This window comes from Novosphingobium sp. KA1 (assembly GCF_017309955.1).
Lineage (GTDB): Bacteria > Pseudomonadota > Alphaproteobacteria > Sphingomonadales > Sphingomonadaceae > Novosphingobium.
The window spans coordinates 1-52124 of record NZ_CP021247.1 but is presented as its reverse complement, the minus strand read 5'-3'; the positions used below and the strand labels follow the sequence as shown (position 1 = coordinate 52124).

General features: G+C 63.5%; 68 protein-coding genes and 1 tRNA gene (1 of these 69 running past the window's edge). 22 read left to right on the top strand and 47 right to left on the bottom strand.

The features are described from left to right. Window positions 1–344 carry the start of an isopenicillin N synthase family oxygenase gene (locus CA833_RS00345; RefSeq protein WP_207079880.1) on the bottom strand. Its footprint begins 592 nt before the window's first position, so only the first 344 of its 936 coding nucleotides appear in the window; it begins with the start codon at window positions 342–344; its stop codon lies off the left edge, out of view. A 145-nt stretch (window positions 345–489) separates the two neighbouring features. Here CA833_RS00345 and CA833_RS00340 point away from each other — a divergent pair, with 145 nt between their 5' ends. The 3 genes from CA833_RS00340 to CA833_RS00330 all read left to right on the top strand — a co-directional run bounded on the left by CA833_RS00340 (window position 490) and on the right by CA833_RS00330 (window position 1600). Beyond that, window positions 490–903, top strand: coding sequence for an EVE domain-containing protein (locus CA833_RS00340; protein WP_142632847.1), 414 nt, complete (start codon window positions 490–492; stop codon window positions 901–903). Between the two features lie 111 nt (window positions 904–1014). Further along, the gene (locus tag CA833_RS00335) at window positions 1015–1197 is read left to right on the top strand and encodes a CsbD family protein (protein ID WP_142632849.1); all 183 of its coding nucleotides are present in this window, start codon (window positions 1015–1017) and stop codon (window positions 1195–1197) included. 175 nt (window positions 1198–1372) lie between these two features. After that, entirely contained in the window at window positions 1373–1600 is a 228-nt protein-coding gene (locus CA833_RS00330) for a hypothetical protein (RefSeq protein WP_207078876.1), read from the top strand. A 40-nt stretch (window positions 1601–1640) separates the two neighbouring features. On the opposite strand, the gene CA833_RS00325 is transcribed toward CA833_RS00330, so the two are convergent. Then, a complete protein-coding gene (locus CA833_RS00325; RefSeq protein WP_207078875.1) occupies window positions 1641–2954 on the bottom strand; it encodes an MFS transporter in 1314 nt (437 codons plus the stop codon). A gap of 238 nt (window positions 2955–3192) precedes the next feature. On the opposite strand from CA833_RS00325, the gene pgsA reads away from it, so the two are divergent. Both pgsA and CA833_RS00315 read left to right on the top strand, forming a co-directional pair. Continuing rightward, window positions 3193–3786 carry a CDP-diacylglycerol--glycerol-3-phosphate 3-phosphatidyltransferase gene (pgsA, locus tag CA833_RS00320; protein ID WP_207078874.1) on the top strand — a complete coding sequence of 198 codons (594 nt, stop codon included), beginning with the start codon at window positions 3193–3195 and terminating at the stop codon, window positions 3784–3786. Window positions 3787–3966: 180 nt separating this feature from the next. After that, window positions 3967–5181: an MFS transporter gene (locus CA833_RS00315; protein WP_207078873.1), complete on the top strand. Its 1215-nt coding sequence runs from the start codon at window positions 3967–3969 to the stop codon at window positions 5179–5181. Here CA833_RS00315 and CA833_RS00310 read toward each other — a convergent pair. The 3 genes from CA833_RS00310 to CA833_RS00300 form a co-directional block, all read right to left on the bottom strand. Further along, window positions 5178–6074 carry a hydrogen peroxide-inducible genes activator gene (locus tag CA833_RS00310; RefSeq protein ID WP_142632859.1) on the bottom strand — a complete coding sequence of 299 codons (897 nt, stop codon included), beginning with the start codon at window positions 6072–6074 and terminating at the stop codon, window positions 5178–5180. The two genes, CA833_RS00315 and CA833_RS00310, sit on opposite strands and share 4 nt — an antisense overlap. Before the next feature lie 73 nt (window positions 6075–6147). Continuing rightward, window positions 6148–7341, bottom strand: coding sequence for a ribonuclease D (gene rnd / locus CA833_RS00305; RefSeq protein ID WP_142632861.1), 1194 nt, complete (start codon window positions 7339–7341; stop codon window positions 6148–6150). A 91-nt stretch (window positions 7342–7432) separates the two neighbouring features. Then, window positions 7433–8851: a hypothetical protein gene (locus tag CA833_RS00300; RefSeq protein WP_207078872.1), complete on the bottom strand. Its 1419-nt coding sequence runs from the start codon at window positions 8849–8851 to the stop codon at window positions 7433–7435. A gap of 252 nt (window positions 8852–9103) precedes the next feature. Between CA833_RS00300 and aspS the strand changes: the two genes are divergently transcribed. The 4 genes from aspS to mltG all read left to right on the top strand — a co-directional run bounded on the left by aspS (window position 9104) and on the right by mltG (window position 13789). Further along, window positions 9104–10894 carry an aspartate--tRNA ligase gene (gene aspS, locus CA833_RS00295; RefSeq protein ID WP_207078871.1) on the top strand — a complete coding sequence of 597 codons (1791 nt, stop codon included), beginning with the start codon at window positions 9104–9106 and terminating at the stop codon, window positions 10892–10894. Between the two features lie 233 nt (window positions 10895–11127). Further along, window positions 11128–11364 carry an acyl carrier protein gene (locus CA833_RS00290; protein ID WP_007013838.1) on the top strand — a complete coding sequence of 79 codons (237 nt, stop codon included), beginning with the start codon at window positions 11128–11130 and terminating at the stop codon, window positions 11362–11364. A gap of 169 nt (window positions 11365–11533) precedes the next feature. Then, complete coding sequence (gene fabF, locus CA833_RS00285) at window positions 11534–12793, top strand: beta-ketoacyl-ACP synthase II (protein ID WP_142632867.1); 1260 nt, start codon at window positions 11534–11536, stop codon at window positions 12791–12793. Between the two features lie 21 nt (window positions 12794–12814). After that, the gene (mltG, locus tag CA833_RS00280) at window positions 12815–13789 is read left to right on the top strand and encodes an endolytic transglycosylase MltG (protein WP_142632869.1); all 975 of its coding nucleotides are present in this window, start codon (window positions 12815–12817) and stop codon (window positions 13787–13789) included. A gap of 121 nt (window positions 13790–13910) precedes the next feature. Here the strand turns inward: mltG and CA833_RS00275 are convergent, their stop codons facing one another. Next, entirely contained in the window at window positions 13911–14321 is a 411-nt protein-coding gene (locus CA833_RS00275) for a sugar transporter (RefSeq protein WP_207078870.1), read from the bottom strand. A 126-nt stretch (window positions 14322–14447) separates the two neighbouring features. Here CA833_RS00275 and CA833_RS00270 point away from each other — a divergent pair, with 126 nt between their 5' ends. Together CA833_RS00270 and CA833_RS00265 are read left to right on the top strand one after the other, a co-directional pair. Then, window positions 14448–14990 (top strand): 2'-5' RNA ligase family protein, encoded by a 543-nt coding sequence (locus CA833_RS00270; RefSeq protein ID WP_207078869.1) that lies wholly within the window; start codon window positions 14448–14450, stop codon window positions 14988–14990. Between the two features lie 109 nt (window positions 14991–15099). Continuing rightward, a tRNA-Met gene (locus CA833_RS00265) sits at window positions 15100–15176 on the top strand. Window positions 15177–15256: 80 nt separating this feature from the next. Here the strand turns inward: CA833_RS00265 and CA833_RS00260 are convergent. The 8 genes from CA833_RS00260 to CA833_RS00225 form a co-directional block, all read right to left on the bottom strand. Then, window positions 15257–16309, bottom strand: coding sequence for a tyrosine-type recombinase/integrase (locus tag CA833_RS00260; protein WP_207078868.1), 1053 nt, complete (start codon window positions 16307–16309; stop codon window positions 15257–15259). 277 nt (window positions 16310–16586) lie between these two features. Further along, window positions 16587–16781 (bottom strand): hypothetical protein, encoded by a 195-nt coding sequence (locus tag CA833_RS00255; protein WP_207078867.1) that lies wholly within the window; start codon window positions 16779–16781, stop codon window positions 16587–16589. Further along, window positions 16781–17017: a DUF2312 domain-containing protein gene (locus CA833_RS00250; RefSeq protein WP_207078866.1), complete on the bottom strand. Its 237-nt coding sequence runs from the start codon at window positions 17015–17017 to the stop codon at window positions 16781–16783. Before CA833_RS00250 ends, CA833_RS00255 begins: the two co-directional genes overlap by 1 nt. 11 nt (window positions 17018–17028) lie before the next feature. Beyond that, a complete protein-coding gene (locus CA833_RS00245; RefSeq protein ID WP_207078865.1) occupies window positions 17029–17250 on the bottom strand; it encodes a hypothetical protein in 222 nt (73 codons plus the stop codon). Between the two features lie 5 nt (window positions 17251–17255). Next, a complete protein-coding gene (locus CA833_RS00240; RefSeq protein ID WP_207078864.1) occupies window positions 17256–17456 on the bottom strand; it encodes a hypothetical protein in 201 nt (66 codons plus the stop codon). Window positions 17457–17749: 293 nt separating this feature from the next. Further along, entirely contained in the window at window positions 17750–18055 is a 306-nt protein-coding gene (locus tag CA833_RS00235) for an ogr/Delta-like zinc finger family protein (protein WP_207078863.1), read from the bottom strand. Then, window positions 18055–18546, bottom strand: a complete 492-nt coding sequence (locus CA833_RS00230) for a hypothetical protein (protein ID WP_207078862.1) — start codon at window positions 18544–18546, stop codon at window positions 18055–18057. Before CA833_RS00230 ends, CA833_RS00235 begins: the two co-directional genes overlap by 1 nt. After that, a complete protein-coding gene (locus CA833_RS00225) occupies window positions 18543–18827 on the bottom strand; it encodes a carph-isopro domain-containing protein (protein ID WP_207078861.1) in 285 nt (94 codons plus the stop codon). Before CA833_RS00225 ends, CA833_RS00230 begins: the two co-directional genes overlap by 4 nt. A gap of 83 nt (window positions 18828–18910) precedes the next feature. Between CA833_RS00225 and CA833_RS00220 the strand changes: the two genes are divergently transcribed. From CA833_RS00220 to CA833_RS00200, 5 genes are all read left to right on the top strand, one after another. Further along, window positions 18911–19456 carry a helix-turn-helix transcriptional regulator gene (locus CA833_RS00220; RefSeq protein WP_207078860.1) on the top strand — a complete coding sequence of 182 codons (546 nt, stop codon included), beginning with the start codon at window positions 18911–18913 and terminating at the stop codon, window positions 19454–19456. Between the two features lie 208 nt (window positions 19457–19664). Further along, window positions 19665–20207, top strand: coding sequence for a DUF2939 domain-containing protein (locus CA833_RS00215; RefSeq protein ID WP_207078859.1), 543 nt, complete (start codon window positions 19665–19667; stop codon window positions 20205–20207). 48 nt (window positions 20208–20255) lie between these two features. Continuing rightward, window positions 20256–20597, top strand: a complete 342-nt coding sequence (locus CA833_RS00210; protein ID WP_207078858.1) for a hypothetical protein — start codon at window positions 20256–20258, stop codon at window positions 20595–20597. Beyond that, a complete protein-coding gene (locus CA833_RS00205) occupies window positions 20594–20950 on the top strand; it encodes a hypothetical protein (protein ID WP_207078857.1) in 357 nt (118 codons plus the stop codon). The genes CA833_RS00210 and CA833_RS00205 overlap by 4 nt, the downstream gene beginning before the upstream one ends. A 15-nt stretch (window positions 20951–20965) precedes the next feature. Then, entirely contained in the window at window positions 20966–21493 is a 528-nt protein-coding gene (locus CA833_RS00200; RefSeq protein WP_207078856.1) for a hypothetical protein, read from the top strand. 125 nt (window positions 21494–21618) lie between these two features. Here the strand turns inward: CA833_RS00200 and CA833_RS00195 are convergent, their stop codons facing one another. The 9 genes from CA833_RS00195 to CA833_RS00155 form a co-directional block, all read right to left on the bottom strand. Continuing rightward, window positions 21619–22629 carry a contractile injection system protein, VgrG/Pvc8 family gene (locus tag CA833_RS00195; RefSeq protein ID WP_207078855.1) on the bottom strand — a complete coding sequence of 337 codons (1011 nt, stop codon included), beginning with the start codon at window positions 22627–22629 and terminating at the stop codon, window positions 21619–21621. Next, a complete protein-coding gene (locus tag CA833_RS00190; RefSeq protein WP_207077906.1) occupies window positions 22626–23039 on the bottom strand; it encodes a phage tail protein in 414 nt (137 codons plus the stop codon). The genes CA833_RS00195 and CA833_RS00190 overlap by 4 nt, the downstream gene beginning before the upstream one ends. A gap of 11 nt (window positions 23040–23050) precedes the next feature. Beyond that, complete coding sequence (locus tag CA833_RS00185; protein WP_207078854.1) at window positions 23051–25501, bottom strand: phage tail tape measure protein; 2451 nt, start codon at window positions 25499–25501, stop codon at window positions 23051–23053. Next, a complete protein-coding gene (locus CA833_RS00180; RefSeq protein ID WP_207078853.1) occupies window positions 25501–25632 on the bottom strand; it encodes a GpE family phage tail protein in 132 nt (43 codons plus the stop codon). The genes CA833_RS00185 and CA833_RS00180 overlap by 1 nt, the downstream gene beginning before the upstream one ends. A gap of 8 nt (window positions 25633–25640) precedes the next feature. Next, window positions 25641–25967 (bottom strand): phage tail assembly protein, encoded by a 327-nt coding sequence (locus tag CA833_RS00175; RefSeq protein WP_207078852.1) that lies wholly within the window; start codon window positions 25965–25967, stop codon window positions 25641–25643. 62 nt (window positions 25968–26029) lie between these two features. Continuing rightward, window positions 26030–26536, bottom strand: coding sequence for a phage major tail tube protein (locus tag CA833_RS00170; protein ID WP_207078851.1), 507 nt, complete (start codon window positions 26534–26536; stop codon window positions 26030–26032). A gap of 49 nt (window positions 26537–26585) precedes the next feature. After that, window positions 26586–27758 (bottom strand): phage tail sheath subtilisin-like domain-containing protein, encoded by a 1173-nt coding sequence (locus CA833_RS00165; RefSeq protein WP_207078850.1) that lies wholly within the window; start codon window positions 27756–27758, stop codon window positions 26586–26588. 23 nt (window positions 27759–27781) lie between these two features. Continuing rightward, on the bottom strand, window positions 27782–28120 hold the full coding sequence (locus CA833_RS00160) for a GPW/gp25 family protein (RefSeq protein WP_207078849.1): 339 nt from the start codon (window positions 28118–28120) through the stop codon (window positions 27782–27784). Beyond that, the gene (locus CA833_RS00155; RefSeq protein WP_207078848.1) at window positions 28117–28674 is read right to left on the bottom strand and encodes a phage baseplate assembly protein V; all 558 of its coding nucleotides are present in this window, start codon (window positions 28672–28674) and stop codon (window positions 28117–28119) included. The genes CA833_RS00160 and CA833_RS00155 overlap by 4 nt, the downstream gene beginning before the upstream one ends. A gap of 199 nt (window positions 28675–28873) precedes the next feature. Between CA833_RS00155 and CA833_RS00150 the strand changes: the two genes are divergently transcribed. Genes CA833_RS00150 through CA833_RS00140 form a run of 3 tightly spaced genes read left to right on the top strand, consistent with a single transcriptional unit; the run spans window position 28874 to window position 30218 of the window. Further along, window positions 28874–29308: a hypothetical protein gene (locus CA833_RS00150; RefSeq protein WP_207078847.1), complete on the top strand. Its 435-nt coding sequence runs from the start codon at window positions 28874–28876 to the stop codon at window positions 29306–29308. Continuing rightward, window positions 29305–29721, top strand: a complete 417-nt coding sequence (locus CA833_RS00145) for a helix-turn-helix transcriptional regulator (protein WP_207078846.1) — start codon at window positions 29305–29307, stop codon at window positions 29719–29721. The genes CA833_RS00150 and CA833_RS00145 overlap by 4 nt, the downstream gene beginning before the upstream one ends. Then, window positions 29721–30218 carry a hypothetical protein gene (locus CA833_RS00140; protein ID WP_207078845.1) on the top strand — a complete coding sequence of 166 codons (498 nt, stop codon included), beginning with the start codon at window positions 29721–29723 and terminating at the stop codon, window positions 30216–30218. The genes CA833_RS00145 and CA833_RS00140 overlap by 1 nt, the downstream gene beginning before the upstream one ends. Window positions 30219–30292: 74 nt before the next feature. On the opposite strand, the gene CA833_RS00135 is transcribed toward CA833_RS00140, so the two are convergent. The 6 genes from CA833_RS00135 to CA833_RS00110 all read right to left on the bottom strand — a co-directional run bounded on the left by CA833_RS00135 (window position 30293) and on the right by CA833_RS00110 (window position 36998). After that, a complete protein-coding gene (locus CA833_RS00135; protein WP_207078844.1) occupies window positions 30293–31111 on the bottom strand; it encodes a DNA adenine methylase in 819 nt (272 codons plus the stop codon). Window positions 31112–31285: 174 nt separating this feature from the next. Continuing rightward, on the bottom strand, window positions 31286–32326 hold the full coding sequence (locus tag CA833_RS00130; protein WP_207078843.1) for a hypothetical protein: 1041 nt from the start codon (window positions 32324–32326) through the stop codon (window positions 31286–31288). Between the two features lie 12 nt (window positions 32327–32338). Next, window positions 32339–34378, bottom strand: coding sequence for a hypothetical protein (locus CA833_RS00125; protein WP_207078842.1), 2040 nt, complete (start codon window positions 34376–34378; stop codon window positions 32339–32341). A gap of 3 nt (window positions 34379–34381) precedes the next feature. Further along, a complete protein-coding gene (locus tag CA833_RS00120; RefSeq protein ID WP_207078841.1) occupies window positions 34382–35458 on the bottom strand; it encodes a hypothetical protein in 1077 nt (358 codons plus the stop codon). Then, window positions 35458–36096 carry a phage tail protein I gene (locus tag CA833_RS00115; protein ID WP_207077919.1) on the bottom strand — a complete coding sequence of 213 codons (639 nt, stop codon included), beginning with the start codon at window positions 36094–36096 and terminating at the stop codon, window positions 35458–35460. The genes CA833_RS00120 and CA833_RS00115 overlap by 1 nt, the downstream gene beginning before the upstream one ends. Further along, on the bottom strand, window positions 36093–36998 hold the full coding sequence (locus tag CA833_RS00110; protein ID WP_207078840.1) for a baseplate J/gp47 family protein: 906 nt from the start codon (window positions 36996–36998) through the stop codon (window positions 36093–36095). Before CA833_RS00110 ends, CA833_RS00115 begins: the two co-directional genes overlap by 4 nt. A 237-nt stretch (window positions 36999–37235) precedes the next feature. On the opposite strand from CA833_RS00110, the gene CA833_RS00105 reads away from it, so the two are divergent. Then, on the top strand, window positions 37236–38021 hold the full coding sequence (locus CA833_RS00105; protein WP_207078839.1) for a DUF3825 domain-containing protein: 786 nt from the start codon (window positions 37236–37238) through the stop codon (window positions 38019–38021). 116 nt (window positions 38022–38137) lie between these two features. Here CA833_RS00105 and CA833_RS00100 read toward each other — a convergent pair whose 3' ends face one another. The 13 genes from CA833_RS00100 to CA833_RS00040 all read right to left on the bottom strand — a co-directional run bounded on the left by CA833_RS00100 (window position 38138) and on the right by CA833_RS00040 (window position 45214). Next, window positions 38138–38440, bottom strand: a complete 303-nt coding sequence (locus CA833_RS00100) for a HigA family addiction module antitoxin (protein ID WP_054944953.1) — start codon at window positions 38438–38440, stop codon at window positions 38138–38140. Next, a complete protein-coding gene (locus tag CA833_RS00095) occupies window positions 38440–38721 on the bottom strand; it encodes a type II toxin-antitoxin system RelE/ParE family toxin (protein WP_207078838.1) in 282 nt (93 codons plus the stop codon). Before CA833_RS00095 ends, CA833_RS00100 begins: the two co-directional genes overlap by 1 nt. A gap of 167 nt (window positions 38722–38888) precedes the next feature. After that, window positions 38889–39557: a phage virion morphogenesis protein gene (locus tag CA833_RS00090; RefSeq protein ID WP_207078837.1), complete on the bottom strand. Its 669-nt coding sequence runs from the start codon at window positions 39555–39557 to the stop codon at window positions 38889–38891. Next, window positions 39557–40039, bottom strand: coding sequence for a phage tail protein (locus tag CA833_RS00085; RefSeq protein WP_207077926.1), 483 nt, complete (start codon window positions 40037–40039; stop codon window positions 39557–39559). Before CA833_RS00085 ends, CA833_RS00090 begins: the two co-directional genes overlap by 1 nt. Next, window positions 40023–40178: a hypothetical protein gene (locus CA833_RS00080; RefSeq protein WP_242526185.1), complete on the bottom strand. Its 156-nt coding sequence runs from the start codon at window positions 40176–40178 to the stop codon at window positions 40023–40025. Before CA833_RS00080 ends, CA833_RS00085 begins: the two co-directional genes overlap by 17 nt. Further along, complete coding sequence (locus CA833_RS00075; protein ID WP_207078835.1) at window positions 40165–40563, bottom strand: hypothetical protein; 399 nt, start codon at window positions 40561–40563, stop codon at window positions 40165–40167. Before CA833_RS00075 ends, CA833_RS00080 begins: the two co-directional genes overlap by 14 nt. Further along, on the bottom strand, window positions 40560–41159 hold the full coding sequence (locus tag CA833_RS00070; RefSeq protein WP_207078834.1) for a hypothetical protein: 600 nt from the start codon (window positions 41157–41159) through the stop codon (window positions 40560–40562). Before CA833_RS00070 ends, CA833_RS00075 begins: the two co-directional genes overlap by 4 nt. A 5-nt stretch (window positions 41160–41164) precedes the next feature. Beyond that, window positions 41165–41500, bottom strand: a complete 336-nt coding sequence (locus tag CA833_RS00065) for a hypothetical protein (RefSeq protein WP_207077930.1) — start codon at window positions 41498–41500, stop codon at window positions 41165–41167. After that, entirely contained in the window at window positions 41501–41728 is a 228-nt protein-coding gene (locus CA833_RS00060) for a tail protein X (protein WP_142633710.1), read from the bottom strand. It lies immediately after the preceding gene. Next, the gene (locus CA833_RS00055) at window positions 41728–42210 is read right to left on the bottom strand and encodes a head completion/stabilization protein (protein ID WP_207078833.1); all 483 of its coding nucleotides are present in this window, start codon (window positions 42208–42210) and stop codon (window positions 41728–41730) included. The genes CA833_RS00060 and CA833_RS00055 overlap by 1 nt, the downstream gene beginning before the upstream one ends. Before the next feature lie 118 nt (window positions 42211–42328). Continuing rightward, window positions 42329–43207: a phage terminase small subunit gene (gpM, locus tag CA833_RS00050; protein WP_207078832.1), complete on the bottom strand. Its 879-nt coding sequence runs from the start codon at window positions 43205–43207 to the stop codon at window positions 42329–42331. 42 nt (window positions 43208–43249) lie between these two features. Continuing rightward, window positions 43250–44302, bottom strand: a complete 1053-nt coding sequence (locus tag CA833_RS00045) for a phage major capsid protein, P2 family (RefSeq protein WP_207078831.1) — start codon at window positions 44300–44302, stop codon at window positions 43250–43252. Between the two features lie 63 nt (window positions 44303–44365). Further along, window positions 44366–45214, bottom strand: a complete 849-nt coding sequence (locus CA833_RS00040) for a GPO family capsid scaffolding protein (protein ID WP_207078830.1) — start codon at window positions 45212–45214, stop codon at window positions 44366–44368. A gap of 162 nt (window positions 45215–45376) precedes the next feature. On the opposite strand from CA833_RS00040, the gene CA833_RS00035 reads away from it, so the two are divergent. Both CA833_RS00035 and CA833_RS00030 read left to right on the top strand, forming a co-directional pair. Beyond that, window positions 45377–47227 (top strand): terminase large subunit domain-containing protein, encoded by a 1851-nt coding sequence (locus CA833_RS00035; RefSeq protein WP_207078829.1) that lies wholly within the window; start codon window positions 45377–45379, stop codon window positions 47225–47227. Continuing rightward, window positions 47224–48291: a phage portal protein gene (locus CA833_RS00030; RefSeq protein ID WP_207078828.1), complete on the top strand. Its 1068-nt coding sequence runs from the start codon at window positions 47224–47226 to the stop codon at window positions 48289–48291. The genes CA833_RS00035 and CA833_RS00030 overlap by 4 nt, the downstream gene beginning before the upstream one ends. Here CA833_RS00030 and CA833_RS00025 read toward each other — a convergent pair. From CA833_RS00025 to CA833_RS00005, 5 genes are all read right to left on the bottom strand, one after another. Continuing rightward, on the bottom strand, window positions 48284–49396 hold the full coding sequence (locus tag CA833_RS00025) for an ImmA/IrrE family metallo-endopeptidase (protein ID WP_207078827.1): 1113 nt from the start codon (window positions 49394–49396) through the stop codon (window positions 48284–48286). The genes CA833_RS00030 and CA833_RS00025 overlap by 8 nt on opposite strands. 46 nt (window positions 49397–49442) lie before the next feature. Continuing rightward, window positions 49443–50045: a hypothetical protein gene (locus tag CA833_RS00020; protein ID WP_207078826.1), complete on the bottom strand. Its 603-nt coding sequence runs from the start codon at window positions 50043–50045 to the stop codon at window positions 49443–49445. 116 nt (window positions 50046–50161) lie between these two features. Beyond that, window positions 50162–50449, bottom strand: coding sequence for an addiction module antidote protein (locus CA833_RS00015; RefSeq protein WP_207078825.1), 288 nt, complete (start codon window positions 50447–50449; stop codon window positions 50162–50164). Between the two features lie 35 nt (window positions 50450–50484). Continuing rightward, window positions 50485–50775, bottom strand: coding sequence for a type II toxin-antitoxin system RelE/ParE family toxin (locus CA833_RS00010; protein WP_207078824.1), 291 nt, complete (start codon window positions 50773–50775; stop codon window positions 50485–50487). Window positions 50776–51261: 486 nt separating this feature from the next. Next, window positions 51262–51957, bottom strand: a complete 696-nt coding sequence (locus tag CA833_RS00005; protein WP_207078823.1) for a helix-turn-helix domain-containing protein — start codon at window positions 51955–51957, stop codon at window positions 51262–51264. Window positions 51958–52124 lie beyond the last annotated feature (167 nt).

Here is a 52124-nt window from a genome sequence, read left to right as displayed (position 1 = left end):
TTCGGCGGCATCGAGGCGGCCAGCGGCGAGCCTGCGGGCAGGTCGCGGCCGACGTGCCAGAATTCCTTGAGGTCCTTTTCGGTCGCGCCCTTGGCGACTTCGGTGCGGAACGGGGTGTAGCCACGCGCGCCGCCCTGGCCTGCGATGAAGTACTGGCGCTTCGCCTCGTCGGGCAGCGCGAAGAAGCGGGCGGTCAGGTCCCAGGCGCGGTCGATCAGCGCCTGGTCGATGCCGTGGTCGCGGACCATGGCAAAACCGAAGGTGCGGAAGCTCTCGCCGATGCGCGCGGCAAATTCGGCGCGGTCGGATTCGAGGCTGAGGACGGGAATCTGGGCAAGGTTCATCATGGTCTTCCAAACAGGATTCGGTCGAAGTGCTTGAAGATCAACGACTGGCACGGGCCGAATCACTGGTGTTGTCTTCGCGGCTGCTATTGCTATGCCGCCCCATAAAAGTTTCTGTCCCAAATCAAAATTCGAAAGGCTCGCGATGGCGAAGCGCTACTGGCTGATGAAGTCCGAACCCGATGCCTACGGCTGGGCCGACCTCGTCAAGGAAGGCGAGGGCACCTGGGATGGTGTGCGCAACCACCGTGCGGCCAACAACCTGCGCGCCATGGAAGTGGGCGACGAGGCGTTCTTCTACCATTCCAACATCGGCAAGGAGATCGTCGGCATCGCCGTCATCAGCGTGTCGGGGCTAACCGATCCCAGCGATGCGGAGGGCAAGTGGGCGGCGGTCAAGGTCAAGCCGGTGCGCAAGCTGCGCCGTCCGGTCACGCTGGCGCAGATCAAGGCCGATCCCCGGCTTGCCGAAATGGAGATGATCCGGCTCTCGCGCCTGTCGGTGGCGGAAGTGACGGCTGAGGAATGGGACTATATCCTGGCGCTCTCCGAACGCTGAACGCGGCAGGGGCACGGTTCGGCGCAGCGGCGGCAACCGTGCCGCGGGCCATGCGCTTTTCCCTTCGTGAACGCGGCGATAGTCCGCCGCGCCAGACCAAGGAGAACAGCCATGGGACAGCTCAAGGACACCATCAAGGGCCTCGGCAACGAGATCGCCGGTAACGCCAAGCAGGTCGCGGGCGATGTCCGCAATGACCCGGCGCAGAAGGCCGAGGGCAAGGTCCAGGAAAAGAAGGGCGAGCTTCAGCAGGGCCTCGGCAAGGTCAAGGGCGCGCTTGGCGACCGTGTCTGACCGGTCGACCCTTCATCGACGTTCGAAAGGGCTGCCGAAAGGTGGCCCTTTCTTTTTGAGAAGTGCTTGAATGTTAAAGGTTTGAAAGCGCGATTTGCGGCGCATTCGTCCCGATTTGGGATGTCCCGTTTCGGGCGTCTGGCAAGACGGTAAACAAAGTCTTAATCTTGCCGCCATGAGACGATTGCAACGCCGCACGCTTGTGCTCACCAGCGAGTCCGCCCGGCATCCGTTCCGGCGCACGCTTTCTCCCCGCGTCTTCGTGGCCGCGCTCCCAGCCGATGTCGAGGCGGCTGAAAACGAGCAGGCGCGCCGTGCCTGGCGCCTCAGCGGCGCTGATTGGCGCGGCTTCCTTTCCGCCTATTGCGCTTCGCTGGTCGCGATCGTGGTCTTCATCGCCTGAGTGCAGGGCTGACTGCTGGCGAAGGGGGCGTGCCGCGCGGTCAGGCCGTGTGCGCCGACTTCTCGGCGCGGAACAACAGGTAACCGAGCCAGGCCGAGGCGCCGCAGGCAACCGCCACGACCATCATCTGCTGCACCACCGGCAGTCCCAGCCAGGTCATCGCGCCGGTCACCAATGCGCCGACCACCATCGCGCCGGAATTGACGATATTGTTCGCGGCAATCGTCCGCGCCGTCAGCGACTTGTCGACGAAGGTCGTCAGGAAGGCATAGAGCGGCACGACAAACATGCCGCCGCAGATCGCGATGCCCAGCAGCGTGCCGAGCAGGGCGAGAGCCAGCGGCTGGACCAGGAATGTGCTGACGTTCATCAGCGGGTCCGTGGCCAGATGGCCCGGCCAGATCGCGCAGACTTCCTGGAACGCGATCAGGAAGGCACCCATGCCGATCACCGAGATCGGCGACCAGCGCGCCGAAACGGTGCCCTTGAGCAGGGCATTGATCGCCATTGAGCCGATCGCCACGCCCACCGAGAAGATCACCAGGAACAGGCTGGCCACTTCCTTGCTGGCATTGAGGATGTTCTTGGTCAGCGGCGGGAACTGGATGAAGAGCACGGTGCCGATCGCCCAGAAGAAGCTGATCGAGCAGACCGCGAGGAACACGCGTCGGTCGCTGAGCGTGGTGCTGACGAGCCGGATCGAGGCGCGCAGGACATGGAAGTCGAGTGGTTCGGGCGTGCACATCGGCGGGGCGGAAGGCACCTTGCGGCCGGCGACATAGCCGAGGATGGCGACGATCACGACCATGATCGCAGCGTGATCAACGCTGATCCAGCCGGCGACGATGGTGCCCGCCAGCACCGCGATGTAGGTTCCCGCCTCGACAAGGCCCGTGCCCGAAAGCACTTCGCCTTCACGCAGGTGCTGGGGCAGGATCGCGTACTTGATCGGTCCGAAGAAGGTGGAGTGCACGCCCATCGCGAAGAGCGCGAGCAGCATCAGCGGAATCGCCAGCGCGTCGAGCGCGATATGTTGCCAGGCCAGCGCAAGACCGGTGCCGCCCACGACCATGATCGCGATTTCGCAGGCCTTGATGACGCGGATGATCTTCGCCTTGTCTCGCATGTCGGCGAGTTGGCCGGCGAGCGCGGAGAGCAGGAAGAACGGGATCACGAAAATGCCCGAGGCCAGTGCGCTGAAACGGGCTTCGGCGGCCTCGGAGTTGTAGACCCCATAGACCACGAAAAGTACCATGGCGTTCTTGAACAGGTTGTCGTTGAACGCCCCGAGCAACTGGGTGACGAACAGAGGCAGGAAACGCCTCGCGCGGATGAGTTTGGTCGTCGTGGTCATGTCGTTGGAAAAATCGGCGGCCTCACTCTTCGTGCCGGGACACTTAATGCCACAGGGCGAGCGCACAAGCCCTGATCGGCATTTTCTTGGGTGCGGCGGGTGCATGGCGGCGGTGACGCAGGGGAGGAAGCCCTCTCCGCGACAATTCGCGTTCCCGCGATTTTGTCCGAAAAACCGAAGACTCTTGAGTCACTCTTCCATTCTCAAACGCGCACATCGCCGCTATGGCTGTGCGGCGATGCTTACCTTGCCGAATATCCTCACGCTCTCCCGCATTGTCGCGATGCCGCTTCTGGCCTTCCTGCTGTGGTGGCCGAAATGGGAATTTGGCTATGGCCTTGCCTTCGCGCTCTACTGCCTGATGGGCATTACCGACTATTTCGACGGCTATCTCGCCCGGTCGAGCGGGGCGGTGTCCAAGCTCGGCGTGTTCCTCGATCCGATCGCCGACAAGATCATGGTCGCGGCGGTGATCCTCGTGCTGACCGCGCAGGGTGTCCTGACCGGCCCTTACGTGGGCGACATGCATGTCATCGCCGGGCTGATCATTCTCGTGCGCGAGATCGCGGTCTCGGGGCTGCGGGAATTCCTCGGCGGATTGCAGGTCTCGGTGCCGGTCAGCAGGCTCGCCAAGTGGAAGACCACGTTCCAGATGATCTCGCTCGGCGCGCTGATTCTCGGCGCCGCGATGCCCTGGTGGAACCTCGATCTCGGCGCGCTGGTGATCAACGTGCCGCACACGGTGGGGCTGACCACCTTGTGGGGCGCGGCCGTGCTGACGCTGATCACCGGCTGGGATTACTTGCGGGTCGGCCTCAAGCACATGGATTGAGCGCGGCGATTGAGCGCGGCGATCGAGCCCGGCGACCAAGGGCGGCGGAGTCCTCGAGGCAGGCGCGATGGCCCGCGCCTGGTTGCAAAAAACGCTAACCCGAGTGCGCTTGTTGCGTTTGGCTCAAGCGTTCGCCTGCGTCAGGTGCCTGCGCAGTCGGGGGACATCGCTATCGCAAGGATGAATCCCATCACCGCCTCTCGTCGCCTGCTTGCCGCCCAGTTCCGCAATCCCAATCCGAAGCCTCGGAAATTCGGGCGCGCGCTGGTGTTCGCGCTGGCGGCCTCGGCGGGGCTGACGGTCGCCAACATCTATTACGGCCAGCCCATGCTCGGCCTGATGGAGCGTGACGTTCCCGGCGCCGCGATCACCTACGTGCCGACCGCCACGCAGCTTGGCTACGCGGCGGGCCTCATGCTGCTGGTTCCCCTCGGCGATCTGGTCGAGCGCAAGCGGCTGATCGTCCTCCAGTGCATTGCCCTGGCGATCGGGCTGGCGCTGGTCGCGATTGCGCCGAGCGGGGCGATGGTGCTGGCGGCATCGCTGGTGGTCGGCCTGCTGGCCTCGGTGGCGCAGCAGATCGTGCCGCTTGCGGCCAATCTCGCGCCGGAGGACAAGCGCGGCTCGGTGGTCGGAACGGTCATGGCCGGGCTGCTCTGCGGCATCCTCCTGAGCCGCACCCTGGCCGGGTTCGTGGGCGCCGAGTTCGGCTGGCGGGCGATGTTCGCACTGGCGGTGCCGCTGGCGCTGGGAACTGCCGGACTGCTGGCCTGGCAATTGCCGCGCAGTCAGCCCAGGCCTGCGGGCATGGGCTATGGCGGGCTGCTGGTCTCGCTCTGGGGGCTGTGGCGCGAATTTCCCGCGCTGCGCCTCGCCACCTTCACCCAGTGCACACAGTTCGGCGTGTTCAGCGTGTTCTGGACGATCCTGGCACTGCATTTGCAGGAGCCGCGCTTCGGGCTCGGGTCGGAAGTGGCCGGGCTGTTCGGCATCCTCGGCGCTGCCGGGGTGCTGGCCGCGCCGATCGCCGGCCGGATCGCCGACCGCCGCGGGCCGCACATGGTGATCGTGGCGGCAAGCGCGTTCACGCTGGCTTCCTGGCTGATCTTTGCATTCTGGACTTCGATCGCCGGGCTGGTGATCGGTGTCCTGGTGCTCGACTTCGCGATCCAGGCCAGCCAGATTTCCAACCAGAGCATCATCTATGCCCTGCGTCCTGAAGCGCGTTCGCGCATCAACACCGTCTACATGGGCACGATGTTCCTGGCCGGTGCGGTGAGTTCGGGGGCGGCGACGGTGGTCTGGCACCACTGGGGCTGGAACGGGGTGACGATGCTGGGCATCGCCATCGCTTCGGTCGGCATGGCGCTGCAGGGGCTGCGCCGCCGGGGCTAACCGGCGCGCAGTTCGTCCGCGAGCAGCCGGAATTCTTCCGCGCGCGGCGAATTCCGGCGCCAGACCAGCGCGATCTCGCGGTTGGCGTGGGGGGAATTGAGCGGGCGGGCGACCACATTGGTGCCGTTCAGGATACCGGCATCGATGGCCATTTCCGGCAGCATCGTCAGGCCGAGCCCGTTGTCGACCATTTGCACCAGGGTGTGCAGGCTGGTGCCGATCATCGTCGCCGAAGCGCGCAGTTCCGGGCGGTTGCAGGCCGCCAGCGCGTGGTCTTTCAGGCAGTGCCCGTCTTCCAGCAGCAGCAGGCGATGCTCGTCGATGATGTCGGGGCCGACTTCCTCGGGCGGGTTGCGCGGATCGTCATTGGGAAAAGCGACGTAGAAGGCGTCGAGCTCGATGGTTTCCTTCTCCACTTCGCCGGTGGCGTAGGGCAGGGCGAGCAGCACGCAGTCGGCGCGGCCGTGGTGGAGCGATTCGATGGCGGCCTGGCTGGGTTCCTCGCGCAGGAACAGCTTGAGGTTCGGGCGCTCACGGCGCAGGCGCGGCAGCATGCGGGGGAGCAGGAACGGCGCGATCGTCGGGATCACGCTCATGCGCACTTCGCCCGAGAGCGGCTTTCCGCTCGACTGCACGAGATCGGACAGTTCCTCGGTCTCGCGCAGGATGCGGTGGGCTTTTTCGACTACGGCATTGCCCAGCGGAGTGAAGCGCACCGCGCGCTTGGTACGTTCGACCAGCGTGACGCCGAGCAGGGCCTCCAGATCGCGCAGGCCCGCCGAAAGCGTGGACTGCGAGACGAAGCAGGCATCCGCGGCACGGCCGAAATGGCCATGCTCATGAAGCGAGACAAGGTACTGAAGCTGCTTGAGCGTGGGCTGATAGACGGTCACGCGCGGGCTATCGCACGAAGAGGGGCGCTTCGCCAACCATTTGCGCGCGATCCGTGAATTGAGGGCAGGCCGGTCACTCGGTGACCGGCACCTCTTCCGCATCCTCGACACGAGTCATCTTCAGCTTGCCGTCGACGACCGCGAAGGCGAGCTTGCCCTCCACGAGGTCGAGGGCATCATGGCCGAAGACTTCGTAGCGCCAGCCTTCCAGGATCGGCAGGTTCTTGCGCACGCCGGCGGCCAGCAGTTCGAGGTCCTCGCTGCGCGCCAGCAGGCGGGCGGCCACGTCGATCTCGCGCGCGCGGATCTTGAGCAGCAGCTTGAGCAGGTCCGCCACCAGCGAGCCTTCCTTGCCGAGCGGCGCACCGCGCGGGGCGCGCGGCGGCATCTCGTCATCGGTCAGCGGCTGCGACTTGGCGATGGTGTTCATCAGGCGCTTGCCGATGTCGTTGTCCTTCCAGCCCTGCGAGAGGCCGCGCACCTTGGCAAGGTCCGACTGCTGCTTGGGCGGGTGGCTGGCGAGGTCGGCCAGTGTCTCGTCGCGGGCGATGCGGCCGCGCGGGATGTTCTTGCCCTGCGCCTCGATCTCGCGCCATTCGGCGATGGCCTTGAGGCGGCCGAGCATGGCGGCGTTGCGGCCGGCGGCCTTGATGCGCTTCCACGCCTCGGTGGGGTCGTTGCGGTAGTTGGCCGGATCGGCCAGCTTCTCCATTTCCTGGTCAAGCCACTGGCCGCGTCCGGTCTTCATCAGGCGCTTGAGGATCTTGGGGAAGATCTTGGCCAGATGGGTGACGTCGCCGATGGCGTATTCGATCTGGCGTTCGGTCAGCGGGCGGCGCGACCAGTCGGTGAAGCGGGCGCCCTTGTCGATGGTCAGGCCCTGCCACGATTCGACCAGGTTCGAATAGCCGATCTGCTCCGACTGGCTGATCGCCATCATCGCGATCTGCGTGTCGAAGATCGGGTGGGGGGTGCGGCCGGTGAAGTTGTAGATGATCTCGACGTCCTGGCCGCCGGCGTGGAAGACCTTGAGCACGTCCTCGTTGTCGGTCAGCAGGTCGAGCAGCGGAGACAGGTCGAGCCCGTCCGCCTTCGGATCGACGGCGGCGGCTTCCTCGGTATTGGCGATCTGCACGAGGCAGAGTTCGGGCCAATAGGTGTTCTCGCGCATGAACTCGGTATCCACCGTCACGAAATCCGATTTCGCGAGGCGTTCGCACAGAGCGGCGAGCTCTTCCGTCTTTGTAATAAGCGGGTGAATGATCATTGCGACTGCGGCGTTACGCCGAACCGGGCGGGGGATCAATCTCCCCGACCGGTCCGACTTCCAGTTTTGTCGGAGAAATCCGGCGACGATGCTATTTTTTGCCGAACAGGCGTTCGAGCAGGCTGCTGACCAGGCTGGCCGGGCGCTCTTCCTCGATGGCGATGGTCTCGCGGTCGACGAAGCGGCGGCGCAGCTGGGTGCCGGTGACGTGGATGCCTGGCGGCGGCAGGTGCAGCGCTTCCTCGTCCTCCTGAACCGGCATCGCTTCGCGTGCGGGTTCGAGAACCGGAAGGGGCGCGGTCGCAGGCGTGGCGGTCGCCGCCATGCGCAGGCCGTCGAGCGCGGCATAGTCGGTTGCGGCGTCGGTCGCGGCCAGCTCCGCCGTTTCCTCGCTTTCGAGGTCATGGTGCTGTGTTTCGGCGGGCCAGTCGTCGAAGCCGGCAGCCTCGAAATCGGCCGCGCCAAAGTCGATCCGTTCCTGTGCCTGCGGGAACTGGCGGAACACGCTGCCGGGCAGTTCATCGGCGGAAGAGGGCTGCCCGGGGGCGTCGAACAGGGGCGGCGCGGTCTCGGTCGATGCCTCATCTTGCGCCAGCGGCGGTGCAAAAGGCGCGCGGCCGGTATCGAAGATCGGCGCCGGGAGTTCGGTGGGCTGCAGATCGGACGGCGTCAGGTCCGATGAGGGCAGGTCCAAAGAGGGCAGGTGTGAGGGCGGCGCGGGCATCGCGGCAAGATGCGCGCCGAGGTCCAGCGGGCGGCGCTCCAGCACGGCGCCGATACCGCGGGCGGCGGGCGCCGGTTCGGCCGATACAAAGCCATCGCGCGCACTCGCGGCCGGGGCCTCGAACCAGGGGTAGGCCTCGTTGCTGCCCACCAGCACCGCCATGGCGCGGGGAAGTCCCTCGGCGGTAACCTTGTCGCGCACGGCCTGGTGGACCAGCACGGCGAGATAGCAGGCGCCGACCACGAAGCCGCGCTGTTCCTCGGGTGTTGCGCTGCCGCTGCGGCAATGGTTCTCAAGCGCGGCGATCACCGCGTTGAGATCGTCGAGCCCGGCTACCCGCAAGGTGTCGTCGAGGTCCTCGAAAGCCCCCTGCCAGGCATTGGTAGTGCCGGTATAGCCGGCGCAGAGCCCGTCGCGATCGGCGTGGGAGAAGCCCCAGGCCTGGTCGGTATAATATGTGGTCTCGAATGCGAGAGTGGGCGCGCCGCCGAAACCCGCCTGCATTCCGCAGACATCGATGCCGATCGCGGTGATCGGATCGCCGGGACTGTCGAGTTCGCCGATCCGTTCGATCAGGCGGTCCCAGCCGGTGACTTCGAGTTCCGACGCGGCAATGAACCGGAAGCGCGCGGGCAGGGGCTGGCCCTCACCGCACAAGTAGCCAAGTTCGGCCTTGAGCGCGCGGGCGGCCTGATCGGCGTCGCCGGCGCGCAGCATGGACTCGATCGCGAGGCGGAATTGGCTTTCCGGCCTGCCGTCGACCGTGACGTCCGCAAGCATTGTCATTCTCCATGAGACCCTTTGATGCGGGGATAGCTCCGCAATGGTTGATACCGGGTTACCGCGGCCGCTATGTCTGGCGCGCGCTTGCGGCAGCGGCTGCGCATGCGGGGCAAAAGTGCGTCAAAGGCGGAGTGGAGCGTGTCCAGGGCCGGGCGGGGCGCGCGAATGCAAATCCCCATCTGGAAATAATCCGGCCACTCGACTAGGGGGCACGGCTTGCAACCTGTTTCAGATCAAGAGAAGCGCGAGCCCGCCATGACTCATCCCTATCGCTCCCACACCTGCGGCGCCCTGACCGCTGCCGAGGTCGGCCAGGCCGTCCGCCTCTCGGGCTGGGTGCATCGCAAGCGCGATCACGGCGGCGTGCTCTTCGTCGATCTGCGCGATCACTACGGCATCACCCAGATCGTCACCGACAGCGACAGCCCGGCGCTGGCGGTGCTTGATTCGCTGCGTGTCGAATCGGTGGTCACCATCGAGGGCGAAGTGAAGGCCCGCAGCGCCTCCACCGTGAACCCGAACCTGCCGACCGGCGAGATCGAGGTCTACGCCCGCGCCGTGACCGTCCAGGCGAAGGCCGAGGAACTGCCGATGCCGGTCGCCGGCGAGCAGGAATATCCCGAGGATATCCGCCTGCGCTATCGTTTCCTCGACCTGCGCCGCGAGACGCTGCACGCCAACATCGTCAAGCGCACCAAGATCATCTCGGACATGCGCCGCAAGATGGAAGGCATCGGCTTCACCGAATACGCGACGCCGATCCTGACCGCCTCGTCGCCCGAAGGCGCGCGCGACTTCCTGGTGCCCAGCCGCATCCACGCCGGCAAGTTCTACGCGCTGCCGCAGGCGCCGCAGCAGTACAAGCAGCTGCTGATGGTCGCCGGTTTCGACCGCTACTTCCAGATCGCCCCCTGCTTCCGCGACGAGGACCCGCGCGCCGACCGTCTGCCGGGCGAGTTCTACCAGCTCGACCTCGAAATGAGCTTCGTGACCCAGGAAGAGATCTGGGAAACCATGGAGCCGGTGCTCCAGAGCGTGTTCGCCGATTTCGCCGAAGGCAAGCCGGTCACCCCGGCAGGCAGCTTCCGCCGCATTCCGCACGCCCAGTCGATGCTGGATTACGGTTCGGACAAGCCCGATCTGCGCAACCCGCTGATCATCAAGGACGTGACCGAGCACTTTGTCGAATCGGGCTTTGGCATCTTTGCGGGCATTGTCGCGAACGGCGGCGTGATCCGCGCGATCCCGGCTCCGGGTGCGGGCGCGGGCAGCCGCAAGTTCTTCGACGACATGAACGTCTGGGCGCGCGGTGAAGGCTATTCGGGCCTTGGTTATATCAACATCAAGGACGGCGTCCCCGGCGGCCCGATCGCCAAGAACCACGGCGAGGAAAAGACCGCCACGCTGATCGAGGCGCTGGGCCTTGGCCCGAACGACGGCGTGTTCTTCGCCGCCGGCAAGGAAGAGCAGGCCGCCAAGCTGGCAGGGCTCGCCCGTATCCGCACCGGCGAGCAGCTCGACCTGATCGACAAGGACCGCTTCGAGCTGTGCTGGATCGTCGACTTCCCGTTCTACGAATGGGACGAGGACAACAAGAAGGTCGACTTCGCGCACAACCCGTTCTCGATGCCGCAGGGCGGCATGGAAGCGCTGGAAGGCCAGGACCCGCTGACGATCAAGGCGTACCAGTACGACCTCGTCTGCAACGGTTTCGAAATCGCCTCGGGCTCGATCCGTAACCAGTCGCCGGAACTGATGGTCAAGGCCTTCGAGATGGTCGGCCTGACCAAGGCTGACGTCGAGGAGCGCTTCGGCGGTCTCTACCGCGCCTTCCAGTACGGCGCCCCGCCGCACGGCGGCATGGCGGCGGGTGTCGATCGCATCGTGATGCTGCTTTGCGGCGCGCAGAACCTGCGTGAAGTGGCGCTGTTCCCGATGAACCAGCGCGCCGAAGACCTGCTGATGGGCGCGCCGACCCCGGCCGAGCCCAAGCAGCTGCGCGAACTGCACATGCGTGTGGTGGAGCCGCAGAAGCCGGCGGCCTGACAGCAGGCTGTTTGCCTCTAAAAGAAGACCCCGGTTTTCCGGGGTCTTTTTCGCCGAGGCGGCTGAAGAATGGGCGATATGGGCTGGAAAAGCCCGGCGCAGGTCGATAAGGACGCCTGCGATGCCTCGCGCGACGGCACCAACTTGCGCGCGAGGCTTGCCAGCGCCCCGCCCAATCATTAGGGCGGCTGGCGAGATACAATACTGACCGATTTTTGAAGGGGTCTATTCACATGAGCGATACCGCCGATCGGGTTAAGAAGATCGTCGTCGAGCACCTCGGCGTGGAAGCCGACAAGGTCACCGAAGAAGCAAGCTTCATCGACGATCTGGGCGCTGACTCGCTCGACATCGTCGAGCTGGTCATGGCGTTCGAAGAAGAATTCGGCGTCGAGATCCCGGACGATGCGGCTGAAAAGATCAGCACCGTCTCCGATGCGATCAAGTACATCGAAGAGAACAAGGGCTGATCCGGCCTTCGGTCACAATGGCGTTTCCGGTCTCGGCCGGGGCGCCTTGTGTCCACTCACGGATTGAAATCGACAGGCTCGACCTCTAAGGGGGCGGGCCTGTTGCCGTTTCTGCCGGTGGAGTTTCCAGCGGTGCAACCACGGCCTATTTGAGTTTTGGAGAGCGTGAATGCGTCGCGTCGTCGTAACCGGTCTTGGTCTGGTCACCCCGCTCGGGGCTGATGTCGAGACCACCTGGGCCAACATCCTTGCTAGCAAGAGCGGTGCGGGTCCGATCACCAAGTTCGATGCTTCGGACCAGAAGTGCCAGATCGCCTGCGAAGTGAAGCCGGCCGATCATGAGTACGGGTTCGATGCCGGCAAGCGCGTTGATCACAAGATCCAGCGCCAGGTCGATCCCTTCATCGTCTTCGGCATCGATGCCGCAGGCCAGGCGCTCGAGGACGCCGGTCTCACCGACATGAGCGAGGAAGACAAGCTCATGGCGGGCTGCTCGATCGGTTCGGGCATCGGCGGTCTGCCGGGCATCGAAAGCGAATCGCTGGTTCTGGCCGAAAAGGGCCCCGGCCGCGTCTCGCCGCACTTCGTCCACGGCCGCCTGATCAACCTGATCTCGGGTCAGGTCTCGATCAAGTACGGCCTCAAGGGTCCGAACCACGCGGTCGTCACCGCCTGCTCGACCGGCGCCCACTCAATCGGCGATGCCGCACGCATGATCAAGGACGGCGATGCCGACATCATGCTGGCGGGCGGCGCCGAATCGACTGTCTGCCCGATCGGCATTGCCGGTTTCGCGCAGGCCCGCGCGCTCAACTGCAGCTACAACGACCGCCCCGAACAGGCGAGCCGCCCTTACGACAAGGATCGTGACGGCTTCGTCATGGGCGAGGGCGCCGGCGTTCTTGTCCTCGAGGAATACGAGCACGCCAAGGCCCGCGGCGCGAAGATCTACTGCGAAGTGATCGGCTACGGCCTTTCGGGCGATGCCTTCCACGTCACCGCTCCGCATCCCGACGGCGACGGTGCCTACCGCTCGATGCAGATGGCGCTGAAGAAGGCGGGCATGACCCCGGCCGACATCGACTACATCAACGCCCACGGCACTTCGACCATGGCCGACACCATCGAACTGGGCGCCGTGCGCCGCCTGTTCGGCGATGCCATCGGCTCGGTGTCGATGAGCTCGACCAAGTCGGCCATCGGCCACCTGCTCGGCGGTGCCGGCGCGGTCGAATCGATCTTCTGCATCCTGGCGATGCGTGACCAGATTGTGCCGCCCACGCTCAATCTCGACACCCCGGACGAGGGCTGCGAGGGCGTTGACCTGGTTCCCCACGTCGCGCGCAAGCGTGAGGTGCGCGCGGTGCTGAACAACTCGTTCGGCTTCGGCGGCACCAACGCCAGCCTGGTGATGCGCAAGATCGACTGATCGCGAAAGGCTGAAGAGGCGATGATGTCGCGGCGCAACTGGTTTATCGTCGCGGCCATCGGCCTGTCGGCGGTGATCGCCCTCTGGTCCTTCGTGGGCGGCTGGTACGGTTCCGGCCCGCTCGCGAAGGACACCCATTTCATTGTTCCCAACGGGGCGAGCCTCGCCTCGGTGGCGGAGCGGCTGGAAAAACAGGGCGCGATCCGCTCTGCCAGCGGCTTTGCGCTGCGCGCCCGCGTGTTCGGCGGCGGCGGCGCGATCAAGGCGGGCGAGTTCGCCATTCCCGCCCACGCCAGTTCCTCGCGCATCCTGGCGATCATCTCCAGCGACGATGTGATCCGCCGCTTCGTCACCGTGCCGGAGGGCATGCCCTCGATCATGGTGCAGGAACGCTTGATGGCGCAGAGTGGTCTGACCGGCGACGTCGCCGTGCCGGACGAAGGCTCGATCCTCCCGGACAGCTACGCCTTCGGCAAGGGTGAAAGCCGTGAGGACGTGCTGCGCCGCATGCAGGCGGCCATGCGGCGGACGCTGGCCGAACTTTGGGACAAGCGCGACCAGGGTCTGGTGGTGAAGACGCCCGGGCAGGCCGTCATTCTTGCCTCGATCGTCGAGAAGGAAACCGGCAAGCCCTCCGAGCGGACGATGGTGGCCGGGCTCTATTCCAACCGCCTGCGCATCGGCATGCCGCTGCAGGCCGATCCTACGATCATCTACCCGATCACCCGGGGCAAGCCGCTCGGCCGCCGGATCCTCCAGTCGGAGATCCGCGCCGTCAACGACTACAATACCTACTCGATGCCCGGCCTGCCCAAGTACCCGATCACCAACCCGGGCAAGGCCTCTATCGAGGCGGTGCTGCACCCGGCCAAGACCGGCGCGCTCTACATGGTTGCCGACGGGACCGGTGGCCACGCTTTTGCCTCGACGCTGGCCGAGCACAACGAGAACGTGAAGAAGTGGTTCGCGATCCGCCGCGCGCGCGGCGAGATCTGAGGTCGCGATAAACGGGCAGGGGCGGTCAGGCGCGGACGGGCGCGGACAAGGGGGGGGCGTGGCGCCCGCTGCCCGCCCCGGGCCGTTTGCCAAGGGCCCGCGCCAATGCCCTGGGCCTGCGTCAATGCAACGTGCCGTCGGCCCGCTTGCGGCGTGCATACGTGACCGATGCGATCGCGATCGCCAGGATCATCAGCGGAAAGATCACCGAAGCCGGTCCCTTGGCGCCCAGCATCCCGAAATCGAGGAAGCTCCAGCCGAACTGCACGATCACGCCCGCCAGCGACAGCGCAAAGAAGGCCCAGGCGCTTCCGCGTCGCATCAGCAGCAGGAGCGCGCCCAGGGTTCCGCTCCATACCGCGATCGCATAGGCGCCCCAGGCCCAGGCGGGCATCTGCATCAAGGCCTGGGCGGCGACCGGATCGGTTCGGGCCAGTTCGTCGAGATCGGTGCTGGCCTGCATGAAATAGGCGGCGTCGCCCAGCAGGTTCCACACCAGGATGCCGGAGGCGATGATCCAGAACCTGCGCATGTTGCTCTCCCCAGGTGCACCACCATAGGATAGGGCGATCCTGCCGCATGGGCTGCCCGCTGACAATCCGCTCGTGGTGGGAGTGGGAATCGTCCGCTATCGAGGCGGGGTGAGACGGGAGCAGGCATGAAAAGAGCGGGTGAGATCCTGGCAAGCGAGCGCCGCCCCGGTGCGCCGTTGCTGGTTACGGCGGAACTGCCCGCCGACGTGCTGGGCTGGGCCGATGGCCTGCGCCGGGCACATTATCCTCCGGAGCGCAACCGCCTGCGGGCGCACGTCACGCTGTTTCACGCCTTGCCGCCGTCCGTGGAGGCCGAACTCATGGCGATTCTCGGCGAGCTAGCGCGCTCGGCACCGCCGCCTGCACGGATTTCAGGGCTGATGAAGCTGGAGCGCGGCACGGCGCTGGCGGTTCACAGCCCGGCGATGGAAGACCTGCATGCGCGGATCGCCGATCGCATGCACGGCCTGCTCACGGTTCAGGACAGCCGTCCGCTGCGATTGCATGTGACGGTGCAGAACAAGGTCTCCTCGGCGCAGGCGCAGGCCTTGCAGGCCCGATTGCAGGCGGAACTGGCGCCCGTTTCGTTTCGGTTCCGGGGCTTCGGGCTCTACGCGTGGGAGGAGGGGCTCTGGCGGGAAATTCGCATCGTAAAATTTCGCGGCTAAAGTGCTTTTTGGGTGTTGACCGCGGGCAACCTTCCCCTTAGAGGCACGCACCTGCCCGGGGCGCTCCCCGCGGCACCATGCAGAGCCACCTATGCGGTGGTATTGGTATGGCGGAGTAGCTCAGCTGGTTAGAGCAGCGGAATCATAATCCGCGTGTCGGGGGTTCGAGTCCCTCCTCCGCTACCATCCATAAAGCCCGGATTTTCCGGGCTTTTTTATTGCCATTTTCTCGTCATTGTTGGGACGCTTGAAGGGCATTTTACAGCTCATTTTACAGAGCGGTGGTCCTCAAGCTTGCGGATGGCGGCTTCGCTCAGCGCGGGGTCGCGGTGCATGTAGTGGGTGTCGAGGATAGTCCCGACCTCCTTCAGGCTGTGTCCGGTGATCGCCGCGATTTCAGGAACGGTTGCGCCTGCGATGGCGAGACGCGTGACGGCGGTGCCGCGCAAATCGTGGAAGGTCAGCCCGGAGATTCCGGCCTTGATGCAGGCCTTGCGCCACGAGGCGCGGAAGCCCGATTCGGTCCATTGCGTTCCCCGTTCGGTGGCGAGGATGGTGTCGGGCAGCGACTTGCCCTCGGCGGCATAGCGAGCCCGTGTGCGCTCAAGGGCTTGTCTGAGCGGCGCGCCTGTCGGCACGGCGATTGACACCTTGGTCTTGCGCTGGCGTAGGCGGATCGTCTTGCCGTCGAATGCTGCCCATTTGAGATGCAGGAGGTCACCCTGTCGCTGGCCGGTCCAGAGGGCCAGCGTCAGCGCCAGATGCAAGTGCTGTGGGGCAGCTGCATAGAAAGCCTGTTCGTCTGCATCGGACCACACGTTTTCAGAGCGCGAGGCCTTATAAAGTCGTCCCGGTCGTTCGCACGGGTTCAAGGGCACGATGCCGCGATTGTACGCCCACGACATTGTGCGGGCGAGGACGGCAAAGGCATAGTCGGCCTGCCGGCGCGACTTCACCGCCAGTCGTTCACGCCAAGCCAGGAATTCCCCGCGCGTGCGGCGGTCTTCGAGCGCTGCGATCGGGAAGTCGGCGAATTCGCGCTCGATCACGATCAGTTGCCGGCGATAGTCCTTGCGGGTGCGCTCCGCGAGGGCTGCGAACTCGCTCGATTCCTCGAAGCGGTCCAGCACGGAGATAAGCAAATCTTCGTTGCGATTGCGCTGACGGGCAATGGCAGCGTTGTAATTGCTCATGAATTCCGGCGATCCGGGCTCGCCCTCAAGGCGTGGGCCACCACGCCAAGCGTAATAGTAGGTGACGCGCTTGCCTGAGGCGAGCTTGGCGTTGACCTTGTGCAGGCCCTTAATTCGCACGCGCATCGCGCTTGCTTCTCCATTTATCGAAGGGTGATGCGGGGGCTTCGGGAAGCGCTGTAGTGAGGATGCGGATGGTTCCATCGGGCGCGATCTCCACGCCTGAGACGGTCATATCCGCTGAGCGAGCGGCCTTCACGGCACGCACCACGTCGGTTTGACGGAAGGCTGAGGGGGCTCTGCCCACTGGAGTTCCTTTGTCGTTTCGCCGGCAGGTGGCCCGCAAAGGGCGCCCGCGTCACTGCCGTGCATTGGGATGGGAGGCTGACCGGATGAAGCCCGGTCAGCGCGGGTCGCCTTTGCTGCCCGAAAGCGCGCTGGCGACGATGAAGGGGATGGTCAGCACGACCGCGACGATGACCAGCACGCGCGTGGCCGTGCGGGCGAGATCGGCGCGGCGCCGAGGTACTGCGGTCGGCTGGCAGGCCTTGCAGGCGCAGCCGATGGGGTGGAGGGCGGAAGCCGGGCGGCGGGCCATCAGTCGATCCCCAGCGCGGTCTTGTAGGTATCCAGCAGCAGGTCCATTTCGCGGCGATCATCCGGCTTCATTTTCCGGATGCGCACGATCTGGCGCATGATCTTCACATCGTACCCGACGGCCTTCGCCTCGTTGTAGATGTCCCGGATATCGTCGCCGATGCCCTTCTTTTCTTCTTCCATGCGCTCGACGCGCTCGATCAGCAGGCGCAGGCGGTCGTCAGTGGTTTCGGCCATTTTCGGTCCCTTTACAGCATGAGGAGTTGTGGATCGGGGCTGGCCGCAATCCAGTCGGCGCGGGCGGCAACGGCCCGTTCATAGGCGGCCTGCGCGGCGGCGGTTTCCGCTTCGGCGGCGGTGAGTTTCTCAGTCGCGCGGGCCTTGCGGCGCTCGCAGCAGCGCACCAGTTCCTCGATCTTGCGAAGATCCGGCGTGCCGGCGAACAGGTCGTTGAAGCGAAATTCCGCCATGACCGTCAGCCCGCAGCGCCGAGGCGCATGGCGATCTGCGCGACGACGCAGGCCGAGCCAAGGACGGTGATCGCGGTGATCAGGCAGCGCATCGCGACTTTCTCTGCCTGCCGGGCGAAGGCCGTAAGGCGCTGCGTTTCTGTGCAGACCGGGCTGAGTTCCACGACGATGGCGCGGATTTCGCGGTGATCGAGGGGCGCGCTCACTGGCGGCGATCCTTCGGCAGGTCGATGGCGCAATCAGGGCAATAGGCCGATGTTGTGCCGTTGACCGTTTCCGTTGCCCAGCCTGCCGGAAGGTGAGGCGTGAGGGTGTTTCCGGTTGCTTCGCAGCAGCTGCAGATGGCGGAGAAGGCCCGCAGCAGCGGAAGCGTTGGCGCGGCCTTGTGAGTGGATGGCATGGGGCGGGCTCCGAATTTTGGCAAAGCAGGGGCGTTCCCGGAAGCGAGCCGGGCAGGGGAGTGCGCTTAGGGGCAGATCAGGCCGGGGCGGCCCTGAGGTCAGTCGCCGGGGGAAGCGTTCCCCGGTTCGGGCGGCAGGCTGTTGTCGTTGTCCGCCCGGTCATTGGCGGCATCGCGCCACTGGCTGAGCGGCAACTGATGCAGCGGCTGAGGGTAGCGGCTGGGCTTGATCGTGCGGATCGGTTCGAGCGCGACCACGAAGGTGTGCCCGCACGCATCCGGGTTGCGGCAGTGGTAATAGACCTCGCGATAAAGCGCGCTGGTCTTGCCGGAAGTCCGTGCGAAGGCGCGGCCTCCGCAGGCCGGGCAGGTGACATGCGGCAGTTGGGCAGGACGACCCGACATCAGTGATTTACCCCCGTGGCTTCGCGGCCGGCGCCATTGCCGGGCAGAAGGGCTTTCAAGCGACCGATCAGGCGCGGGAAAATCGCGTCGGCTTCCTCGGTTTCGGCAATGGCGCGGTAGATCTGCGCGGGCGTGGCGCCCGGCTGCAACGCCTGGATGCAATGGCCGATGGCATCGCCGGTTTCGCGCGAGATCAGCGCGACATCATCGGCCAGAGCTTCACGGCACCCGGAGGCATCGACCATGGCAACGTCCAACTGGCGCGCGTAGCTTTCAAGGATGGGGGCATAGCCGCCGCCGGCAAGGATAAACGCGCGATCGAGCGCGATGGCCTGATCGAGCGTGGGGGAGCCGTGCTTGTCGCTTTCGCTCCAGTGCCGGACAGTGCGGACCGCACGGCGCGTGATCGAGCCCGCGGCTTTCCAGCCGATGCGGCCGACGACCGTGGTGACAGCGAGGGAGAAGGTGAGGGGCGCGCGAACCTTGGTCACTGCGGGCGACCCTTTCGTTGCGCTTTCGGATTCTCATCGCAAACGACGGAAGCCTCGGAACCGGCTACATCGGATGCAGGATGGCCAAGCGGGAACACGACATGCTCGGCGGTTACGGGGAAACCTAGCGCCGCGCCTTTTGCGAGGACCGATGCTTGCTTTTGCGCAGGAATATGGCCGGCGCGCTTCCAGCCCATGACCTTGCTGGGGCTTTCATCAAGCGCGCGCGCCATTGGACGGATGCCGCCAAACAGGTCGAAGATTGAGGTGAGCCGTTTCATGGACGATGGTGTGTAAGATTTACACACGACTGTCAATGTAGATTACACACACAATGTGTCCAAAAAATTTATACGCAAGAGAGATGTCGTCTGTAGCACCTCTCTTAAAGCAACTCCGCCAAACAGCAGTCCCGACCCTGTCCATCCGCAAACTCGCGGACAAGCTGGGAATGGGGCATTCGTCGTATGCTGTTTACGAGAATGCCAACGTCTACAAAAAGCCGTACCTCCCAATTGATCTCGCGCGTCGAATTGCGGCGGTGCTCGCAGAACATAGCGTGGATCCAGCGGACGTGATGAAGCTTGCCGGTCTGACTGACGCGGAAAGCCAACCCGAAGCGCGAGCGATCGAAGCTGCGCGCCCAGCAATTCAATACGTGCCGCTTCAAGTGGCGCTCCCTAGTGAAGCTGCGCTGCGCGATATGTTCCGCAGTCTCTTGGTTCTTGTTCCAGATGGGTCGACCAAGGACGAGACCGCTGAAATTCTAGCTCGATGGCTTCCATCTGGCTTTGCAGGTATCGGACCCTATCTGCCCGATCCGGGCGCGGGTGCGTCGCCTGCAGGCGATACTCCCCCTCCAGCTGCTGCCACAGATCATCGCGAATCTGGACCATCGTCGCGCACCTGACGGAGCAATTCAGACAATCAAACTCGCAACCTGGGGTCGCCCGGATGGCACGCGCACTCAACCTGACACTCCTTTGTTCCTGTTACGTTCTATTTGGGCGTTCGCAGGTTTGTAGGAAAGTGACAATCGCTGCTGGAAAAAAGTTTCGTGTGGACAGCGGCATAGCGGCGGTCTTACCCGTGTCTCGAATTTCTGAACGGGGGCTCAGATGAAGAAGGTCATCCTCGCGGGCGTTGCCGCGATCGCAATCGCGGCCGGTGGTTGGTACTGGCTGTCGCCCGGGATGGCCATGAAAGGCCTGCGTGACGCGGCGCTGGCGGGCGACAAGGATGAACTGCGCGAGCGTGTTGATTTCCCGGCCGTTCGTGAGTCCTTGAAGAGCCAGATGCGCGCGGTGATGGTCGCTGAAATGGCGAAGGAGAAAGACACCCCCTTTGCTGCGATGGGCATGGCCTTCGCAGGCGCCATCATCGACCCCATGATTGATGGTGTCGTGTCACCGGACGGCATCAAGGTCATGGTTCAAAGCGGGAAGATGAAGGATCCGGATAAGCCGGTAGCCGATCAGACAAAGGGCGGGGAAACCGAGTGGGCGATCGAGCGGCGAGGGCTGGATCGGTTCATTGCAAAACCGAAGGTTGCTGATGGAGAAAAGGCTCCGTCGCTGGTGTTTAAGCGCGATGGGTTGGGCTGGGAACTTGTTGATATTGAAGCGCCAATTGTTGAACCTCCGCATGATGTCGGAGCTTAAGCGGTTCGAGACGAGGGCACTGTTGGCATCAATGATGGGTGGTAAAATATGTCAAGTGAAGTGCGCCAAGAATTGGACGTCAATGAAGTTCTTGATTTATTAAGGGTCATGGATTCCTTTACGGGGTATGAAGAAGGTCCGGATGCTCAGTTATTACTTGCGCCGGTTCGCCGTTTGGATTTGCTTCGTTACATGATGGCGTCGTTAGCCGCGCAATCGTTTATCATTGATACTTTGGAAGAGCTTGCCAAAGCTAATCCATCCGTGAATGCGAATCTCATCAATGCACGAAAATTGATGGCTGAAGTCGCAAGGGCTGCGGCCAAATCCACTGGACTTGCTGGATTGGCTGATCGGGTCGCTCCTGTAACGCCCGAGGGAGGTCAATGATGGCTGAGCCAGACCTCAGTCTGCTGAATTCTGTCGTTGCTCAAGCGCTGAATAGGGCGCTTGGCAAGGAAGACCCATTGAACTCTGGTGGAGGCGGTGGCACATCAGGTGGTATGGAAGCACGCGTTGCACGCCTAGAAAGCGACATGGAGCATGTCAAAAAGTCCGTGTCGGAGATATCGACGGACGTTAAGGCTGTTCGGACTACGCTTAGCGATCTCAAAGTCGAATTTGGACGCTTCGATGAGCGGTCGAAGCAGATGCCGACTAAGGGCTTCATCTTCACGACGAGTGCGAGTTTGCTCGCAGCATGCGGCGCCCTCACTGCCTTGATCGTGAAGTTTTTGGCCTAAATAGAGGGCGCTCAAATGGACATTGCATCTGGCATTGCCGCTGTCACCCAAGGATTGGGCATTGCCAAAGCCCTTCGCGGAATTGAAAAATCTTACGACGAAGCGACCTACAGGGCGAAGGTCGCGGAAGTAATCGAAGCACTGACCGATGCGAAGCTCGCACTGGCAGAGGCCAAAGAAGTGATGGCCGGGAAAGACAGAGAAATTTCGCGGCTGAAGATCGCATTTGAAGACAATGGCAAGCTGGCGAAAGGGCCTGGAGACTACGACTACAAGACTGATGACGAAGGTCGACCAATAGGTTATCCTATCTGCCCTAAATGCCAGCCAACGAGTGGCCGCATTGTTCAGCTGAAGCAAAAAATTCATCACTATGTGGGTCAATGCCCTGTGTGCGAAAGTTCCTTCAGTCCGGTTACTGCCTTTTTAAGGTATGACGGAGATAAGCCTTACACCAAGGCAGACGAACACAGCCAACGTGTTGCCGAGGCCTCCCGCAAGAACTCCGAGCTAATGCGGGGACTTGGTCGTACGCTCGCTTAGACTTGGCGGATAGTCGACCCACAAAAAATATGACGGCTTCGGGCCACACGTTGCTCGATAAGCTCGGTGTCAAAATCGACTCCCATCATCATTTGCATCTCTGACCAAATCTCAGGAATGAATGCTTAGGGCGCCATCTCCATCCGCAAATCCGTGGTGAAGCCGCCGGATGTATCCATCCGGTGCGTCACCTCAGAAATCAGCCAGGTCGTCCCGTCGATCTCCCGCTTGTATCCGGTGACGGTGACGCGGGCTTCGGGGGAGGCTTCGGGGCGGCCGAGCGCCAGGCGGATGTCGAAGGTGGCCGGGGCACGTTTCAGGCGGGCGTTCTCGGCCGTCGCGGCGCGGCGGGCTGATGCTTCGTCGGGGTAGACCTTGCGCAGCTTCTTCGCGCCGTCTGCGGTGCCGGCGGTGACCGTCTTGCGCTTCGCCCCCTTGCGATCGTGCCACTGCGCGGTGACGCCCTGCTGACCGTCTCGCTTCTGGCGCTGCCAACGGTGGCCGTCGCCGCTGCGGCGGGTGATGGTGAGCGTGGGCAGGGCCTGCCCGCCGCTGGTCTGGCCGGCGCCCTTAGGGGCGAAGATCAGGTGCTTGTCCTTGATCGTGGCTACCGCGTCATTCTCACGGCCGAGGCGGCGCAGGAAGGCGACGTCGCTTTCCCGGCTCTGGCTGATCGAGGGCAGCGCGATCGCGGCGAGCGCCGGCGCAATCCGCGCGGTGAGGCCGTTGCGCCCTGCTACATCCCGCAGCACGGCGCCCAGCGTGGTATCCTTCCAGCTATGCGCGCGGCGGTTGCGGATCTCGCTGGTGAAGTCGGCCGCGCGGGCCTTGATCGTGATCTGGTCCGGCGGGCCGCTGTGGCCGACATCGTCCACCTTGAAGCTGCCCTTGTCGATCAGGCCCACGGTGACGTCCTTGCCCTGTTTCCAGCCCAGCTGGAGTTTCAGCACGGCGCCCTCGGGCGGGATGGCCAGCAGGCCGTCCGTGTCGGTCAGCACGATGTCCAGCTGGTCGGCCTCGTCCCCGCGCTTTTCGGAGAGGGAGAGCGAGACAAGGCGCGGGCGCATCCGGTCGGACAGGTCCACGCCGTCCAGCGTCACGCGCCAGTCGGCGATGTTGTTGGCCGCCGCGCTCATGCCGGGGCATCCGTGTCCCTGGCATCGGCCGGATCGTCCACGCGCAGGAGGTCGATCGCGAAGTCGATGCGCAGCGGCGTGCCATCGGGCAGGAAGGCGGCGTGGCGCTCGTCCAGCGCGGTGATGACGTAGTTGCCGAAGACGGTGCCGTTGCCGCTGACCAGTGGCAGCGCGTCGCCGGCGTTGCCCATGGTGCGCAGGTCATCGAGAGAAACCCGGCCGTCCGCGATCTCCGCATAGACCGATCCGGACATGCTGACGGTTTCGTCTCCGGGGCCGATGAACTGCGTGGCATCGCGCGCACCGATGCGGCCGGCGCGGGCGTGGCGCCAGTCCGTCTTGCGCTGGAGTTCGTCGTGGGCGAGCGTGCCGATTTCGAACAGGAACATGCCGAGAGCGATCAGGTGCATGGCTGGGATCCTTATTCGTCGTCGCCGAGGCTGCGCCCGCGGTTCTCGCGCTCGATATCCTCGATCACCCTGCGGATTTGATCGGTAATATCCTGCGCAGGCGTGCCGCCGGTGACTTCGATCTTGATGGTGTAGTGGTTGACCTGCGCGGGCATGGCGCCGCCGGACCCAGCGCCTTGAGCGGCGGCGGGGCTGGCCGCTGCGAGGGCAACGCCGCCGGCGCCGACGGCAAGGGCCTGCGTCATCTGGCCCGACAGGTCGGAGATGCGCCGCAGCGGCCCGCCGGTGTTGTTGGCAAGGCCCTGATCGAGCCCGGCCATGACAAAGCCGCCCAGATCCGCGAACACGCGGGAGGGTGAGTGAATGCCCAGCTTCGATTTGAACCAGTCCGACACCGCGCTTGCCGTGCTGATGATCGTGTTCTTGAGCGCCCCCAGCATGCCGGTGACGCCGTTGATCAGGCCCTGGATCAGGTTGCGGCCGATCTCGGTGAAATTGAGCGAGCGCAGGTAGCCGAGGGCCGGGGCAAAGGCCTGCATGAGCAAGCCGAGCGGGGTGAAGTTGAGGAAGGCCTGCACCAGGAAGGAAAAGGCTCCGCTGACCATGGCCTTGATGCTTTCCCACAGGCCGCCGAACCATGCGCTGATCGTCCCCCAATTATCGTAAATCAGATACGCGGCAGCGGCGACTGCCGCGATGGCCGCGACGATCAGCAGCAGCGGGGTGAGCGCAATGCCAAGCGGGGCAGCGGCAGCGGTCAGCGCGGCAAAAGCCAGGGCGATACCGCCGAGCAGGATCAGCAGCGCTGAACCGACGCCGAGAAACATCATGATGCCCTTGGCCAGGGCGGGGTGCGTCTGCGCCCAGCCACGTACCGCTTTCGCGACTGCGCCCACCTTCTCGGCAACGACCTTCACGGTCGGCAGCAGGGCCTGCCCCAGCTTGATGTTCAGTCCATTGACGGCGTTCATGGCCAGCCCGGTCGCGCCCTCGGTGGTGGCGATACGGTTGAGGAACTCGCCATGCATGGAGCCGGCGGTCTTGTCGGCATCGCCGACCAGCGCGAGACGCTGGCGCAGGCCATCAAGGTTGGTGAGCATCGGGGCGATGGCCGCAACGCTTTCCGAGCCGAATAGCTGGGTGAGGATCCCGGACTGCTGATCGGGGTTCAGCTTGCCGATCCGTTCCATCACATCGACAATCGCGCCGGCGGCATCCTTCTGCATGCGCTTGCCGACGTCGGTCGCCTCAAGGCCCAGCGTCTGGAAGGCCTTCTGCTGGCTCTTGGTCGCGGCTTCGCCCTTGGTCAGCGCCAGCATCGTGTTCTTGATGCCGGTGGCGGCAACCTCGCTGGGCACGCCGATGGAATCGAGCGTCGAGCCCAGCGCGGCGATCTGCGGCGCGGCAAGGCCGGCCACTTTGCCCAGCGGGCCGATGCGGGTGATGATATCGGTGACGTTGGCCGCCTTGCCGCCAAAGGTGTTGGTGAGCGCGTTGACCTTGTCGCCCAGCGAGCGGACGCCTTCCTGCGGCAGTTCGAAGGCGGTGCGCCACTTCGCCATTGTCTCGCCGGCGACGTCGGCCGTCATGTCGAAGGCCACGCCCATTTCGGCCGCGTCGTTGGTGAACTCTTCCAGCTGCTTGCGCTGGTCTGGCAGGGCGTTGCCGAACTTGTCCATGCCAACACCGGCAGCGCCGGCGGCAGCGGCAATGGTAGCCAGTTCGCTGGCCGCCATCGGGATCTTCTCGCTCATGTCGAGGAAGTCGTCAGACATCTGGGCAATCTGCGGCCCGGTCATGTTGGTGACCTTGGAGACGTCCGCCATGGCGCTTTCGAGGTTCATGGCCTGCTTGGCGGCGTTGACCACGGGCGCGCCCATCGCGGCGCCGGCGGCGACCATGCCGAGGCCCGCGCCCGAGGCCTTCGAACTGACCTCGTTCAGCTTGTCCGAATTGCGCTTGGCCTGATTGACCTTGTCCAGCTGCGCGGTCTGCTGGCGCAGTGCGCGGTTCGCCTCGGCCGTGTTGTCGGCAAGGCGGTTTTCATGGCTGGCCAGCTGGGCGACGTCGATGCCGGCGGCCGAGAGTTTCGAGGCCAGCTGCTGCAGTTCGGCGCCGCCGGCATCCAGCTTGGCGGCCAGCGCTGCGGCCTGCCGTTCGGCCTGCGCAAATTCCTTGCTCAGCTTCTTCGTCGGGTTTTCGGTCGCCTGCAGCTGGGTGCGCAGTTCGGCCATGCGCTGGGTTGCCTGCTGATAGGCGCGGGTATCGTCGCCGAAGCGCGATTCCTTGGCCTTGTAGCTGCCGACCTGCTTTTGCAGGGCATCGAGCCGCTGCAGTTCCTCGCCCGTCCTGGCAAGATCCCGGCGCGCGGCGGACGACGCGCCGGTGATGGACTTGAGGGGCGTGGTGATACGGTCCAGCCCCTCAAGGATGACCTGCAGTCGAAGGTTCTTGTCCGCCATTATCGCTTTCCGGGTGTCTCAGCAGGTTGGGATCGGCGGGCGGCCCTGGCGCGCCAGCCCATGAGTTCGGACAGGTCCATTTCGTCCATGGAGGCGGGCGGCCAGTGGAAGATGACCGCGATGTCCGCCATCGCGTCGTCTACCGATCGAGGACATCCGTGCGCTGCGACTTCTGCAGCAAAAAACCGCCGATCTCCGCGCCGCAGGCGAGCAGGTCCGCCGTTTCCATGTTTGCCACTTCGGGCTCGGAAAGGGTGGGCACGGAAATGCGCGGGATCAGCTTGATAAGGGCGTCCACCTTCAACTGCCCGAGATCGACCAGCGAGAGGCTGCGCAGTTCGCCCGAGCGGGGCTTGCGCAGCTGGATGGTGGCAACGTCACCCGTGGGGCGCACGATCGGCGTGTCGAGGGTGACGGTGCGGAACACGGGCGCGGCCGGCGCGGGAGCGGGGTTGGTCTTGGTCATTGGAATCTCCGGTGGTCAAGGGAAGGGAAAGGGCGGCCCGGCGCATGGCCGGGCCTGAGGGATCAGAACAGGCCGATGGCGGCGCGGCGCGCGGCCATGAGGTCCACGCCGTCGACGACGAAGATCATGTTGAGCGGGTCGATCTCGATTTCGGTCCGGCCGTTCCAGATCAGCTTGTAGTAAGCGACCTCGGTCACGACCTTGAATTCGCCCGCTTCGCCATCCTCGGCATCGCCCATGTCGATTTCCGAATGGCGCCCGCGCACGATCACCTCGATCGTGTCCAGGCTGGCGGTGTCTTCCTGCTGGTAGTTGCCGGCGAAGCGCAGATAGGTGCCGTCCACCGTGGTGACGCCGTACTGGCGCAGGATATCGCGCATCGGGCCGCCATAGGTGTGGGTCATCGACATGGCTTCCTGACCCATGTCCATTTTCAGCGTGCCGCCGCCGACTTTCCAGTCCTCCATCTTGCGGGCGAGAACGGGCAGGGTGAGCGACTTGCACTCGCCAAGGTAGGCGAGGCCTTCGTTAAACAGCATCTTGTCCTTGAGGACGCGGGGCATACCCATGGCGGGCTCCTGTGATCGAGAGGCGGGGAAGGGTGGTGGCGGCCGGGGATCAGGCCTCGGTCAGCTGGGCCGAGAAATCGGCGAAGTAGCTGTCCGTGATGCGCTGGTTGAAGCCGAGGTCTTCGAGCGGCGGCGGCACGGTGTAATCGTAGTCGATCCGCAGCTTTCCGGCCTTGAGGCTGTCGGTGCTGTTGTTCGCCTCGTCGTACCAGGCGTTGAAGCCCAGCAGGATGCCCTGCGTTTTCAGCTGGCGGCCGAAGCCGTTCACCGTCTCGATGATGTCCTTGGCCAGCGCCGGCGTCAGCGGCTTGTCGATGGCCCAGAGCATGCCGGCGACGATGGTTTCGGCGATCAGCTGCGCCACGCGCGTGGTGCTTTCGAAGACGAACTGGCTTTCCGCCTCGGCGGCGGTGCGGTTGCCCCAGAAGCGATAGCCGCTGTCGGTACGGATCAGGGCGGTGACTTGCGAGGCGTTCAGCACGCCCGCCTCGCTCGACTGGTCTTCGATATCCCAGTGGATGTCCTTGGTGAGCCCGACCACGCCTTCGACGGCGACGTTCGACAGCGTCTTGTGCGGGCCGGTCTGGGTGTCGATCAGGGCGCGCAGGCCCATGGCGCGGGCGGCGGCGTAGCTGGTGACATTGGCGCTGGTGTCCGTGTCCCAGGCGAGGAAGTCCGGCATCAGCAGCATGAGTTCGCGGGCGCTGAAGTTGGCGCGGTAGGCGGTGGCCGCCACCACGGTTTCGCCCAGCGCGCGGGCATAGGCGAAGCCGCGCAGCTTCTTTGCCACGACGGCAAGCGCGGTGGTGACGGCCTGCGTCTCAAGGCCGGGGGTGCCGAGGATCTTCGGCTTCACACCCAGCTGCGCCTGCGCGGCCAGCAGGGCCTGCATGCCGGTCTTCTGGCCATCGGCGGTGGTGGTGCCGATCACGTTGCTGGCGGTCTCTGCCGCGTCGTCACCCTCGGCCACGCGGACAACGACCAGCACCGGCCGGGTCTGGTCGGCAATGGCGCGCAGGGCCCTGGCCAGCGTGCCGTCCGTGCCGGCCTTGCCGATCGCGGTTTCGATATCGGTGATCAGCGCCGGGCGATCGAGCGGGAAGGTGGCCGCGTCCGCATCCTCTGCGGTGGCGACAAGGCCGATGATGGAGGTGGAAACGGCGGTCAGCGTGCGGGCGCCGTCGCTGATCTCGGTAATGGTGATGCCGTGCTTGAAGGCCATTGCGGGCTCCTGAGAGGTTGAGGCTAGAGGGGCAGGACGAGGCGGGTGCGGGAGTTGGCGGCGCCGGTGTCGGTACGCACGCCGTCGAGCGTCAGGGTGGCCGAACCGGCCTCGGCACCGGCGGCAAGGCTGACCTTCCGCAGCTGCAGGCGATCTTCCCAGCGGGACAGGGCAACGGCCGAGGCCGCGTAGATCCGCAGGATGTTGGACCGCGTCATGGGCAGGTCGATGAGATCGGGGAGCAGCGAGCCATAGTCGCGCAGACCCACGCGGGAGCCGATCGGCGTGCCGAGAATGTCGCCAACCGACTGCGGCAGGTCATCGTCCAGCGCTTCGCCACTGGTGCGGGACATGCCGGTCATGGCACGGGCGCTCCGCTCTGCGCGGTGCCGGCGGCAACGGCCGAATGCTTGTGCCTCTTGAGGCTGATGCCGCCGCTGACCACGTCGTCAGATGCTTCGGCCTTGCCCGCGATCGAGACGTTGCCGTTGATCGTGACATCGGCGTTGATGGTGAGCCCGGCCGGTGCGTCCACGGTGGCCGAGCCGCCGGCGGGCAGGCTGGCGGCAAGCGCATGGGTGCCGTGGTGGTAGCCCACGCTGGCCCCATCGGGGAACGCGATCAGGACAAGGTCAGGATCGGTGGAGGGCGGCGGGTTCGCATCGGACCAGAGGCCGAGCAGCACGCGGCCATTGTCGATATCGCCTTCGGGGCACAGGACCGTGCATTGCTCGCCGGGCACAGGCGGCGACCAGACGGTGACGCCGCCGGCGCGCGGGGCGAACCACGGCAGGTCGCCGGTGACAAGGTCGCCCAGTTCCACGGTGCAGGTCGCGGCCGCGTAGTCCACGGAGGCCACGACACCGTCCTGAAGGAGTTCGCCCGATCGGCGTTCAAGGTCTGCGGAATTCGCCATGGTGCGACCATGGCAAGAGGTTCAGCGGGTTTCGCGGGGCTGCATTTGTATGGGCGGCAGGCCAAATGATGCCACTCGAAGGCTGATTTGTGCGCAATCATGGAAAGCGCTGGAGATTTTTCCATCCCAGCTGCGATAGGCAACCATATATCGGAATCCCTCTTGCGCGGTGTTAAGAGAAACCTTAACTCAACCAAGTATGACGGACGGCAACGGCGAAGAGCAGTTTACTAAACTCGGATGTAGCCTGTTGGCCGAAGAAGGAGGATCGCGTGTTGTCGCGATTAAGTCCCCGCTCAAAGATTTTGAATCGCTTCAGGTCAAGGAACAGGGTCGCTTCGTAGGTATTATGAAGGGATGGTGTGCGGGCAGGAAGTTGATGCCTAAAATGTTTAATTACAATGAGGGCAGGTCGAAAATTAACAATGTTATGCTGCAGGCGTTTAAGGGCTTTAAGCACAGGTTTTACGGATTCCCCACCGAAGTGGACGGTATCCGGACCTTCGTGGTTGTAAAAGCAGACTTAGACAAGAAACAAGACAAGGCCGATCCCATCGTGCTCGGCCGGGCGTTGGAGATTGCAGACGAATTGCAATCCAATTTGAACGCCAACGCGAAAGGAAAAGGACAATGAGCAGCACCAATGATCGGGAACGGAACGCGATTTTCGCTGAAGAAGCGTTCGTTGTTGATGCACAGCTCTTCCTTCACTCCCTGATGGAGGAGAAGGGTTTTACGCGCGCTGACTTGGCCAACGCGATGGGTGTCTCGCGTGCGCGCATTTCCCAAGTTTTCAGCGATGAATGCAAGAATTTCACGTTGCGCCTGTTTGCTCGGGCGGTTCATGCGTTGGGGGAAACTCCCACGTTGAATTGTCAGCACTTTGCTCGGAAGTGTGAGCAAGATCAGGTAGATGAGATGGCGAACTTGATCGAAGCAGCGCCGAACGTCTTCCCGATCTGGCAGGAGGCTGGCGACGATAGCGAGGCTGAGTGTGTGAATTCCAGTGACCAGCGGTTGGCTGGACTGCGGCGAAAGGCTGCGTGATGAGCGATATCACTAACGAAGTTGCAAAGGAAATTCCTAAGGAGGGCTTCTCCGGGGATGAATATAATCACGTTGCAAAAAATTCTGAGCTCGAAACAATCAGGCTCTTGTCTAGCAAATTTATTGCTGAGCCGGATGCGGGCAATGGCAACGATAAGTTGAAGTTGAATTACAGCCGTAAGATCGTTGCTTGCCAATATATGCGCGAAGATTCTGCGGTTGTCGCAATTTTTCAATACCATGTAGATGGCAAGCGCGCTCGTAAGAAGGCCTTTAGTCTCGTTGCGGAATATGGTGTTTCTTATACCGTTCCCAACGACGCGACGGAGGCCGCAGCGCTTGGTTTTTGCAGGAACGTCGGAAAGTTCGCTGCATATCCTTATTTCAGAGGGCTCGCGGCTCATGTTTTTGCTGAAGCGGGATTGCGCGTCCCTCCGCTGCCGGCGATTGCTTCGACGGCGCACATTCAGAAGAATGCGCCCGCTAAGGTGAATTGACGCAAATTATACCTAGCAAATATCGCTAAAGAATAATCCGCGCCCCATATGTGAGGCGCGGATTTTTTTATCGTCTAGTCGTCATTGTCAGCCAGCGGGAAGTTGCTGATCAGTACCTCCCGCGCCGGGCGGGACTTCGCCCCCACCGAGTAGGTCGTATCGATCGGCATGATCATGAATCGGCCAAACGTCTCGCGCACGCCTTCATTGTCGTTGAGCGACATGAGGAACTTGCCCTTGATGCCGGCCAGCTGGTCGGCCAGCGCGGCGAAGTCGGCGCGGGTGAAGACGTCGGGGCCGTAGTCCTTTTCGCAGGCCCAATAGGGCGGATCGAGGTAGAACAGCGCGCCCTCGCGGTCATAGCGGCGGATGAAATCGCCATAGGGCAGGCGCTCGATCGTGACCGACTGCAGGCGGTCATGGATATCGGCCAGCATGGGTTCGATCTTGCTGACATCGAAGCGGGCAGGGTTCGATGCGTCCACGCCGAATGCACGGCCGGAAACCTTGCCGCCGAATGCCAGGCGCTGGACGTAGAGGAAGCGCACGGCACGTTGCAGGTCGGTCAGGCGATCGGGATCCTGCCCCAGCAGCCGCTCGAACTCGGCCCGGCTTGAAACGCGGAAGCGGAGCATGTCGACAAGGTAGGGGTAGTGTTCGGCAAGGCAGCGGAACAGGCCCACCACGTCGCCCGAGATATCGTTGATCGCCTCTGCCTTGGGCCGCCGCGTGCGGCGCAGGAAGATGCCGCCCATGCCCACGAAAGGCTCGGCATAGCTGCTGTGCGGCGTGCGATCGATGATGGCGCAGATGCGCTTGGAAAGGTTGCGTTTTCCGCCGATGTAACCGGCCGGGGGAGAAACGGGGCGAGTGAGAACAAAAGGGGTAGACATGATGGTTTTCCTGCACGATGTCCCTTCCGCGCCTGAGACGCGGAAGGGTATTCGAAGGGACAGGCGTGCTGCCCTGAGAGTGCGAGTGCAGGCTCGCTGGTTTCGAGATGCGGGAACATCCGAAGCCCCCTTCCGTAGAGGGCAAATTGAGCGCCGTGAAGTGCCTCGGCGCGGTTACGCTGCCACCACACCGCGCAGCGCCATCCGCGCCTTTGCAGAGGCGATCAGGGTATCGAGGCCTGCCACGTCCTTCGCGCCGGCGTAGATTCCGAAGAGCCCCATATCGCCGAGCGTGGTGTTGGGCACGGAATAGCGTCCGTACCCGAAGAGATGATGACCCGCCGGGCCGAGGAAGGCAGTAAGATCGGCGGGCGAGGTGAACGTCATGGTCGCGCCATTGGCCCGCAGGATCAGCTCGCCCGTATCGGCGTTCACCGAAAGCGCGAACGCTTCCCACGTTGCACGCGGCGCCACGTTAGAGCCGCCGGGTCGACCCGACCCGGCGCCAGTCCACGCGCCGCCTGCGGCCTTGGTGTTCAGCAGCGAGATGTTGGAAAGGTCAGTGGCGCCGGTCGAATCGTTGTTCACGAAGAGCGCGCCGTTCGCCGTGACGACGGCCTGCACGAAACCAGCGCCCACACCGGCAGACCCATAGTAATTGGTCTTTGAATGGATCACCGGGTACGACGAAGCGGTGGACAGCGGTACGCGGTTGCGGATGACGCCGACGACCGAGCAGCTACCCGTGTAATCAATCGGCGCGTCGAAGAAGAAGCCGTTGCCCAGCGCGTCCCCGGTCTTCACGCCCTCTGCAATGCGCGTGACGGTGGAGCCGGTGACAAGCGATGCGGTGCGTCCGTTGCCCGAACTGTCGATGGCCTGCGTGGGCGCCGTGTTGATCGTGGTTGCAGCAACAGTCTGCGCCGCGCTGACCTGATAGGAACCAGTGCCGCCGGTGCCGGTGCCCAGCGCCGTGATCGTGGTGCCTGCGGTAATGCCGGTGCCGGTGATCACTTGGCCGACAGCCAGCTTGCCGGCGGCGACAGCGGTGACCGTCAGCGTGTTGCCCGTGATCGAACCCGTGACCACGGCGCCGTCCTCGAACAGGTACAGGCCCTGCAGGCCATCGGAAGGGAAGCCCGCCACGGTTTCGATAAGAACGCCCAGCTGGCTCGCGCTGTCGTCAAGGTCAGGGATATTGATGATGAGGGACATGCGTCCTTGCTCCTAGCGAGAGTAACCAACGGCGCGCTTGAAGGGCACGCACCAGTTCCAGAGGGGGTAGGGTTTGCCGACCAGCGCAGCGATGTTCTCGGCCGCGTACATCCCGGTTCCGGCGAGGTATTCGAACACATCGTCGGAACGCGTGGGATCGCTGTCACACAGGTTGCCGCTGCCGGCGGTCGCTTGGCTTGCGTACCAGATGAACGCGTTGGCGCCGGGCTTCCGGTCCAGCGTGATTGCCACGATGCTGCCGCCGATGATCTCGACCGAGGCCACATTGGGCGTGCCTGCATCGTCCGAAACCCGGAAGCCCTTGGCGGCATAGTCCGTGGCCACGTTCTGGACGTAGGCAGATCGGAACTGGAGCGGGGATGACGGCGCGAAGTGGACGTAGATCGTCTTGCCGATAGCCTCGATCTTGATGGGAGCCAGCGGTTCGAAGCCGGTCCGTTCGACCATGACCTTGCGCAGCACCTTGCCTGCCTGCGCGGCCATCCAGCGATAGCCGTTGGGGTTCAGGTGTCCGCCCTTGTCCGTGACGGGGTAGGCGGGGCCGAAGCACCACACGCCCGGCGTGGACAGTGCCCAGTCAACCTGCGCGTTGCTGATCGAGAGATCGACGTTGTCGCGCACGTAGGAACCCGACGTAATGTAAGTGAGCCACGCGGGCGGCTTGGTCTGGCCGGTTATGGCGGCAATGTCGGCGTTGAGGTCAGCGCGCAATTGGTTGAGTAGCGCGAGATAGCCAGGACCGTCCGTGGTGCCGCCATAGGTGGTGACGTAGTTCCACTCGCCCTGGGCCCAAAGCACGGCAGCAACGGCACTGCTGCCAAGCGGATCGGCCAGCGCCTTGAACTTCGTTACCGCGCCCGTGCTGCGCGAATAGAGATCGGGCGAAGCGCCCTTGCTCAGCGCCTCGATCGTCCGGCCGTTCACAGCGGTGTTGACCGCCACGAAATTCCGCGTCGGCGCGCCTGCCTGATCGCTCCAGGCGCGGGCAAGGTGCCGGACGGCGCCGGTGATGATAGCCTCACCCTCGGCGCTGCTTCCGGCCGGAAGTGCCGCGACGGTGGCATCATCCAGAGGCGCGCGACCCGAGTTGACCTGCGCCTCCACCGTCGAAATGAGCGGGTTGAACGCTGCGGTTCCCTGCGTATCGTATCCTGCGGCCGTGGCTGTCGCTGGTCGGATCGATTGCCCCATCATGAAGGTATTGGGCTCTGCCGTGCGGGGAAGCGCCGGCCAGCCTTCCTGCGCCGACATAAGCGACTGACCGTAGCCGATGATCAGATTGTAAAGCGCGGTGCTCAGCCGCAGGATCTGGATGTTGTGCGGGGTGCCGGTGACCGAGCGGCCGCGCGCCATGTTGGCGGCATCGGCATAGAGCATCGAAATCTTGGCAGAACTGCCTGCGCGGGAAAGGTGCACGTCGCCATCGCGCACGCCGATCACGGGGCGCTTGGTGGCGCCATGGATTGCCCACGCCCAGTCGGCTTCCACGCTGCGTTCAATGCCCCCGCCCGCGAAGCCGCGGAGAGTTGGGCTGATGCTGCCGATGTTGAAGCTGCCGGCAACGCTGAAATCGCCCGCCACCGTAACGCTGGACAGGAATTCGCCGGTGCCGCGCACCTGCACCTTATGCGTGATGAACTTGCCGGCATAATCCAGCGCGATCACGGGTTTTCCCTGACCGCCCGCGACACCCCATGCATAGGTTGTTTCGCGGTTGTGCAGATTGGTGGAGCCGAGCGTCAGCTTGCTGCCCTTGGGCGCATAGAAGCCCTTGGCCGCAAACCAGCGCAGGGCATCGTCAAGGCCCGCCGTAAGGCGATTGGTGGACCCGCTGAACGAGAACTTGATGCGGGAACCGTCCGGCAGGGTGTTGCCGATGTCGATGCCCGACCTGACGTCATCGAGCGTGTTCAGCGACTGTTTGCCCAAAAGGTTCGGACGGAACTTCAGGAGGTCGAGCATCGCCGATACCGTCCGGCCGTCGTAGTCGATCAGCCGCGCCGCGCGCAAAATGGAGCTGAGTTTCGCCACGTGTTAAAATCCTACTGCGATGAAACAGGTGACATCGCCTTCGTCATCAGCGCTGAAAACGTTGAAGCCATCCTTGGTGATGGAAGAGGCAATGACGGCCGGAGTATTGTCCTTCGAATCCGCGCCGAGATTGGTCACGCCGCTGACAACGGCGGCAAAGCAAGCGGACGGGAACGGCTCGATGAACCAGACTGGGGTGGTGCCGTTGGCTGCGGCGGTGAAGCGGCCCCAGACGATCTGGAAACCGAAGAACCGGATGAAACCGTTCTGGGCCAGTGACATCGAGATCGGGCCGAGGCGGCGCGGGGTTACAACCTTGGTGCCAGAAGTGCCCGCCGTTATGTCCTCGGCGTCGGCCTCCGTGACAGTCAGCGTGCGATCCGCGTAGAGATCGCCGCCGCCCGTAACGAGGCCACCTCCAACGATGCGGCGCTGCCTTAGCGTTTCCAGTCCGGCATCAAGTGCCGTGCTGAGGCTGTTGAGCCCATTGTTCAAAGCAGTGTTGAGCGCATCGATACTTGCGCTCACCGCCGTGCTGAGCGCCTGCAGGCGCTGACGTAGGGTTTTGGGCGTGACGATCGTTTCTGCGTCGTCCTCGCCATCTTCCTCCGCGTCGACGCGTTCCTGCGTTGCAAGACGGGCAACGCCCCGGGCCTGCTGTGTGGCAGGCGGGTATGCGAAGACGGCATTCCCGTAATCGATGTTGGCAGCGAGATCGGAATCGAAGGCAATGTCGAAAGCCATGAGGCCGAATGCCAGTTCGGCCTTGGTCATGATGACAGCGGCGCTGGTGTGCACCGCAAACAGCTGACCGTCGCCCATGAACAGGCCGAACCCGGTGATGGACCAGTTGTCGCCAGACGTGTCGTAGGCGGTCAGGTGGGTGATGTTGGGGGCGGATGCCGTGCCCGATGCCACCTCCAGGCGCTTGAATTCACCGGGCAGGGCCACGAGCGTGGGCGCGTAGTCGAACGCGGTCGCGGTCAGCCCGAGGTGCGTGATGGAGACCGGGTCAGAACCCGATGCACCTTGCACGGCAGCAAGCCCCGCGTCCGTCAGCTTGAGGGAAAGCGCGGCCATTACTCGTCCTCCAGAAAGTTGCCGTCTTCATCGCGGATCGGCTCGCCATCATCGGTCTGCAGGACCATCGACCAGTCCCGGCTAGTGTCGTGCACGGCAGCGTAATCGGCCCGGTGCATGGCTCCGATCATTCCGCCGGCGGCCATGAAAAGGGTCGCCTGCGATTCCAGCGTCTGCACAAAATTGAAGTGGGCACGGGCCGGCTTGGCCACTGCGACATCGCGTATGATCGCGTTGGCCGTGTCGGCGGTCAGGAAGCTGGCCGGGATCTCGGCCGCAGGTGCGCGCACCTCGAAGGTGTAAGGTGCTTGGCGCGGGCTCGCCTCATGCCATTCAACGATACGAAGCGATGCGTGATAGCGCGCAAGCACCTCTTCCACCGCGCGGCGGCTGCCCTTGCGGCGATGGTAGGGGATTGCATCGGCAATTTCGGCACGCTTTTGCGCGATCGTCCATTCCGTTTTCCAGTGGCTGATCGCCAGCGCCCATGCGAGCCATGGCAGATGCGTGGTGGGGCAATCGGCGGCAGACCAGACCGAGCGGATGGGCGTGGGAAGGTCGGTCAGGCGTGCGGCGACTTGTTCAAGCCCTTTCTCCAGCGGAGTGGACGCAGGCGGGAGGACGGAGGCGTAAGTCATTCGCCCGTGCCCGCCAGCTGGGCGCTGATGCCGGTGCAGTAGGGCGCCTGCAGGCGCGTAATCGGAATATCGGCGGCGGGCGTGCGCAGGACGACATTCTGCACGCCTTCGACATGCGCGGCGCGGAACAGGGCCGATCGGGTAACGTCGCGGCCAAGGCGATGGCTTTCTGCGACGTAGGCTTCGACCGAGGCAAGCGAGGCAGCAAGGACTACGGCGGCATCCGGGCCGCTGTAGGTGGCGAGATCGTAATCCACGCCATAGCGAACGATATCGGCAGACTGGACAGTAACGAGGTCGGTCAAGGGCCGCCGGGTATCCGCCGAGACATAGGCGAAGACAGCGTCAACGAGGGCCTGCGAAGCTGCACCATCATCTGCGCGAGACATGATCGTGACGATGACATGGCCGGGATCGAAGCTAATCGCCGTGGCATCGAGCACGTTGGAATCGGCCGAAAGCGCGTGAAACACGTAAGCGCCTTCGGGACCGGCAACGGAGTAGCCCTCGGGTGCCAGCACCATGCGGCGTCGAAACTCCGTATCGCTTTCCATGACCGCTGCGGTGCCGGTGTCCGTATCGGCGGGCGTGATTGTCAGGCGGGCGATGCCGAACAGGGCCGCGATGTTGTCCAGATCCGCGCCCACGGCATAGGCGGGCATGACCGCGCGCACGGCATCGTTGATCCGCTGGCGCAGCAGCTGGGCAAAATAGGTGAAGACTTGGAGTAGCTTGGTGGCCGGATCGCTATTGCGGCCCGTGAAGGTCAGGCCGCTTTCAGCCATGTAGACCTTCATCTGCGCGATGCAGTCAGCAAGGATCGTCGCGAAATCGAGATCCTCGACGATATCCGGCACGGACATGCGCGAGAGATCGACAGCGGTGAAGGAAGTATCGGCCATGTCGCGCATGTCGCGGCAGGCTAGGGGCTTGCGCTATCCCCCGGCATTGGGATGGGCGGCAGGCCAAATGCTTCGATATGCAGTGGCTTCAAGGGGCCGATTGTGGAATGTCTGATACCGAGCAGTCCTATTGGAAAAGCGGACATGCCGACGTGGCTTTGCCGACACCCCAGAAATTAAAACCCTTTTCCCAAATGCCTTTTGTGTGGTTGAAGCGCACAAACACAGGAGGTGAAGTTGGCCAAGTACCAGCCATATGATCTGCCCGAAAAATTTTCGGATTTTGCTATGATGCCAAAACTCAATGAACACATTGAGGCATTAGCAAATCTTGCTGAAAATGAAGATTGGGAGTATCGGCACACTGCTTCCACTCAAGCAAAGCCTATTCTCAAAAACTACGTACTCCACACCTACCAACGAATTGCAGAAGAGAAAAAAGTTTCTGTCAGTGCAGACGAAAATTTCTGCTGCTGGAACACAGGCCTCATAACCCCCACGCAAGAACCGATTTACATGTTACTTGTTCGCAATAAGATACCTGAAATCGACTCTTATTGGCATTTCTCAAAGTGGGCACGGCGCGGAGAATGGGATCTCAATAAATTTCCTTCTCTGCCGGATATGGCTCATTATTTTGACGATCCTTCAGTTCTGGTATTAGATACCCGAAAAGAACTCAGAATGAATGTTGAGCATGTAGTAGCCGACAACGTGGATCGCTTTCCTGATGCTCTCAAATCAATGCCACCATTCGGATTGCAAAATCTAGTGAGCGGCGCGAAAGATTCTGCATGGCAAAGAGCCCGAAGGAACTATAAGACAGCCATTCCCCAGTACTACCAAGGCCAAGTACAGCTTCTTGTTCCACTCGCTCTGACGGATCCCGCGCGTGCAGACCTCGCGTTAGTGGTGGAACGATATTCCGATTTTTATCGCGCTGCGACCTGCCTTACATTGGATATGGCATATAATAACGCACGGCAACTTGCTCGCCCTGATAGGGATTGGCTCGCACCATAAAGGGCGTCCGCATACGGCTTCGAAAGGTCAGGCTGTAGCCTCATTTTCCATGGGGCACTGAAGGGGCGGCTGCTTTCGGGAAACTCAATTCCGCCTTCGAGCGGCAATAAGGGGCGCTACGCTGCTAGTGCAATCCGTTCTACCTTGATCTCATCTTCATGCGCGCGTGCGCCAGCGAGGTCATAGGCCGACTGCATGCGAAGCAGCGTGTCGGCCTTGACCCCGAATGCCTTTTCGAAGCGGATCGCCATGTCGGCCGAAATCGACGAATGCCCGTTCAGCAGGGTGCTGAGGGCTTGGCGCGAAACGCCGAAGTGCTTTGCCAAGTCCTTGGTCGTGTAGCCGGACGGATCCACGATCTCTTCCTTGAGCCAGACCCCCGCATGGACACGGAGCGAAGGATGCATCTGCAGAGCCATCAGTGATAATCCTCCAAATTGAGGTCGGCGATGGTTGTTTCGTCAACCTTAGTGAACGTCAGTCGCCAGTTCTTGGTGACGGTCATGGCGAATGTACCTGCCCGCTCCCCGGTAAGCGGGTGGAAGCCGAAATTCGGGGGAATCGCGAGTTCATCAAACGAACCCGCATCCACGATGTATTGCAGCATGTTGATCACACGGCGATGCTCTATAACGCCCTTGGTCATCCCAGTGGTGAACATTTTGCAAAGCGCTTTGTGAGTGATGCTTTCGATTTCCACGTGTCAAGCTATACACGACATGGCGCCGGTTCGTCAACCGTCGCTTGACACGGCAAAACCCTAATCGGCCCTACCGGCAAGAGATAGCCGATGGGCTGGTTCCTGGAGCGTCAAATCGGCCTTCGGGCGACCAACTCAGGGCGCTAAGTGGCCGTACGAGCCTACCCTCAGACCAGAGAAATCTGAGCGAGGAGGGTGTCTAGCAGTCGCTCACGATCTGCGGCCGTCGCCCCAAGCAATTGGCGCTGCGGATAAGCAACTGCCTTTGCGCGCAGCGATGGCTTGTCCCGCAAGCCGAACTGGTGAACCTCCGCGATCTGCGAGACTTTGCCGGTGAAGCCAACCCAGATGCCCTGATCGTCCACGCCAGAGCGCAGGAATCGCGCGCTGGCGAGGCGGCGGAACATGGCCTTGCGGCGAAGGCTTCCCTGCCGGCGCAGGCTGCTGCCGGCGGTGTTGCGGTGTTCCTCGGGGACCGGGAGCCACTTCACGATCTTGTCGAACTCGAACGTACGGATATCGCCGGCCTCGATATCGAAGCCGGTGAGCATGCGGCCGGTGCCCCATGTGAAGCTTTTCATGATCACCCGGCGCGGTTCGCCGCTGCCGTGGGCGGGATAGAGGAAGCACGCGGCGCCCCGGCTTGAGACCGGCGGTGCCTTCTGCTTGCGCGCTTCGAACGGGGCGCCGCCGGGATCGCGCTGGGCGGCAATGCGCTTACGCTGACTGGCGGCAAGGTCGCGCGCCATGCGGTGCATCAGCGCGCGGCGCGGGCCGGGTTCAAGGCTGCGCAGGATGGCACCGGCGATGCGCTCCAGTTCGCCCAGATCGTCCATCAGTCGGCGCCGCCCAGCATCAGGGGTTCATCGCCGGCAAATGCATCGCTGAAGGTCGCGGTGACGCCGGCAAAGGCATCGGTAAAATCGGGTTCGGGCAGCGTGGTGATATCGTAGCCGCTGCCGTCCGCGCGCAGGTTCACCAGCACGCTTTCGGTGAGGTCGATCGAGAATTCCACGTCGGCCGTGTCCGCATCGAGCAGCTGGGCTTCGAACCCGAAAGGCTGGCTGTCCGGCTTGCGCAGCAGGGCAGGCTGTTCGCGCTGGATCCACGCTAGCAGGGGCACGATGATGTCGTTGGCATCGCCCGCGTAGTCCATGAAGAGGGCCTTCACGGTATAGCCATAGGCGAACGACAGCGTGGCAGAGCGGCGCGCGTTCACGGTGCCGCTCTCGATGTAGATCTGCAGCTTGTCCGGGTGGACCTTCAGGTAGGGGATATAGGCGGTGAGCCAGCGGCGCAGCCTATCGGCCTTCTGCATCGGTGCCTCCCATGGCGGTGCGGACTTGCGCCTGGAGTTCGACCAGCGTCGCGCGGATCTGCCCGGCGACGTCATAGAGCGCGGTCAGGCTATTATGGGCGTCGGCGCCGTCCATGGTTCCGGCGCTATTGTGCTGCACCCTGGGCAGCGGCGCCGGGGGCGCCAGCAGCGCTGGCGACACCCGTGCCGTTCGCGACGTCGGCTGCGCGGCCGAGCAGGCCGACGCCATCAGCATCAATGCAGACATTGCGATAGACCGGGCGTTCAACGACCTTCTGGCTTTCATGGTAGATTTCCCTGACACTTGCCTGCCGGGTGTATTCGGCGGCCTGGCTGCGTTCGGTGGAGGCGTCGATCTGGCCCTGCAGTCTGGCGCGCACCGCTTCGGCGGCATCGTCCGCGCGCTTCCGGGCGGCCTGTTCCTGTGCGGCGCCGACGTGCGTGCCGTAGAAGAAACCGCCGATGCCGGCGGCGCACGAAGCGAGCGCGCCGGCAAGAGCGAGGTGGCCAAGACCGAGCGTCACGCCCAGCCTGCCTTGATCAGTGCCGACTGGATGCGATCGGCATAAGTGGCGATATCATCGGCCCGGTCGGTGCCGTTGATGATGCGGCGGGCCATGATGAATTCGGAATGGGTGCCGGTGGGGCTGACGTAGTCGGCCAGCTTGCGTCCGGTGAACGCGCCGGCCTCCATGCCCATGATCAGGATCCGCACCGAGATATCCGGTTCGAGCGCGCGATCGAAGTTCCTCAGCAGGGTGCCGCCGAGGCCAAGGGCCTTGTCCGCCCACTCGTAATTGCGATCCCACGTCAGCTGGACAAGGCCCCGGCCGTACTGCGACTGGCCGTACTTGCCGGGGACGGCATAGGGTTTGCCCCTGCCGAGCCCCCATTCGCGCTGCGGCTTGAAGCGGGCTTCGTGCCAGGCGGTGGCAAGGGCATAGGCCATCCAGCTGGCCGGCCAGAGGGCACCGGCGACAAGGATGGCGTTGACGATGTTGACCTGGGCCTGCGTCAGCGAGCCGGTGACGCTGCGCAGCGCGGCGAAGAAGGCATCGGGCGAGGCAAGCGCGCGGCGGCGCGGCGCGCTTGCGGTCCGGGGGCTGGCTTTGGTGGCCATGGCGATCAGTCCTTTTTCGGGAGGAAGCGGTCTGCGAGGCGACCGGGGAGACTGGTGAGCGCATCGATCACCGCCCTGGAGACGCGCGGGGTGGCGTCAAAGGCGAGCAGGGCGATGGCAAAAGCGATCGACTGGGCGACAAAGCCGTTCCAGTCCGTCACGGCGACGATCGCGAGCGTGGCGTAATAGCTGACCGTGGAGCCCACTGCCCACTGCAGGAAGCGCTGGCGCCACGGCAGGCCGGGCTTCCACGCCTGCGCGACGGCGGATCCGATCAGCGAGGGGCTGAGCGAGCCGACGAATTCAGCCGTGGTTTCAAGGATGCTGCGAAAGTCCGACATTCAAAGGCTCCAGAGTTGGACGAGGGGCAGCACTTGCGCGGTGCCGGCATCGGCCGAGGCCGGGACGATCACGACGGTGCCGAGGGGGAGGATGGGGCCGAGATCAGCCAGGCCGGGGTTCGCGTCGAGAACGCGCGCCAGATCGGCAATGCCAAGCCCGGCATCGCGCCAGAGCAAGAGGTCCAGCTTGTCGCCGGCCTTGGCGGTAAGGCGCTGCTGCGCGGCCATCAGATCAGGTCGACCGTGGTGCGCGGCTTGCCGAGGATGTCGCGCACGGCATGCATGGCATCGCGGCGCAGATCGCCGATCGAGGTGGTGAGATCCTCGCCCTGCGCGTTGCCGGCGGCCGTCGTGTCAAAGTCGCGGTGGCGTTCGACCAGTTCGGCCTTGGCATAGAGGGCGACCGCGCGCTGATAGCGGATCAGCTGCACGCTCTGGCCATCCAGCTGTTCGGCCGGGACACTGGCCAGCGTGGCATAGCCGCCTGCCTTGCAGGCGGCGGCATAGGCGGCAAGGTCGTTGCCCACGGTCATGATCGCGCCGAGGATCGCCGCGCGCAGCCGCGCCGGCGTGATGCTGGTCGGGATCCTTGCCTCTTCGCGCACGGCAGCGGGATCGACGTCGGGGAAGAAGCCGTCGTTGCTGACGGCCTGTTCCGTCGACGGCGGCTGTTCGATCTCGGGAGAGGGCGGCAGCGATACGAAAGACATGAGGGTCTCCGCGCACCCCGCCGGCTAACAGGGATGGGGATCGGGGCAGATGGCGGCCCTGCGGCCCGAAGGCCTCCCGCATCGCGCGATCCGCCCCTGAGCGCCGGGGGCGAGCTTGTCAGGCAGCGGGATCGCTGCCGGGTTCGGTGGTCTGGGCGGTTTCGGCGGCGGTCACGGCGGACAGCAGCTTGTCGGCGCGCTTGATGCGATCCTTCACGCCGATGCGGTCATTGAGGCGCTGGGCGTCGCGCAGCGTGGCGATCGTGGCTTCCAGCGCGGCCTTGCTGTCCTCGGCGGGCAGTTCCTCGGCCGCGCGCAGCTGCTCGATGCCGATCGCCTTCACCAGCTTGGCGCGGACCTCGTCATGGAGATCGAGGTGGGCGGTGAGATCATCGACGCGTTCGAGGATGCCGAGCGGGAAGGTGTTGCCAAGGTTCTGGGCCCTGGCGGCGGCAGTGGCGATTTCCTCGACCACGATGGTCGCCGTGTCGCGCTTGTAGCGTGCGGGCATGGCGACCTGGTGGCGGAAGAGGAAGGGCACAAGGTCGAGCGCCTGGCCGAATTCGCCGATGTCGATCAGCCAGACCATGCAGGTCGGCAGGACTTCGGCGGCAACGCCGGTGCCGGCGCCGCTGTCGGCGGTAAGCACGCCTTCGATCCAGGCTGCGTATTCGGGCAGCATTTCGCGCTTCGCCTCGATCTTGCGGTCGACCGAGCGGATGGCCTTGAGGCGGCGCAGGTCATGCGTGAAGCGCAGGACGATCTGGGCGGAGGTGCGCTGTTCGGCGGACGTGGCCCGCTCCGGCGCGGCGACGATGGCTTCGGCCGCCGCACGCTCGCGATAGATCATCGCAGGCGTGCGTTCGGCGCTGGTGGCATGGGAAGGCGCGGAAATGGGGTGCCCGCCCTCAGCGGAGGTGACGACCGGCTTCGGGTCGGCGGCCTGGGCTGCGGCAAGGGCGGCCATGCGCTCCCGGTGGAGACGTGCGGGTGTCATGATGTCGTTCCTGCTCGATGAGGGCGGGCGGCGGCGGAAGGCTTACGCCTTCGGGCCGAGCTGGATGTTTTCGAGGAGGGCGCACTTGCCGTATTCCTCGATCATGAAGGCGTCGTTGATGCTCTCGAAGTTATCGATCTGATCGAGCGACGGGTTGTCCAGGATGGCGCGCCGGGCGGTGCCGATCTGCCAGTAGTAGGACAGGTTCTTGAAGCTGGTGATCAGGATCGAGCCGGCCGGGAAGAAGGGCACCTGCACGGTGGGCTTGCCGCCCAGCTGGCGGCTCGACAGGATCACGTCGCGGGCAACCTGTTCGGTGGCGGTGTTGCCGGCTTCCTCGATGATCTTGAAGTACTTGTCGTGGACGAGATCGCCGCCGACCATCACGACAAGGTCCGTCGCGGTGCGGAAGCGATCGTGGATCAGGTTCTGGATCGCATCAAACACCAGCGCGTCGAGGTTCGCGTAGTCGGCCGTGCCGTCTGCCGACACGTAGATCTTGGCGGTGTCCTTGGTGCCGTGGGCCATGACGCGGCTTGCGGCATAAGTGCGGATCTTATGCAGCCAGCCATAGTTGACGTCCTGCAGCAGCGGGAAGGCATCGCGGTCGGTCTCCACGGCAGCGTCGACGCCGTTGAAGCCGATGCACATGATGTCCTCGGCCTTCTGCGCCAGCACCGCGTCGCGGCACAACTGCTGGAACTCGGGCATGTGCGCCCAGGCATCGAGCAGTTCGTAGGACCAGGCGTAGTCGTAGTCGGTCTTCTTGCAGAGGTACTGGTCGATCTGGTCGGAGCCGGTGACGTCTCCCGGCGAACGGCGGTTGCCGGCGGCGCGGTTGGTGCGGCTTGCCAGCGAGCGGTTCACGCCCACGCCGACGCGGCTGCCCTGCTGGTTGACCACGGGCATGACGTTGATGCGCGACATGAAGTCGCTGATCGTGCGCAGCTTGGCCTGCAGGCGCTGTTCGATGGCGGGCGAGACGTTGAATTCATCGAGCTTGCCCGGCACCGCCGTGAAGGCGGCGGGCAGGCCGTTCAGCTTCGCGACCTGCGCGACGAAGGCGTGAAGAAGCAGGCGGGTGGAAGTCTGCATGCGAAGGTACTCCGGTGAAAGGCGGGCGTGCGGGGAGGGGGCGCGGGGGAGGGGGGCGGCCGATCAGCAGTCGGTCAGGAACGCGGCATTGCCGCCGCCGCCGGTGGCCGGGGCGCGCGTGAAGTCCTGCGGCTGTTCCGTGGTTTCCAGCTGGCCCTTGAGGCTGGCGAAATCCGCCTGAAGCGCGGCAATGGCGTCGTTGGCCGGCTTGACGGCCAGCGCGACCTGTTCCCCCAGCGCGGTGCTGAAGGCGGCAATGTCGAAGCCATTGTCATTGGCGGGCTTCGGCTTGGGTTCTTCCTTGGGCTTTTCCGTGTCGCCCCGGCCGAACATCGTGGCAAGGCTGGCGAAGCCCGAGCGGATCGCATCGGCAACGCCGGCACTGTCCGTGCCGGAAGGCTCCATGACGATCGCGGCTTCGATCGCGGCCGAGAACAGGTTGTCGGGGTGCTGCTTGCGCGCGTCGAACATCGGCTTGAGCGCGGAGAACGACAGCGCTTCGGTGCCGAGCGAGGCGGGGTTGTCCGTCACGGCAAGGCCGATCAGGCCGACTTTGCCGGTACCGCCGAAGTCGGGCGAGATCTCGACCGAGGTGAAGATCTTCTGGCCCTGCTTGTTGATCCTGAGCAGCTGTTCGTTGGGCTCGATCTGGGCGTAGAGGGCGCGGCGGCGCACGGTTTCGCCGTCGATCACCAGTTCATCGGTCTGGGCCTTTACGGCGCTGACGCTGCCATAGGCATTGAACGGCGGCTCGGGGCTGAAGCCCTTGATGTGTTCGCAGTTGATGCGCGGGGTGTAAGTGGCCGCGCTGAACGTCGCGACAATGTCGTCGATCCAGGCGGCTTCGATCTTGCGGCCATCGCTGGCGGTGAAGCCTTCGACGAAGACGCGGAAAAACTTGCTCTTTGCCATGTTCGGTTCCGGTTCCCTGAGTTGCTCGGCAGCGAGGCGGGGGCTTTGACGGGACCAAAAGGGCGGGTCTGGCGCCTTGTCTCAAGGGGCAGCATTTGGCCGGGCGGCCAGCCAAATGGATGGCGGTGATCGGGGGGCAAATTGCGGGCCATGGTCGCCGCCATGCCCTACCAACCTGAACCCGGCGGCCTGACCGCAGCGTGGAAATTCGATCCCCGCCGACATGCGCGCAGCCTCTACTGGCGCGGGTGGGGCGTGAGCCAGATCGCGGCGGAATTCGCGCTGCACGGCGTTGCGAGCGACAATGGCAAGGCGCTCCCGCGCGCCACGATTGAATCGTGGAAGCAGCGCGACCGGTGGGACGATGCCCCCTCGATCAGCAAGATCGAGGACGGGCTGGAAATCCGCCTGCTGACCCTGATCGCAAAGGAGAAGAAAACCAGCGCGGACCTGGTCGAGATGGACGCGCTGGCGCGCCAGATCGAAAGCCTTGCCCGCGTGCGCCGCTATGAGCAGCCGGGCGGCCATAGCGGTGACCTTAACGAGAAGGTCGGCAACCGGAACGCGGGCGCGCGCAAGAAGCCGAAAAAGAACCACTTCACCGCCGAGCAGGCGGCCGAACTCAAGCGCATCTTCCTTGAGGGCCTCTACGACTACCAGCTGACCTGGTGGAACGCGCTGAGCCAGCGCACCCGCATGATCCTGAAGTCACGCCAGATCGGCGCGACCTACTACTTCGCCTTCGAAGCCCTGATCGACGCGATCGAGACCGGCCGTAACCAGATCTTCCTGTCGGCATCGAAAGCCCAGGCGCACCAGTTCCGCAGCTACATCGTCAGCTTCGCCAAGCTGGTGGGCGTGACGCTGGGCGGTGATCCGATGCTGATCACCTCGGACTTGCGGCCGGAGGAAGAGGCGGCGGCCGAACTCCATTTCCTCGGCACCAACTTCCGCACGGCGCAGGGCCGCCACGGCAATTTCTATTTCGACGAATTCTTCTGGGTCCATTCGTTCGAGGAACTGAACAAGGTCGCCTCGGGCATGGCGACGCACAAGAAGTGGCGCAAAACCTACTTCTCGACGCCATCGAGCGTTGCCCATCCGGCCTATCCCTACTGGACCGGCGAGCGCCGCAACCGGCGCCGGAAGAAGGAAGAGCGCGTCTCGATCGACGTCAGCCATGCCGCGCTTGCGGCGGGCAGCGTCGGCCCTGACCGGATCTGGCGGCACATCGTCAACATCCTCGACGCCGAGGCCGGCGGCTGCGACCTGTTCGACATCGACGAACTGAGGGACGAGTACGCGCCCGACGAATTCGCGAACCTGTTCATGTGCGACTTCGTGGACGACAGCCAGTCGGCCTTCCGCTTCAACGATATGATCGCCTGCGGTGCCGACAGCCTTGTCGACTGGACCGACTTCAACATCGAAGCGGCGCGACCCTATGGCAATCGCGCGGTCTGGGCGGGCTACGATCCGCAGGAAAGCGAGAACGGCGACAATGCCGCGCTGGTCATCGCCGCGCCGCCGCTGATGGAAGGCGGGCAGTTCCGTATCCTTGAGCGGCACCCGCTGCGCGGTCTCGACTTCGAGCAGCAGGCCGAATTCATCAAGGCGATGCTCAGCCGGTACAACTGCACTTATCTGGGCATCGACGCGACCGGCGTGGGCGCCGGCGTTTACCAGTTGCTGGCGAAGCCCGGCGCCATGCCCGGCTGCGCAGTCGCCAAGATCGAGTATTCGCTCGAACTCAAGGCGCAGATGATCATGAAGGCGCAGAACGTGATCCGGCGCGGGCGTCTGCTGTTCGACGTCGGCTATCTCGATATCGTCTCGGCCTTCGTCTCGATCAAGAAGACGCTGACCACCAGCGGCCGCAACGTCACCTTCAAGGCCGGGCGCGGCGGTGACGACGGCCACGCCGACCTTGCGTGGGCAACCATGCACATCCTCATGAACGAACCGCTCGACGGCAAGGAAAAGCCCAGGAGCACGATGGAGATCATCGAATGAGCAAGCGTACGCGCCGCCAGAATGTGCGGGCAATGAGCCGTCAGGAATCGGCCGCAGCCTCCAAGGGCGCGATCGTGCCGGCGGGAGAGGGCGGTGGCGCGGTGGAGGCGTTCACCTTCGGGGATCCCGAACCGGTGCTGAGCCGGGCCACGATGCTGGACATGCTCGAATGCTGGCACAATTCGCGCTGGTATGAGCCGCCGATCCCGCTGGACGGGCTGGCGCGGGCCTATCGCGCCTCGCCGCACCATTCGAGCGCGATCATCCTGAAGCGCAACATGCTGGCGGCCAGCCTCGATCCCGCATCGCGTCTGAGCCGCAAGGCCTTTGCCGGGCTGGTGCAGGACTACCTCGTGATGGGCAACGCCTATGTCCAGCAGGTCCGCAACCGCCTGGGCGGTGTGCTGCGCATCGATCACTGCCTTGCGAAGTACGTGCGACGCGGCGTGGAGCCGGGCCGTTTCTGGTGGGTGCCCGGCTTCCAGAACGAAAGCGAGTTCGAGCCGGGCAGCGTGCATCAGCTGATGGCGCCCGACGTCAACCAGGAGATCTACGGACTGCCTGAGTACCTCTCCGCGTTGCAGTCAGCCCTGCTGAACGAGAACGCCACGCTGTTCCGCCGCCGCTATTACGAGAACGGGAGCCACGCGGGGTACATCCTGCATGCGACCGGGCAGTTCGCGGATGGTGACGTGGAGGCGATCCGGCAGGCGCTGAAGAAGTCGAAGGGGCCGGGCAACTTCCGCAACCTCTTCATCCACGCCCCGGACGGCAAGGAAAACTCGATCCGACTGCTGCCGATCGCCGAGGCCGGCGCCAAGGACGAGTTCCTCGGCATCAAGAACACGACGCGCGACGACGTACTGGCCGCGCACCGCGTACCGCCGCAGCTGCTCGGCATCGTGCCGGCCAACGCCGGCGGCTTTGGCGACGTCACCAAGGCCACCGATGCCTTCTTCGAGCTGGAGATCGAGCCGCTGCAATCCGTGTTCCTCGAACTCAACGATATGCTGGGCGTCGAGGCGGTGCGGTTTAGGGAGCGGGTGAAGATAGTCCCTAGCTGATACCGCTGAATAGGCGCACGACATTTCCTGCATCTGCGATCTGCGCAAATGGAAGGCGACGACCAACCAGCACTTCGAACATTCCGTCTGAAATGCCAGCACCATTTGCGATCTCACGTAGAGCAATCGATCCTCCGCGCTCAAGCGTTCGGAAAATCGTGTCGAGAAGTTCGGGTTGTTCGGCGACAATCTCGTTGTCGAGTGCCTCAACCTTGCTCTGTCCCGTCTTGTTGAGATGGATATTGCCTGTTCGATATTTGTCAGCGGTTATTAGCCCAAGATCGTAAGCACGACGAATTATGGCTCTAGCTGACACTTTCCAGCGGGCCTTCAGGGCAAAAATCGCTGACCAATCTAGGTTCCGACTTCGAGGGAATTCACGTGCGAAAGCAGAGCGCGGAAGCAGAAATGCGCCAGCGAAGCGGTGCGCCTGACCTTCAGTTTCTCGGCAACCCGTATGCACGCCGCGATGCATGACTAAATGCCCGCATTCATGCGCTAGATCAAAGCGAAGGCGGCAGGCGGCAGGCTTTGCCTCGCTTCGAATGATGAGTGGGCGCCGCCGGTCCATGGACAAAGCGTCGACGCGCTCAGAGATGCCATCAAAATAACCAACGATAGCTCCCGCATTCTCAACCACCCGCATCATGTTGGTGATCGGACCTGAGAGACCAAGATTCCAGTGTTTCCGGCACTCTTCTGCGGCAAATTCAATGTCTTCGGCAGTTTCAATTGCATGCTGAGGGAAATTGACTGGGGGTAATTTCAACGCGCTATCGAGCCGCTCCACCAACTGATCCAGCAGTGTCCCACGCGCAAGCACCTGGCTGGTAATGGATACGGGCGTGGTGGCCTGTTTGCGGAAATGACATTGCTCCGGTTGCACAGGCAGTTTAGCACTTTGAAAGAAGAAGTATGGCGTAACGCCCAAAACGTCGGCTAGCAGCTCGACGTTGGCACTTGTGCCTAGTTTGACCCCGGTTTCGAGCTGGTGAAGGTATTGCCGAGTCATCCCGACCTTTAAGCCGAGTTCTTCGAGGGTGAATCCGTGCGCCAGCCGCGCAAGACGCAGCTGGTCGCCGGCGAATTGATCGCCTGTTTTCATATGAGTGCTCGTACTTTTTAATCGCGACTAATTTCGGGCAGCGAATCTAGCCGGCATCCTTGGCGGTATCTTCGTCGTCGCCCAACAAGCCCACCTTGGGTTCGGGGAGTTCGACGCCTTCGTCCTCGACCGCGATTGGAATGAACTTGGTTACCGTTGCGATCGGCAGCGGTACCTCCCAAACCAGCACAGCCTGCTTATGTCGTAGGCCGACAAATTTGATAGCAAGTACAGAACCGTCAAAATCGGTTTCGACCGCAAATCGATAAATCAGCGGTTCCGATTCTTCCTCGGGAAAAGCAATTGCCAACTGATCCAATTCAGGAAAGGCAACGCGGCATGTCTTGTTGGTCGGTTCGTCTGCATCGCCGCGATAGAATCTTACCGGGACCAATCCGATGCCGAAAATAAACCTCATGCTGGGATCGACGATGGTCAGCCAAGGGTGCGAGTCAGCTTCGTTAGCCTGAAGTATGCGAAACTGTCCGAATTTGTATGCTCGGCAGCCGAGTGTCCATCCATCGTCCCCAATATCACTGTCGAATCTCTCGACTGCGTCATGGCGGCCTTGTCGGATGAGCAGAGCAATTTCGGTCAGACGGTCAGCGGTGAGATCCGGATGGTAGTCCCACGGAAATTGCTTCGGCATCGGTTGTTCCCTTTACGTGCCGCTCAACAATGGGCGAATTTAGAATTCTGTCAAGCAAATTTCCATTTGTAAACTGACCCCATCTGACTGGTGCCTTGGCCGCAGAGGCGTCCTGCTTAGGCGGCCGCTTCGAACCGAATCTTCAGGCCAAGCGCCGGCAGTACCTTCAGCATGGTTTCCAGCGTCGGGTTCCCGTCAGGGCCCAGCGTCCGGTACAGCTGTTGGCGCTTGATGCCGGTTTCTTTTGCCAATTCCGTCATCCCGTGGGCGCGGGCAACGATGCCGATCGCCTTTGCCACGATGTGGGCATCGCCGGTTTCGAGCGCATCTGCGAGCAGTTCTGCCTGATCTTCGGGCTCAGAAAGATATTCGGCCGCATCAAAGCGGGTGAGTTCAATAGACATGGTACTGCCTCCTGGCTTGTCCCATCTGCGGCCGCTCACGGTATCTGAGCGGCCAGTTCCTTGGCCTTTGCGATATCCCGCTGCTGGCTAGACTTGTCGCCACCCATCAGCAGAATAATCAATTGCTCGCCCCGGCGGGTGAAATAGAGGCGGTAGCCGGGACCGAAATCGATACGCACCTCGGAAACGCCATCACCAACCGACTTCACATCACCCATTAGCCCGAGTTCAATTCGGGCGATGCGACCCGCGATCTTCGACTGTGCCTTGCGGTCCCTAAGGCCGTTAAACCAGTTCGCGAAGAGCGGAGTCTGCTGCGTTTCCATATTGTCATTTATATGTGACACGCAGTGAGTGTCAACATTTAAGTGACAATATGGCCTGTACTCCTGTCGAACTCGCCGATCGCACGCATTGCGACGACGTGAAATAATATTACGCGCTCGAACGCCTTCGTTGCCGACCCTCGGCGCGGGCTTTTCCCCCCACCTCGCCCGCGCACTTTTCGTGTCGGTTTTGATGCGTTTTGGGGAGGTCCGCAAACCGGCCCAGAGCCTAGGCCGGCCTCACGATACCTGCCGAGTATCGCTGATGCGGATTGATGCACCTGGCGGTGCGATTTCGAGCCTCGACCGGGCGGGCGTTTTCCGCCCGCGCGACGGCCGCTGATTGGCACGACCGTTGCTCTTGCCCCCCTGATAGCCATGGGCGGCGCAAGCCGCCCCGCACTCCGCTGCCGCTTGGGCTGCGAAGGAGACGGGGAACGTCCCGATAGGCATGGGGGCAATACAAATCCTGCGCCTGAAGGCGCCCTAGCGCCTTCTGTCCTTTCTCTCTTCTGTTCTGGGGGAGGGGTACAATGCCAAGTTGGCACTCGCACTCACCCCAAAGGAAAGACCGAGCATTTCCTCATGCTCCCGCAATGCAGCAGGGTCGTTGCGGTACATGTGCGCCATGCGATCCGCCATCGAGCCGCCAACGAGTGAGCGTCGTTCGGCGCGCTCACGCGCTCCAGGTGCGGACAGAGAGCCTGTGATGTTCGCCAGCAGCTTGGCCGTCTTGCCGGCGATGCGTGACGGCACGGGGCCTGAGCCTACCAGCTTGCGGCTTGTCTCCCGCAGCTTGTCGCCCAACTTCTGGCGCAGCGTGCGGCCGATCTCGACAGGCAGCTTCGCAAGATCGATGAAATAGGCGTTGCTGGTCTGTTGGCGCTTGGGGCCTTCGCCGGCGGCATTGCCGGTTTTCACCGTTCGGCGCACCCAGTTGACCAGGTTCTCCTTGCGGAGAACTTTCAGTTGGCGAACCACGGTACGTCGGGAAAGGCGGCTGCGCTTGGCGAGGCTGTCCAGGCTCGGATCGCAGCGGCCGGTCTTGCCGTCCATGAAGGCGAAGAGGGCCTTGAGAACCTGAAGGGCGTTCAGCGAGATCGGCAGCGTCTTGCCCGGCTTGCGCACCTGATCGGCGTAGGCAAGCACGGTGTCGCGATAGACATCGCGGAACCGGAACATGTTCGCGTTGTTCGCGGTCGGCTCCCAATAGATGGTCGAAACCTGAGCGCGCGTATCGTCGACGTCGTAGCTGCGTCGCCAAGTGGCGCACCGGGCTGCGCTGAGAGTGACAATAGGCGATTTTTCATTTTGTAATTCGCCCGTAAGTCTTTGATTTCTCACAATCC

What these genes read in the sequence shown, in the direction of transcription:
- CA833_RS00340 (WP_142632847.1), top strand. Translation starts at nt 490, where the DNA reads ATGGCGAAGCGCTACTGGCTGATGAAGTCCGAACCCGATGCCTACGGC.
- CA833_RS00335 (WP_142632849.1), top strand. Translation starts at nt 1,015, where the DNA reads ATGGGACAGCTCAAGGACACCATCAAGGGCCTCGGCAACGAGATCGCC.
- CA833_RS00330 (WP_207078876.1), top strand. Translation starts at nt 1,373, where the DNA reads ATGAGACGATTGCAACGCCGCACGCTTGTGCTCACCAGCGAGTCCGCC.
- CA833_RS00325 (WP_207078875.1), bottom strand. Translation starts at nt 2,954, where the DNA reads ATGACCACGACGACCAAACTCATCCGCGCGAGGCGTTTCCTGCCTCTG.
- pgsA (WP_207078874.1), top strand. Translation starts at nt 3,193, where the DNA reads ATGCTTACCTTGCCGAATATCCTCACGCTCTCCCGCATTGTCGCGATG.
- CA833_RS00315 (WP_207078873.1), top strand. Translation starts at nt 3,967, where the DNA reads ATGAATCCCATCACCGCCTCTCGTCGCCTGCTTGCCGCCCAGTTCCGC.
- rnd (WP_142632861.1), bottom strand. Translation starts at nt 7,341, where the DNA reads ATGATCATTCACCCGCTTATTACAAAGACGGAAGAGCTCGCCGCTCTG.
- CA833_RS00300 (WP_207078872.1), bottom strand. Translation starts at nt 8,851, where the DNA reads ATGACAATGCTTGCGGACGTCACGGTCGACGGCAGGCCGGAAAGCCAA.
- aspS (WP_207078871.1), top strand. Translation starts at nt 9,104, where the DNA reads ATGACTCATCCCTATCGCTCCCACACCTGCGGCGCCCTGACCGCTGCC.
- CA833_RS00290 (WP_007013838.1), top strand. Translation starts at nt 11,128, where the DNA reads ATGAGCGATACCGCCGATCGGGTTAAGAAGATCGTCGTCGAGCACCTC.
- fabF (WP_142632867.1), top strand. Translation starts at nt 11,534, where the DNA reads ATGCGTCGCGTCGTCGTAACCGGTCTTGGTCTGGTCACCCCGCTCGGG.
- mltG (WP_142632869.1), top strand. Translation starts at nt 12,815, where the DNA reads ATGATGTCGCGGCGCAACTGGTTTATCGTCGCGGCCATCGGCCTGTCG.
- CA833_RS00275 (WP_207078870.1), bottom strand. Translation starts at nt 14,321, where the DNA reads ATGCGCAGGTTCTGGATCATCGCCTCCGGCATCCTGGTGTGGAACCTG.
- CA833_RS00270 (WP_207078869.1), top strand. Translation starts at nt 14,448, where the DNA reads ATGAAAAGAGCGGGTGAGATCCTGGCAAGCGAGCGCCGCCCCGGTGCG.
- CA833_RS00260 (WP_207078868.1), bottom strand. Translation starts at nt 16,309, where the DNA reads ATGCGCGTGCGAATTAAGGGCCTGCACAAGGTCAACGCCAAGCTCGCC.
- CA833_RS00255 (WP_207078867.1), bottom strand. Translation starts at nt 16,781, where the DNA reads ATGGCCCGCCGCCCGGCTTCCGCCCTCCACCCCATCGGCTGCGCCTGC.
- CA833_RS00250 (WP_207078866.1), bottom strand. Translation starts at nt 17,017, where the DNA reads ATGGCCGAAACCACTGACGACCGCCTGCGCCTGCTGATCGAGCGCGTC.
- CA833_RS00245 (WP_207078865.1), bottom strand. Translation starts at nt 17,250, where the DNA reads ATGGCGGAATTTCGCTTCAACGACCTGTTCGCCGGCACGCCGGATCTT.
- CA833_RS00235 (WP_207078863.1), bottom strand. Translation starts at nt 18,055, where the DNA reads ATGTCGGGTCGTCCTGCCCAACTGCCGCATGTCACCTGCCCGGCCTGC.
- CA833_RS00225 (WP_207078861.1), bottom strand. Translation starts at nt 18,827, where the DNA reads ATGAAACGGCTCACCTCAATCTTCGACCTGTTTGGCGGCATCCGTCCA.
- CA833_RS00220 (WP_207078860.1), top strand. Translation starts at nt 18,911, where the DNA reads ATGTCGTCTGTAGCACCTCTCTTAAAGCAACTCCGCCAAACAGCAGTC.
- CA833_RS00215 (WP_207078859.1), top strand. Translation starts at nt 19,665, where the DNA reads ATGAAGAAGGTCATCCTCGCGGGCGTTGCCGCGATCGCAATCGCGGCC.
- CA833_RS00210 (WP_207078858.1), top strand. Translation starts at nt 20,256, where the DNA reads ATGTCAAGTGAAGTGCGCCAAGAATTGGACGTCAATGAAGTTCTTGAT.
- CA833_RS00205 (WP_207078857.1), top strand. Translation starts at nt 20,594, where the DNA reads ATGATGGCTGAGCCAGACCTCAGTCTGCTGAATTCTGTCGTTGCTCAA.
- CA833_RS00200 (WP_207078856.1), top strand. Translation starts at nt 20,966, where the DNA reads ATGGACATTGCATCTGGCATTGCCGCTGTCACCCAAGGATTGGGCATT.
- CA833_RS00195 (WP_207078855.1), bottom strand. Translation starts at nt 22,629, where the DNA reads ATGAGCGCGGCGGCCAACAACATCGCCGACTGGCGCGTGACGCTGGAC.
- CA833_RS00190 (WP_207077906.1), bottom strand. Translation starts at nt 23,039, where the DNA reads ATGCACCTGATCGCTCTCGGCATGTTCCTGTTCGAAATCGGCACGCTC.
- CA833_RS00185 (WP_207078854.1), bottom strand. Translation starts at nt 25,501, where the DNA reads ATGGCGGACAAGAACCTTCGACTGCAGGTCATCCTTGAGGGGCTGGAC.
- CA833_RS00180 (WP_207078853.1), bottom strand. Translation starts at nt 25,632, where the DNA reads ATGGCGGACATCGCGGTCATCTTCCACTGGCCGCCCGCCTCCATGGAC.
- CA833_RS00175 (WP_207078852.1), bottom strand. Translation starts at nt 25,967, where the DNA reads ATGACCAAGACCAACCCCGCTCCCGCGCCGGCCGCGCCCGTGTTCCGC.
- CA833_RS00170 (WP_207078851.1), bottom strand. Translation starts at nt 26,536, where the DNA reads ATGGGTATGCCCCGCGTCCTCAAGGACAAGATGCTGTTTAACGAAGGC.
- CA833_RS00165 (WP_207078850.1), bottom strand. Translation starts at nt 27,758, where the DNA reads ATGGCCTTCAAGCACGGCATCACCATTACCGAGATCAGCGACGGCGCC.
- CA833_RS00160 (WP_207078849.1), bottom strand. Translation starts at nt 28,120, where the DNA reads ATGACCGGCATGTCCCGCACCAGTGGCGAAGCGCTGGACGATGACCTG.
- CA833_RS00155 (WP_207078848.1), bottom strand. Translation starts at nt 28,674, where the DNA reads ATGGCGAATTCCGCAGACCTTGAACGCCGATCGGGCGAACTCCTTCAG.
- CA833_RS00150 (WP_207078847.1), top strand. Translation starts at nt 28,874, where the DNA reads ATGACGGACGGCAACGGCGAAGAGCAGTTTACTAAACTCGGATGTAGC.
- CA833_RS00145 (WP_207078846.1), top strand. Translation starts at nt 29,305, where the DNA reads ATGAGCAGCACCAATGATCGGGAACGGAACGCGATTTTCGCTGAAGAA.
- CA833_RS00140 (WP_207078845.1), top strand. Translation starts at nt 29,721, where the DNA reads ATGAGCGATATCACTAACGAAGTTGCAAAGGAAATTCCTAAGGAGGGC.
- CA833_RS00135 (WP_207078844.1), bottom strand. Translation starts at nt 31,111, where the DNA reads ATGTCTACCCCTTTTGTTCTCACTCGCCCCGTTTCTCCCCCGGCCGGT.
- CA833_RS00130 (WP_207078843.1), bottom strand. Translation starts at nt 32,326, where the DNA reads ATGTCCCTCATCATCAATATCCCTGACCTTGACGACAGCGCGAGCCAG.
- CA833_RS00120 (WP_207078841.1), bottom strand. Translation starts at nt 35,458, where the DNA reads ATGGCCGCGCTTTCCCTCAAGCTGACGGACGCGGGGCTTGCTGCCGTG.
- CA833_RS00115 (WP_207077919.1), bottom strand. Translation starts at nt 36,096, where the DNA reads ATGACTTACGCCTCCGTCCTCCCGCCTGCGTCCACTCCGCTGGAGAAA.
- CA833_RS00110 (WP_207078840.1), bottom strand. Translation starts at nt 36,998, where the DNA reads ATGGCCGATACTTCCTTCACCGCTGTCGATCTCTCGCGCATGTCCGTG.
- CA833_RS00100 (WP_054944953.1), bottom strand. Translation starts at nt 38,440, where the DNA reads ATGGCTCTGCAGATGCATCCTTCGCTCCGTGTCCATGCGGGGGTCTGG.
- CA833_RS00090 (WP_207078837.1), bottom strand. Translation starts at nt 39,557, where the DNA reads ATGGACGATCTGGGCGAACTGGAGCGCATCGCCGGTGCCATCCTGCGC.
- CA833_RS00085 (WP_207077926.1), bottom strand. Translation starts at nt 40,039, where the DNA reads ATGCAGAAGGCCGATAGGCTGCGCCGCTGGCTCACCGCCTATATCCCC.
- CA833_RS00070 (WP_207078834.1), bottom strand. Translation starts at nt 41,159, where the DNA reads ATGGCCACCAAAGCCAGCCCCCGGACCGCAAGCGCGCCGCGCCGCCGC.
- CA833_RS00065 (WP_207077930.1), bottom strand. Translation starts at nt 41,500, where the DNA reads ATGTCGGACTTTCGCAGCATCCTTGAAACCACGGCTGAATTCGTCGGC.
- CA833_RS00060 (WP_142633710.1), bottom strand. Translation starts at nt 41,728, where the DNA reads ATGGCCGCGCAGCAGCGCCTTACCGCCAAGGCCGGCGACAAGCTGGAC.
- CA833_RS00055 (WP_207078833.1), bottom strand. Translation starts at nt 42,210, where the DNA reads ATGTCTTTCGTATCGCTGCCGCCCTCTCCCGAGATCGAACAGCCGCCG.
- gpM (WP_207078832.1), bottom strand. Translation starts at nt 43,207, where the DNA reads ATGACACCCGCACGTCTCCACCGGGAGCGCATGGCCGCCCTTGCCGCA.
- CA833_RS00045 (WP_207078831.1), bottom strand. Translation starts at nt 44,302, where the DNA reads ATGCAGACTTCCACCCGCCTGCTTCTTCACGCCTTCGTCGCGCAGGTC.
- CA833_RS00040 (WP_207078830.1), bottom strand. Translation starts at nt 45,214, where the DNA reads ATGGCAAAGAGCAAGTTTTTCCGCGTCTTCGTCGAAGGCTTCACCGCC.
- CA833_RS00035 (WP_207078829.1), top strand. Translation starts at nt 45,377, where the DNA reads ATGCCCTACCAACCTGAACCCGGCGGCCTGACCGCAGCGTGGAAATTC.
- CA833_RS00030 (WP_207078828.1), top strand. Translation starts at nt 47,224, where the DNA reads ATGAGCAAGCGTACGCGCCGCCAGAATGTGCGGGCAATGAGCCGTCAG.
- CA833_RS00025 (WP_207078827.1), bottom strand. Translation starts at nt 49,396, where the DNA reads ATGAAAACAGGCGATCAATTCGCCGGCGACCAGCTGCGTCTTGCGCGG.
- CA833_RS00020 (WP_207078826.1), bottom strand. Translation starts at nt 50,045, where the DNA reads ATGCCGAAGCAATTTCCGTGGGACTACCATCCGGATCTCACCGCTGAC.
- CA833_RS00015 (WP_207078825.1), bottom strand. Translation starts at nt 50,449, where the DNA reads ATGTCTATTGAACTCACCCGCTTTGATGCGGCCGAATATCTTTCTGAG.
- CA833_RS00010 (WP_207078824.1), bottom strand. Translation starts at nt 50,775, where the DNA reads ATGGAAACGCAGCAGACTCCGCTCTTCGCGAACTGGTTTAACGGCCTT.
- CA833_RS00005 (WP_207078823.1), bottom strand. Translation starts at nt 51,957, where the DNA reads ATGTTCCGGTTCCGCGATGTCTATCGCGACACCGTGCTTGCCTACGCC.